We start from the raw sequence: 57671 nt of genomic DNA on the forward strand, positions 1-57671 counted from the left end.
CCGGTCAGATGTGTAAAGGATGTACCGGTTTCTACAGTGAGGGCAATGCCTTTACTGGCCGCGGATTTTTTCAACGATCGCCGTGGTTGAGCTGTTTTCAACCAGCCCCAACACTTTTACCGTCCCGCCATACGAGGCCACGATGTCGGCGCCGACCACTTGGTCGATGCCGTAATCGCCGCCTTTGACCAGCACGTCTGGCTTGACCTGGGCCAGCAAGTTTTCCGGGGTGCCTTCCGGGAAGCTGATAACCCAGTCCACAGCGCCCAGACCCGCCAATACAGCCATGCGCCGGTCAACGCTGTTGATCGGCCGACCCGGCCCTTTAAGACGGCTTACAGAGGCGTCATCGTTGACCGCGACGATCAGACGATCACCCTGCGCCCGCGCCTGCTCTAGGTAAGTCACGTGCCCGGCATGCAAGATGTCGAAGCAACCATTGGTGAAGACGATTTTCTCGTTGTGAGCCCGTGCATCGTCAATGGCCAGCAACAGTTGATCAAGGGTCAATACGCCCCGCTCGGAGCCTTCCGAACGCTGGATGGCCCGGCGCAGTTCCGGGGCGCTGATGGCCGCCGTACCCAACTTGCCCACCACAATACCGGCTGCCAAATTGGCCAAGGCCACGGCGTGCGGCAGTTCTTCACCGGCAGCAATGGCTGCGGCCAAGGTCGAAATGACCGTATCGCCAGCACCGGTAACGTCAAATACTTCACGGGCGCGAGCAGGCAAGTGCATGGCCGCAAAGCCCGGGCGCAACAAGGTCATGCCGTGTTCACCACGGGTGACCAGCAAAGCTCCCAGCTCAAGATCGTCCATCAACTTGGCGCCTTTGGCCACCAGGTCAGCCTCGTCGGTGCAGCCACCGACAATGGTCTCGAACTCGCTGAGGTTCGGTGTGATCAGACTCGCACCCCGGTAAATCGAAAAGTCTTTGCCTTTAGGATCAGCCAGCACTGGAATGCCCCGGGCGCGAGCGGCCTGGATCAATACCTGGTGATTTTTTAGAGCACCTTTGCCGTAATCAGACAGCACCAGCACTTTGATGCCGTCGAGCAAGCTATCGACTTCCGCGCCCAACGCCAAAGCGTCAGTCGTAAACGGTTCTTCAAAGTCGATACGCAGCAGTTGCTGGTGACGGCTCATGACCCGCAGTTTGACGATGGTGGGCTGGTGCGCGATGCGCTGGAAAATTGCGCGTACACCCGCACCTTTCAAGCTATTGGCCAGACTGTCAGCAGCCTCATCATCGCCAGTGACACCCACCAGCGAAGCTGGCGCGCCAAGGGCTGCGATGTTCAGTGCGACGTTGGCTGCACCGCCCGGACGGTCTTCAATTTGCTCGACCTTGACTACCGGCACTGGCGCCTCAGGGGAAATCCGTGAGGTTCCGCCATGCCAGTAACGGTCGAGCATGACATCGCCTACCACCAAGACAGGGGCTTGATCGAATCGCGGCATGGACAACTTCATGGAGAACCCACATACAAAATGAACAGGGGCGCGATATTAACACAGGGTGAACGCAGGTCAGTTCACGGCGTTAATCGCAGGAATGAGAATCAGAGATGGCTTACATAACCCGGCGCACGGTACACGCAGGTAAACGCAGGAGACGGCCAAAGCCGTCTCCTGCGCGTTATCAGGCGATGTCGCCAGAAGACAGCGGGGCATCAAGACCCATCGAATGCAGGCGGGCGTAGTAACCGTTTTGAGCCAGCAACTCACTGTGGGTACCACGCTCAACGATCTGGCCCTGGTCCATGACCAGAATCATGTCGGCTTTTTCGATGGTCGAAAGGCGGTGCGCAATCACCAGCGTGGTGCGGCCTTGCATCACATGGTCAAGAGCGGCCTGGATATGACGCTCAGACTCAGTGTCGAGTGCTGAAGTCGCCTCATCAAGGATCAGTAACGGCGCGTTCTTGAGCAAGGCGCGTGCAATTGCGAGGCGCTGACGCTGACCACCGGACAACAGCACACCATTCTCGCCCACCTGAGTGTCCAGGCCTTGTGGCAGTTGCTCGATAAAGTCCATGGCGTAGGCATCACGCGCAGCTTTCTCGATATCGGCACTCGGTGCACCGGCCAGATCACCGTAGGCAATGTTGTTGGCGACGGTGTCGCTAAACAAGGTCACGTTCTGTGTCACTTGCGCGATATGACGGCGCAGGTTGAGCAAGCGATAGTCTTCGATCTCAACCCCATCGAGCAGAATTTCGCCCGAGGTATGGTGATAGAAGCGCGGTATCAGGTTCGCCAGCGTCGATTTGCCGCTGCCGGAACGCCCAACGAGTGCCACCATCTGCCCCGGCTCAACCGAGAACGTCACGTCCTTGAGCACCTGACGGTCAGTGTCCGGGTAGGTGAAGTTCAGATGGCGCACTTCAAGGCGACCGCTAACGTGGTCACGCTCAACGGTGCCAGTGTCGACTTCTTGTGGTTCGTCGAGTTGCTCAAAGATGCTTTCGGCACCCGCCACGCCCTTCTGGATCGTGGAGCTGACTTCAGACAGCTGGCGAATCGGCTTGGGCAGCAAGCCCGCCAGGGTGATGTAGGCAATCATGTCGCCCGCCGACGCATCGCCGCGCAGGTACAGCACCAGGAACATCAAAATGCCCATGGCCACGTAGATGACCAATTGCAGCATCGGGGTATAGATCGCCCCGGTGCGGGTCATGCGCAGTTGCTTGTCGGTGTTGCTCTGGCTGGCATTCAGAAAACGCTCACGCTCATACGTTTCGCCGCCGAAACTGCGAACCACTCGATACCCCTGAATGGTCTCGGAGGCCACGTGGGTCACATCGCCCATGGCCGCCTGAATTTTCTTACTTTGTTTGCGAAATTTTTTACTGGCCGTGCTCACCATGACCGCGATCAACGGCAGGATGGCGATCATCACCAGCGTGAGGCGCCAGTTCATCCACAGCAAAGACGCAAACAGGAACACCACGGTCATGCCTTCGCGAATCACGACCTTGATCGCATCAGTCGCGGCGCCAGTGACCATGGTCACGTTGAAGGTGATGCGCGAGATCAGACGACCCGTGTTGTGCTTATCAAAGTAACGGTTAGGCAGTACCAGCAAGTTGTTAAACAGCTGCACACGAAGGTCGTGGACCAGCCCCAGCGACACTTTGGCCAGGAAATAGTTACCCAAGAAAGAGCCCAGTCCCTGCCAGGCTGCAATCAATACGATCAGCAGCGGCACGGCCTGTAACAAGCGCAAATCACGCAGGTAAGGCACGCTTGGGAACAACACCGCGTCGGGATTGGACAGGCCATCGACGAAATACTTGAGGATGTAGCCCAGCATGGGTTGGGTCGAAGCGAAAATAAGGAAGCCGACAATACTCAGCAGGAAAAGGCCGATGTAAGGCTTCACATAACTCAAAAGCCGGAAGTAGACTTTCAGGCTTGAACTCTGTGCCGCTTCGGACGGTGAATCACTCATCGTAGAGCTCACTGATTTAAGGAAAACGCGAAATTTTATCACAGGCTTCACGACACGCCGGCTTGAACGACAAAAGAGTCGCCACGGCAATCGGTAGCCAGGTGATAAACCATTCTGCACGCGGGGTGTCCAGCAGGCTGGCCGCATCAAACTGCATGGCCAGCGTCGAAAACACCCACATACCTATGACGGCCTGACCCAACAGCGTCTCCCGGGCGCGCCAGCCATAAATCACCACCGAAAACCAGGCAACGCACCACAGCAACAAGCCAGGCAGCCCTAGACTGATGGCCACACTGGTAAACAGATTGTGTGAATGATCAAAGGTCAACCCAAGGGTCTTTACGTTAAACGACGCCTCAAATCCCAAGCCAAGCCATGGGTGCGCTTCGATCATGTGCAGGCTAGCCATAAACAGTTCCGGCCGATACGAAGAACCGCGCGAAAGCATCAACGCCTGCATCCACCAGAACACCACCGCGGCCCCAACCAATGCAAGGGCAGCAATCACCACAGTGCGCCGATCACGGCGCCAAATTGGCATGGACAGAACAGTCAGCAACAGCGCCAAGGCCGCGCCACGGCTTTGGGTCATGACCACAAAGCTGCCCAGCAACCCAAGCGCTACCAACCAAAGCACTTGCGCCCAACGCCCTTGAGGCACCCAGTGCAGCATCCAAATGCCAGCCACGCCGATCGCATACGCACCCAAAATAGGATGAGCCAACTCGCCCAGCCCCTCCAAACGCATCGACCACGCATGACCTTTGACGAGATAGAAATGAACAATAGCCACCAGCGCCATGACTGCCAGTCCGAGCCCGCACCACTTCATCAAGCGCACGATACGTTCAGGGCGCCCATTGGCTAGGATGGGAAATGACGCAACAAACAGTGCGATATAAACCAACTGCTTAGCCTGGCTCAGAGGCTCACCACTCCAACTCAGGCTGATGATGGCCCACATCGCCAAACCGACGAGTGACAGGCAAAGCGCCCGCTGTGCCTGCCAAACCTGGCCTAAAACCGAACGCGCAGACCACGCAACAGCAAGTGTCGGAAGCCAGGTAAACAACACCAGGCCCTGTTGGTAGATTTTGTTCGTGGGCGCAAAGGCAATTGCCAACATGAACCACACCACACCGCACGTCATAAGGGCTTGAGCCCAGCGACTTTCGTACATCATCCCACTCCTAATTCAACCACCCAGCCAACCTGGAATGGTTAAAACGCCACTTTTTCGGCATGATTGCGTGTCTGACTGCTCGCAAGGGTTCTACGATGCAATGTTCACGGCTTACACAAGCCGCTTTAAATCAAATGATTGAAGGCGCCAAAACGCTTGAAGCGGACAGCTACGGCGCGAAAGTCTATCTGCTGCAAGACGGGAACATAGTGAAACTGTTTCGTCGCAAGCGCTTCCTGTCATCGGCCTTGCTGCGCCCTTACTCGAAGCGGTTCATCGATAACGCTGCTCAACTTGAAAAACTCGGTGTACCAACACTCAAGGTGCTGGCGTTCTATCGCTTGGAAAAACCAGGCATGACTGCGGTGCTGTATCGCCCGCTGCCAGGTGAAACACTGCGTCAGATCGCAGAGAAAAACGGGTTTGATTGGCAAGAAAATCTGCCGAAGCTTATCGAGCTGATCCGTCGCTTGCACGCTGCAGGCATTTACTTCCGTTCCCTGCACTTGGGCAATATCGTGGTAACCCCAGAAAACCAGTGGGGTTTGATTGATGTGGCCGATATGCGCTTTTTTAAGGCTCCGCTGTCTAAAAAGCTGGTACAGCGAAACCTTCAGCACTTCTTGCGCTACATCGAGCGCGAGAACCTGGCCGACAAATTCCCCGTGCAAGCCCTGCAGAACGCCTTTCAACACGTTTAAAACACGCCGGAGCATGCCTGCTTGAAGCGCAACCAAGCGTGCTCCGGATCTAGCCCAGCGTATTGGCGTTCAGCGACCTCAGCCGCCGCAAGAGACGAACAGGCGTCAATCGCCTTGGTCCAGGCCGATACGTCGTTGACCGGGACGTAAGAGCCTCCGTCACCCAGTTGTTCATAAAATACTGGCAAGTCGCTCGCCAGCACCGGCACACCCGCGATCACCGCTTCTTGTACGACCAACCCCAAACCCTCTGCTTGCGAGGGAATCAACACCCAGTCGAACGCCCGATACAGACTGGCCACGTTGCTCACATGGCCCGGCAGCAGCACCTTGCCTTGTAACCCGAGGGCATTGATCTGTGATTCCAAGAACGAACGCAACGGGCCTTCACCGATAATCATCAGCAGCCGATCTGGGTGGGTGCTGAGGTTTTGCGCAAAGGCCTTCAGCAGCGTGTCAAAGCCTTTGGAGTCGACCAGTCGCCCGACAGCGCCGAACACCTGCTGGCTCTGCACAGGCAGGCCCAATTGCTGGCGCGCCTGCTCACGTGACAACAATTGTTGCTGAGACTTTTGTGGGTCCAGCATGCTGCTCAAGGTAAGGACCGGCAATTTAACGTCTGCCGCGATCGAGTCAGCGAGGGTTTTCGACACAGCGCACAGGGTCAGTTGCTCAGGCGCGAACTGGCGAAAAAGACAGAGATCCTTGCATTGCAACCGGGTTGAACCGTGAAAGATCACCACTGCCCGCACCTGCGGCAACCGACGTAATGCAGGCAACAGCACGCGCGCCACGCCCAAGCCGTCAAGCAGCACCAGTTGGGCATCATTTTCTAGCAACGCGTTCCGAAAGAAACGGTTGCGCAAAGGGCGAGAGAACACCCAAATTCCACGCCCTTTCAAAAAGCGCGACGATAGATTCCAGGCTTTGACTTCCCCAAGCTCGCTCAAGCAAGCCGGGGCCACGTGTTGCAACAGCCAAGTTTTAACCGGAGTCCCAGACGGCGCCTGAGACAGGATTTGCTGGTGAACCTTGTGTACAGATGCATAGGGGGAACCGCCCGACCACATCACATTAATGATGCTCATCACACGCTTCCTTGTCGTTCAATCATCACGATTCAAACCCGCACCTGCTAACTGATAAGAACGCCAATCAACACTCCCAGCAACAAAGAAATAAACAGCTTAATACGCTCTCGGCGGCCGCGTCGCAGCTTGCGCTGACGCTCCTCCGGCACTTCGACATGATTGCCGAAACCCGTGTGCAATACCGCGTCAGCCTCGAGTGCAACCGCCTGCAAATTAAGCTCGGCATAGCGCTTGGACAGCGCCTTTTCGCCACCATGCCCGCTATAGGGCGCACACAACAAATATTCTTTGTAACGGCGTAATCCAGGGTTAAGCGAAAAACTCTGCCATTCAGGCTTGTCCGACAGTACCGGATAGCACGCAACACCCCCGATCACTTCGCGCTCACCGTAATGCAGGTAAGGGCTGTGAATCCTTAAGTCATGAGCATAGCTGCGTAACCAGACCTGCAAGATTTCTGGGTTAAGCGCCAGAATGGTTCTTGAGTCTTCGACAAAGCCTGGGCGATAAAACTCCCAATCGTCTTCACAATGAAAAATGTACGGTGTGCTGACTTTAGAGTAGGCCAGATCAATGGAAGCCAACTGACCAAGTTTCGGTTTATTGACGAAAACCGTGCAGTGTTCAAGCCAGTTGGGCGGAATTGCCGCGCGCACGGCCTCATCACCGGAGTCTTCGGTGATAAAGACTTCACGGATGGGCGCTGTGTTAAACCGATCAAAGCTATCGAGCGTCAGCTTGAGCAAGTCAAGACGGCCGCAACTGGTCACAACCAGGGTAATGTCACTTTCTTGGCAGAACCGCACGGTTCGCCTCCTCTCATTGTTAGATTCAGTCCTTTGGGTGTATCACCGCGATAGATCCAAGGTCGTCTCAAACACCCAGTTTCAATCGCACTCGATCTACCCAGGACAAGGGTGGATGAGGACGTAGTGCCGGTTGCAGCTCTTCAACAATCCGCTGGCCAATTCGACCGAAGCTGTACTGCGACACCGCCAGATCACGACCACGAAGGGCAATATCGGCAGCCAGTTGAGAATCATTACGCAAATGTGCCAGTTTTTTCTGTAGTTCGGGAATATCACGATAAAAAACGATGTTATGCATGTCTTCAAAGCCCAGCGCACGGTTTTCTGCTTCGCCCTGATCAAACGCCAGCAGCACGCAGCCGCAGGCCATGGCTTCGAAGTTTTTGATCATGTACTCACCCATGCCCACGTCCGCGCTCACAAAGAAGCGAATGCGGTTAAGGGTATCGCGGTAGTCATCACCGGACTTGGTACGGGTGACCACCAGCGGCTCTACACTGGCCAACTCGTCGAGCAAGGCTTTGCGGCCGCTGTAAGCCACGCTGTTGGTGCTGCCGACAAATGCCAGCTCAATGTCACGCTCACGGCCTAGGTCATGCAGCAGCGTCTGGTCGTAACCTTTGGGCACGAACACTGCGTCAACCCCCTCGTCGCACAAGCGTTGCGTGACCATAAAGCCGGAGCTGATCACCCGCGCCCACGGCAGTTGGCGGTAATGCGCGCTGAATTTACCGGTGTACTTACACTCGATGTAATTCTGATACGCATCGTGCTCAAGAATCACCAGGTTGGGCACGGTGCGAATAAAACCAACCTGGCGGATTTCCTGTTTGAAGCGCAAGAAAAACACGATGCGGTCATAGCGCGTGACGTCCACTTCGCGGCCAAAATACCCGCGCAAGTTGCGCTGTTCATCGCTGCTCAGCCAACGAATGTCACACTCGCAGTTCGCCGCAATGCCGTCATACAGGCGATCCAGAATGGCTCGCTGCTCTTTCTGTACTAGTAGTAGAACTTTCATGATTTTCCTTGCGGCATCTCAAGACGCCAGAACAGCTCATGCCGCCGAACTGCTTTACGAAAATATTCATTGTCGCCATAAGGCGATGGCTTTCTGCCTGCGAGTAGCACCTGAATCGAGCGACGCAGCCTGCGTTTGAGCGCGGCACGGGGTTGCAAGTCATGCATCATCCCTAGCGCCATCGCCTTGTCGCGCTGCTGATCAAGGGTCAATGGCAGGCTGTAAGGGTGCAAACTGAGCGAGGCATCAAAGACCGGCGGCAGGGCAATCCCGTCACCGCTGTTGCCCATAGGCCAGCGGTCATTGTCATGCAGGTGGTTGGCGTAACCCAGCAGGGTTGTCGGCTGCCACTCCAGCCCTTGCAATGCCTCAAGCACCGCGGCTTGCGCGCAAATATGGTCGGGGTGCGGGTCTAAGGTTGGATGCGGCAGCACGATGACTTCGGGCCGCGCGCGCAGGATTAAAGTGCGTAAATCCGCCAGCAGGTTATTCCAGGTCGGTGCGCCATCCTGATCACCCGGCAGCGGGAACGGATTGAGTTGGCGAAACAGGCGGGTATCGTTCAAGTCCGCCTCGCGTGAGGCAATCGGCTGGTCGGGTGCGGCCTGCATCGCGGGCAGTTGCAGACAGAAATACCCCAACTGTGCGCAGTGCGCTTCTGGCACCCCAGCCCAGCGCGGCACGGCCAGGCTGTCCCATGCCCGCAGCCGCCCTTTAAGACGCGCCGCTTCGGCACGCTCAAGGCCCATCTGCTGGTAATGCTCAGCCTCGATTTCTCCCGCCGTCAGGGTCACCACCCATGCTTCTTTAGCTTGGCTGTACACGCCATAAGCGGCCAGTTCGGCATCGTCCGCGTGAGGCGCGATCACCATCACCCGCTGCTCGCGGTAATCGGGCTGACGAAACACCCAAAGCTCAGGCTGGCCTTGCACGCGGCAATAACGCCCTTTGAGGCGTAACTCGCCACGACTCAATACACGCGCTTGCTCACTGAGGTTCAAATAGCGCAGCCCGTTGACTCCACGCTCAAAGGTTTGCTGGTCGGGTTGTTCGCCGCCCAGCAGTTGAACTTTCGGATCGAGAAAGCGCCCCAGTCCTCGGCTGTTGACCTTGATGGCCAACACCAGCGTTTCACCACCGGCTAGGCTCAGCGGCTGATCAAGCACCAGACGCTCGCCCTCAAGGCGCAGGCCAACGCGTTCGCCGTCGGCCCCGAAGGTGTATTGGTAGTCGTCTTGGGGAGAGTAAAACAGGTGGTCAGCGAACCACGCTTCATGGGCCACCCAGCCCAGCACTGCCAGCACCAGCGGCAACCACCAGGCCAGCAACACACCGCTGGCAATCAGCACCAGCAGGCCGATCAGCAAGCTCATTCGCTTGTTGCGCCGATGGCGCTTGAGGAGTTGCTGTTTGCGGCTCATGTTCTCTCCTGTAGGAGCGAGCTTGCCTCGCGATCTTTTTTTTAAAGATCGCCAGCAAGCTCGCGCCTACAACGGATGGTTTACGTTTTAAACACCGGCACCGGATTGCACCAACGCTCTTTGTATTCGCGGTCAGCGCGGCCGAACGAGAAACGCAAAGCCTTGTTCACACTGCGAGCCTGCTCCCAGGCCGATTGGGTATTGAGGAAGCTCAATACGCTACCAGGGCTGAAATCACGGGTCTGAGGGTCAACACCGCCATTGACGTACTCAACGCTGATCCATTCGGGCGATTCAACCCGGTATACCAACTGAATGGCAATAGGAGAGTCGTTAAGAAAGACGACCGATCCGATCAACAGTTCACGCAACAGCTCAACCACCTCGGCCATACGCTCGGCCCCCGTGGCCACGAAACCCCAGCGGCGCATGAATAAATCGCAGTAGATAGCCGCCAGTTCAGTGCTGGAAAAATCCGTCACAGGGCGCACAACACCGCCCGCTTCTTCCAACAAACGCAGCTCGCGGCGCTGGTTGTAGCGAAATTTCTTCGACAGTTCTTCAGGGGTACGGGCCATGGCCAACTGTTCGGCTTGCGCGATCAGCGTGCTGAAACGCCCTTCATTGAGCGCCGAAAGGTAGCGACCACGATGCCGCAAAGGCACGTTGGCATCCGCCGCAGCAGGCAGAATGATCTCTGCATTGCCCAGATCGAACAGGCCTTTTTTGCCGTGACGCTTGAGCACGTCCTTGGACAAGGCCAAGTCGCGGCCCCACGTCGGGATCGCGGCTTTCAATTCGCCACCCTGCTCCCAGGCCAGATAGCGCACCGGGATGCTAGCCAAATGAGCCAAACGCTCAACCACTACAGGGTGGGTCGCGACGCTGCCACCAAAACGCTGCCAAGCATCGGCGTAAGTACCCGCGTCGATAACGTTCCAGCCGCGCTCACGCCAGCCTTGGAAAAAATTGAGCATCAGGCCCCCGCAGTCAGGTCGGTGACTTGCGGCAATTGCCAGAACCGGTCGTGCACCGCGTGATCGCTAAAGCGCTCATGCAGACGCGCCAGCATCAAGTCCGCACACGCCTGGCGTTGCTCATCACTGAGCACCGCCAAATGCTTGATGCCTTGAGCCAAGTGTTCGGCATCGCCCAGCGGGAACAGAATGCCGACACCTTCAACCACTTCCTTGGCACCGCCACAGGCCGTGGCCAGCAGCGGAACGCCAGCGGCCATGGCCTCCAGCAAGACCATGCCGAACGGCTCGTGATCGGAACTGAGGGCAAACACATCAAATGCGCGGAAATAACGACGCGCATCGGGCACTTGGCCCAAGAACTTCACCTGCTCGGCAATCCCGAGTTCGCGGGCCAGTTCTTTGAGGTCCTCCTCCAGGCGGCCCTTGCCCATGATCACCAACTGGCTGTCAGTGGGTAGGTCCGGCAAGGCGTTGGCGAAGCCCTGGATCAAGGTGGCCTGGTCTTTGTCCGGGTGCAGACGCCCGACGTTACCGACAATAAAACCATCGATCGACAACCCCAGCGCTTCACGCGCTTGGGTACCCGGCAGTTGGCTGGCTTGCACGGCGTCGATATCGATGCGGTTGTAGAGCGTGCTGATACGTCCAGTCGGCCACGTGGGCAGGCATTTGCGCATGTCGTCGCGCACCGCATCAGAAACACCAAGCAGGCTCAGACGTTTGCGGAACAAATGGGCGAACAGTTTGCGGCTGCGACGCTGATAATCGCCGAACGCGTGATGTACACCGATTACCGGCAAACCGGTGGCTAACAGGGCGATATAAATCGGCTTAAAGCGATGGGCGATGCAGAAACTGAAAGTGCGCGAGGCAGCGATTTTACGCAGCTTGGCGATGGCACCCAGCTTGAGGCCACGAATGGCCTTGGAGCTGAATTCCATAAACAGCACTTCGTGCGACGCACAGCCTGCGGCCACTTCAGGGTCGGCTGCCCCGGTCAAAAAGACCGTGGTCACCCGATACCCGCTGCCAGCAAACAGGCTAGCGTACTGACGCGCGCAGTCCAGAAACGGCCCGTCATAGCCGTGGCAAAACTGCAGCACATGCCGCTCAGTCGAGCGATTCATAACGCTCGGCGCCTTCTTTAACGACCAAAATGTCTTCCATGATCAGGTACTGCAAATCAGAGCCAAAGAACATGTTCAGCGCGTCAGTCGGCGAGCAGACCATTGGTTCGCCACGACGGTTGAGCGAGGTGTTCAGCGATACGCCGTTACCGGTCAGCACTTCGAGGGCTTTCATCATGTCGTAGTAGCGCGGGTTGTATTCACGCTTGAGCACCTGCGCGCGCGAGGTGCCGTCTTCATGGACAACCTCTGGCACACGGGTTTTCCACTCTTCAGCCACTTCAAAGGTGAAGGTCATGAAAGGTGCCGGGTGATCGACTTTGATCATCTGCGGGCCGACGGTGTCGAGCATCGAGGGGCAGAAAGGCCTCCAGCGCTCGCGGAACTTGATTTGTTCGTTGATGCGGTCAGCCACGCCAGCGCTGCTCGGGCAGCCGATGATCGAACGACCGCCCAAGGCACGCGGGCCAAACTCCATTCGCCCCTGGAACCAGGCCACTGGGTTGCCATCGACCATGATCTTGGCGATTTTCTCTGGCGTGCCTTCGATCTTGCGGTACGCAGGCTTGCCAGGGTGACGGGCACACGCCGCGATCACGTCTTCGTTGCTGTACGCAGGGCCGAGGTAGACGTGTTCCATCTTCTCGACGGGCACACCACGTGCGTGGGACACATAAGCGGCGGCACCCACCGCTGTACCGGCATCGCCAGACGCAGGCTGCACAAACAGCTCTTTGACTTCAGGACGGGCGATGATTTTCTGGTTCAGCTTGACGTTCAACGCGCAGCCACCGGCGAACGCGATTTTGCCGGTTTCCTTGAGAATATCGCCCAGGTAGTAGTCGATCATCTGCAAGGAGAGTTTTTCAAACAGCGCTTGCATGCTGGCCGCGTAGTGGATGTAAGGCTCGTCGGCAATATCGCCTTCACGCTTAGGGCCCAACCACTCGATCAGTTTTGGCGAGAAGTAAAAGCCTTTGCCCTTCTCTTTATAGCGACGCAGGCCGATGACGTTGGCGTATTCGGTGTTGATCACCAATTCGCCGTTTTCAAACGAAGCCAAGCGCGAGAAGTCGTATTTGCTGGCATCGCCGTACGGCGCCATGCCCATCACCTTGAACTCGCCGTCGAGCATCTCGAAACCGAGGAATTCGGTAATCGCGCCGTACAGGCCGCCGAGGGAGTCCGGGTCGAAGAATTCCTTGATCTTGGTGATCTTGCCGTTTTCGCCATAACCGAAGAAGGTCGTGGCGTACTCGCCCTTACCATCGATGCCCAGGATCGCGGTTTTCTCTTTGAAACCCGAGCAATGGTAGGCGCTGGAGGCGTGAGCCAAGTGGTGCTCAACGGGCTCGATCTTGATTTTCTTCGGATCAAAACCCAGTTGCTCAAGGCAGAACACAATCTTGTTGCGATAGCGCTTGTAGCGACGGTTGCCCATCAGAATCGCGTCAAGAGCACGATCCGGGGCATACCAGTAACGCTTGGCATAGTGCCAGCGGGCCTTGCCGAACAAGCTGATGGGCGCGAACGGAATCGCGACCACATCAACGTCAGAGGGTTTGATACCCGCCTGTTCAAGGCAGAATTTTGCGGATTCGTAAGGCATGCGGTTCTTTGCATGCTTGTCGCGTACAAAGCGCTCTTCTTCAGCCGCCGCTACCAGCTTGCCGTCGATATAGAGGGCTGCTGAGGGATCATGGCTAAGGGCGCCGGACAGGCCAAGGATCGTCAATGCCACTGGGTTAGCCTCTTAAAAATGCAGGCAGGCGGCGGGCGCCTGAAAAAAGGGTGTGCTGCGCGCAAAGCGCAGAAACAACTAAAGGGCGGGATTATAGCGTAAAGCACGCTCGAATGACCCAGCGCGATTTGCCTCACCTGTTCAGGTCCCCGCATCACACCAAGCCAGTGCCCTCAAGGCCCGTTATAGATAACTACCGCCACTGAGCCAGAGCTTTGCGATTTGCTGTGAGCACTCATCGCGTGCATTGAGCAATGCGAAAACTCACAGGAACACGGCATGTCTACACATCTGGAACACCTCAAAGGTGCCGAACTCGAATTAGAGGCGCTGACTGATGCTTTCCCCAACCTTGAGACTTCGCTGGATCATCGGCTGCGAATATTTTTCCCACGGCTACCGGAGGATGTATGCACCGACTTTCTTTATCTCAACTACCCATTACCGCCTGAGACTGGCCAGTCACCCGTCCTTGTCAGCCAAACCCTTAGCGAATTGATCGATGAGTGCTATCTGAGCCAGACAGTTCCTACCTTTGTTCAAGGCTCTCACGCTATTTACAACATTAGCTACTCGCTGGACCCGCAAGATGCCGTCAAGACCATTGGCTTGGCGCAGCTTGAAAAGTACCTTGAGTTCACCACCTTTAGCCTTGAGTTGTGCGTAAGAGATGCCCTGCGCGATTTTTGGAACACCGCCAGCGCGAAGTTAAAGGCCCAACCCCCTAAAGAATGGCTGTCGCAATTTGTCACGCGCTTGCTTCTTAGCGAAGCAAACCTGCGCAGGGCGGATCAAACACTCAGCGTTGAGGCCATGACTGCTATCAGCCAGGTCTTCCCTGCTACCGGGACGGCCGCAACCATGACCGGCGCCTATGGGCTTTACTCACTGACATTGAAGGGGCCTACAAACGCTGCGTCAGCGGCGCTTTACGGGGCGTTTGCAGTTGCCGCCAAAGACTTGCCAACCATCACTGACAACCTCAGAAACAAATGGGTCGTGCAAGATCCTGCATCACGCACTGTCGTGCTCTACACACCCAGCAATGGCCTGGAGGCCTTTGAGTCACTCACGGCATTCACTCAAGAAATGAGCGCGCGCCTCAAGGACGCCTATCAACGCGAAACATTGCTGGCTTACGTTCTAACTGAAGACCGTGACCACGCCTTGACCTGCGAAAGCATGCAGCTAAGCCCGATTGCCGCCGCAGATGCGCCTACCTTTTACAGTGCGCAAATCATCGAAAAACAGCAGAAAGATATGCGTCATGCGTGGACGCTAGCGCGTTCCAAAAAGGAAGACACAGCCGTTGAACAACTGGCCGAACTCGTTGAGCAGTCCCTGGACTCAAGCTTGCCCATCCGACCTGCCGCTCTGTTAAAAGCCCGCTATAGCCGATTGATTGAAAGCAAGCTGCCTCTATGGCTCAAAACCGCTTCAGATGCCGACAAAACCTTATGGCGCCTGGGCGTAGAGCGCTTGACCCATGAACGCGAGGTGTCACACACGCCAAATGCTCACCCCCTTAACCAAATCGGGCAAAAAAGCACGCTACTGGCCTACGCCCGAATCCAGCTCACACAACAGATCAAAGCCGATCACGGCATAGAGGTCGACCCCGACGGGATTTACATTTCAACCACCAAGGCAGTGCAAACAGGCCCCGTGATAAACCCTATTACTGGCTCCGCGTTTGCCGCGGGTAACAGCCTCTCCAGAACTGGACCCACTATTTCCTACATCACCACCCGACGAAGCCTTAGCGAACTGGCGCTTTCCAATGTCGGGAAGTTAGATGCGGACTTCGCGCTCACTGCGCGAATCAAGGATGCGGCGGGCAACATTCACCCTGTACTGACGCCCAGCTACCTCAAAGCACTGGTACGCACCCTGGATGTTGGCCAGCGTTATAAGAGCCTTCTCAACGATCTACTGGTTAATTCCGCGCAGGCTAAATGGCGCAAGGAGCGCTATGTCGAATTCAAAAAAGCTCAACTGACGCTGGACCTCCTTGAAGCCAGGCTTTCAGGCAATTTGACCGCTGATGATGTCGCCTGGGTTCAGGCCGTGATCGATGCACCGGTTGACCAAAATCGACCTCTGCTCAACGGCGAACAGGTCAAAGTCCACCTGCTGATGCTTCGCTACAAACCGATTCCCAGCGTTCTGGTTTTCAGCTCCACTGCGTCCAACCGCCTGCTGTGCTACATCCCCGGCGCACCCGATAAAACCTGGTTTCTGACTGCCAACTCACGCAGTGAGCTCAGCCAAAAACTTTCACAGCAGCAGTTGCGCGCTTACGTATTACACCGCGTAACGCCCGCCCAGCAGGCATACATCAAACCCCTGATTGAGAAGGGCCTTACTGTCTCCACCGTCACGCTGCAAGCCATCAACCATGATGTCTATGAAGCGTCCTATGACACAGAAGCCCTGCATGCCATCCACGATGCCGACGAGCAATCGACGGCTACCTGGGAAAGCAATCTAAATACAGCCATAGAAGCAGCGCTGACCGTGATCGATATCGTCTCGATCGTGCTGCCCACAAAGGTGCTGCTACCGGTGGCGTTGGCGCGCTTCAGCTACCAAATCATTTTGGGGATCGATGCCCTGCAACGCGATCAAGAACACGAAGCGCTCCTGTATTTTCTGGACTCCATCACACACTTGACGGATGGGGCCTCGGACTTTGTTGGCTCGGCAGTATTCAGCTCATCCCTGCGCCAACGCGCCAAGCAACCTACGCCCAAACTAAGCCCTGATGCTGCGAGTACCGCTGCCGCTCAACACTTGACCCTGCGTAGCGGGGAAACATTTGGAGGGGGAGTATATGAATACACCTCCGCGCCAAACGGTCGTTTCGAATACCTGTTAAAAACCAAAAATGATGCCCTGTATACCGGCCGCTACGACCATCTGGACGAGACGTGGCGAGCCTTGGATAAACGTCACCCAAACGCTGTGCACTCACACCCTATGCACGAGCTGTCTACAGGCATTTGGGACGTCGACCCGAACGTGCAACCAAAGACCGGCATGCAACGCATCATTGAAAGTGCCCAAGTTGACGGCATCGACCTCGCCAGCGTTACCCCGGACTCTCATGACACCTACCGAGTCAGCAATAAACGTTATATCCAACAAAACGGCATCGTTTTCGAAGTGTTCAGTAACTGGCTGAGACGTGATTTTTATTTGCAACTACCATCGGGTTCCAGCCGTAGCGTCGACGCTCGGTACAAGCTGCGGCGCATCGCAGGCCATTGGGAAATCCAGCATAAACTCAGCAATGGCACCAAGCATTGGGAGCCCTTGATGCGCGACGTAGGCACCCCGCCTGAAGCCACGCCCGCTATCGTCCACAGCGATTACGATGTGCCTGCTGAGTTCAAGACCAGGATTGACCAGTCAATCAGGGAAACCAGTGGCTTTCTTGACACAACATCCGCCTTTCGCGACGCGGGCATGATGCACCTGAAGCGGATGTTCACTGAGCTGAGGTTCAAGCTGCTAAATAACGCCCGGGAGTATCTTGAATCCCACGTTTTAAGACCCCGTGTAAATCGCCCAGCCTTGTCCGCCGACATAAGCCTTGGTGATTTCTTCAAACGTCTTTTCGAACACACCGACGGCATCGTGTTCGGTGAAATGCACGCCCAACAAGGGGGTAAAAAGGTCTTGATTACCCAGATGCAGGAAGTGGCCAAAAGCGGGGTTAAAGTGCTCTATCTAGAGCACCTACAAACTGACTTGCACCAAACCCTGCTGGATGACTTCAACAAGACCGGAAAAATGCCGGTTGTATTAGATGAGTTTCTTAAACGCCAAGACTTAGGCCATCGCGTCGATCCTGCCAGCCCCTACAATTACAGCCAATTGGTTCGCGAAGCTCAACGCCACGCTATTGAAATCAAAGCGCTGGATTGCATGGCCAGCTACAACCCAAAAAGTATGAAGAACACGCTGAGTGGCGAAGAGACAGCCTCACCCGCTTTGATTCGCTATCAAATGTTCAGCTACTTTGCGTCACGAACCATTCGAGCCAATCAATTAAAAAATGGGGGCAAGAAATTTCTTGCCCTGGTCGGCAATACACACGCCAACACATTCGAAGGCGTTCCAGGCTTGGCCGAGCTGGAAGGGCTCGTCGGCGTTCGCGTGTCAGATATTGCTCCTGGCAAGGGCCGCGGCATACGACAGGACATTGCGGACATTTCCAGCCCAAACATGTTCGATGAAAAATTCAGGGTCCTCAAAAATGACTACTGGCTAGAGATGGAAATCCCTGGAAGTGCGCCTGCCAGAGCGGGTCTTTCACCCGCTCAGCTCAATGAAAGACTCAAAAGCCCTGGATGGTTCAGGTTTGAAAGTGCCGGGTGCGAAGGCGCGCAACTGATCCACCGAGCTTCCAACGGGGAAATAGTGCGAACTCCATTGCGTACAGATCCGCATGGCACGTTTTACATCGAGCGCGAAAACTGGGAAAGCGTCCATCAGAAACGCTACGACAGGCTGGATGAACTGATCAAGGACTTACGCGAAAGAGGCATGACTCACGTCCAATAAAGAGTCGCCATACAGCGCCACCTCTATCCAGGACATCGTCCCGGATAGAGGGGAAACGCTCAAGGCCAAGCAATTCCCACCTTCAGCCGCTAAACTGCGCGCCCTCTGCTAGCCTGATACCCGTCGCCCACCACGGGTCGCGTCACACGGAATCCCGATACAGCCCATGAATTTTTTTGTACCCGCGCGCCTTGTCTTTTTACTGCCCGGCCTCTGCCTGGCACCCATCAGTGTTGCCGAACCACTCGAACTCGACCCCAGTGTCATCACGGGTTCGCGCAGCGCCAGCCCAAGCTTTGATGTGCCCTATTCGGTCGACAGCATCAATCAGCAGCAAATTCAGGACGGCCAACTCGGCATCAACGCCTCTGAAGTACTGTCCCGCGTACCGGGTCTGGTGGTGCAAAATCGTCAGAACTACGCTCAAGACTTGCAAATTTCGTCCCGTGGTTTTGGGGCTCGTTCGGCCTTTGGCGTGCGCGGCATCAAGCTGATTGCCGATGGCATCCCGGCCAGCACCCCCGATGGCCAGGGGCAGGCAGCCACCTTCAACCTCGACACCGCCGAACGCATCGAAGTCCTGCGCGGCCCGGCCGCCACCTTGTATGGCAGTAACGCGGGCGGTGTGATTCAAATGTTCTCGCGAGAGGGCGAAGGCCCGCCGCGTATAGGCGCCGAAACCTTGGTGGGCAGCGACGGCATGAACAAAAACCACCTCACCGCCGAGGGCGCAACGGATGACGTGGGCTTTGTGCTCGACGCCTCACGCATGGACACCGATGGCTACCGCGACCACAGCGCTGCACGCCGCGATCAGACCTTCGCCAAACTCAACCTCAAGCCCGATCAAGACAGCAAACTGGCGTTGATCTACAGCAGCCTGGAGCAAAACGGCACCCAAGACCCGCTGGGCCAAAGTTGGGCAGCCTACAAGGCCGACCCGCGTTCGGTTGCGCAAAACGCCCTGACCTACAACACACGCAAAAGCATTGATCACCAGCAACTGGGCCTGAACTACGAGCGCTACATCGGTGACGCGACCTTGCAGGTCAATGCCTACACCGGCACCCGCAGCGTGATTCAGTACTTGGCGATTCCACCCACCTCACCCAGCAACAAGCAAGGCGGTGGCGTGGTTCAGTTTGACCGCACGTTCTACGGCGGCAGCCTGCGCTGGCTGCAACCCGTGCAGGGCGTACCAGGCGACTTAACCCTGGTCGGCGGCCTGGATTACGACCAAAGCCAAGACAGCCGCCACGGCTACCAAAACTTCAGTGGGGATCAACTGGGCGTGAAAGGTGCCTTGGTGCGAGATGAAGTCGACACTGCTCGCAGCCTCGACCCGTATGTGCAAGCCAACTGGGCGCTGGACAACTGGACCGTACAGGCGGGCCTGCGCTACAGCACCATGGAAATGGATGTCCATGATCAATTTTTGAGCAACGGCGACGACAGCGGCAACAAACGCTACGAAAAGGCCACCCCTTCGGTCAGCGTGATGTACGCCTTCACGCCCGAATTGCACGGCTACGTGAGTGCGGGTAAAGGCTTCGAAACCCCGACTCAGGCCGAAATGGCCTACTCGCCCAACGGCCAAGGCTTCAATTTTGGCCTCAAGCCTTCTGAAAGCACCCAATACGAGATGGGCTTGAAGGCGCAGCTCAACGCTACCCGTATCAACGCCGCCGTCTTCCAGATAACAACAGACGATGAACTGGTGGTGCAAAGCAACAGTGGGGGGCGCACCACCTATCAAAATGCGGGGCGCACCTTGCGTCGGGGCTTCGAACTGGGGGTCGAAAGCCAGCTCAGCGAGCACTGGACTTCCACCCTCGCGTATACCCGCCTGCAAGCGACCTACGATCGCAACTTCACCAGCACTGGCGGCCCCGTCGACAAAGGCAACGACCTGCCCGGCGTGCCGCAAACCACACTGTTTGGCGAAGTAAACTGGAAACCCACCGATTGGGTCAGCACCGCCATTGAAGGGCTGTACCGCAGCAAGGTCTACGTTGAAGACACCAACACACAAAAAGCCGCCCCGGCCTACAGCGTGTTCAACTGGCGCGCAAAGTTTGAGCAAAAGATCGATCACTGGACCTTTCACCAAACACTGCGCCTAGACAACCTGTTTGATCGTCAATACGTGGGTTCAGTGATTGTGGGTGACAGCAACAATCGCTACTACGAAGCCGCGCCAGGCCGCTCTTGGTACGCAGGGGCCGGTGCGCAGTACAGTTTCTGAGAACTCGATTTTTCTGCCAACAACTATGTAGCACTTTGTGCACCTTGCGGCGTGGTTCCTTTACTGACACCCAGTAAAGGAAATCACGTTAATGACACTCGAGGCCGACCCGCTCATAGAAGCGCACACCCAGTTGCAGGACTTTTCGAGACGTGTGCCCACACTGTTCTCATCGTTCCAGCATCAACTCAAACTATTCTTCCCCGCACTTGCAACCGACCTCTCTATCAGTACGGTCTATCTGACTTATCAGGCTGAAGTCGACGAGCCTGGACAGAACGGGGCCGTGGTTTCTCACGCGCTGATCGACGCCATTAGAGAGCGCTACTTAACCGGTGAAGTCCCCGCTTACTTCAAAGCCCCCCTACTGGCTTTCCGAGCGCCCTACTCGACAGACACCGCTCATCTGATCTCACAAATGCCGATCTGCGAAGTAGAAAACTTCGTCGATTACGTCGTTAAACATCACGAATCGTGCTTGAGCAATACGCTGACGCACTTTTGGCAAACGACCCGCCCTGAGCTTGAAGACAGGTCACCCAGAAACTGGCTAGGGCGCTTTTATATGGGGCTGGTTCAGGCAGAACAGTCATCACGCAAACGCGACGAAACATTAACGACGCTCGAATCCGATGCCCTGGTTGAGGTCCTGACGACCTCCGTCGCACGGCCCCGTAAATTTCGCGCTGGCGAACACTACCTCGGGGTTTACGAGGTGGTGGTCAAAGCCGGCGGCAACGAGCCTGATTGGCCGTTATCGGGCGCTTTCGTGGTCACCGAAGGCATGACAACCGGATTCGATGACACGTCAGACACCTTCCAGATACCACTGTTTGCCCCAACATTAGCGCAGGCTTCAGTCGCGCTGCTTTATCTGCCAGACAGCGGCTTGCAGTCATTTACCTCTTTGCAAGCACTGGACCTTGAGCTGAGATTACGCTTGGGTGACGACATTCAGCGTCGCTCACTCTTGAATCAATTACCCACGCAACAGCGCCAAGATCTGTCAGACAACGCCAATAGCCTGGGCTATCGAGAAATTCAGCAACATGCGTTCAAACGGTGTATCGAGGCATTGATCAACAGACAACTGGCCGATATACCGCACGCCTGCAACAGCGCAACAGCCAACGCGCAGGCCACCACGCTGGACGAACTGGATGACTATCTGGCAGATGCCCTAGCGGTGACCCGCTACCTAAAACCGGCGGCTATCGCGCAAAACCGGTATACGCACCTTTTCGAGAAACGGCTCCCCGACTGGCTCACCGCCGCGCCTACCACACAAAAAAATCGCTGGCGCCTCGCCGTGGCACGCCTGAGCAGAGAGACGTCCCTGTCCCTAGCGCCCGGAATCCCCCGAACGGAGCACAATGGCAATAAAACGTATTTGCTGACGTTTGCCCGCGACCGCCTCAAAAAACGTATTGCACAAGACCTCAAAATTGACGTGGACCCAAATACCATCACCTTGGTCACCACTGAAATCTTGCAAACAGGCCCCATTATTCACCCATTGGGAACCTCGGGCTTCGCGGCGGGCAATAGTTTGAGCCGTACGGGCCCGACCTTAACGTCCCATTCAATTCGACGCTCGTTGCCCGAACTGGCGTTGGAAAATGTTGGCAAACTGGACCTGACCTTTGCTTTGACCGCCACCGTTCTCGATAAAGACGGTAAACACCATCCCACACTGACCAGTGCTTACCTCAAAAGCATCGTGCGCGAGCTGGACATCAGCAGGGCCTACAAGACCTTCTTGCAAGAAACCCTGCTCACCTCCGACGCCGCAAGCTGGCGAAGAGAGCGTTACGGCATATTGCGCACCGCACAGCTACGCCTCGACACCCTGGAAGCTAGATTGTCCGGGCAGCTCACACACCAGCAGGCCGACTGGGTCGATCTACTGCTTGATGACAATACGGCTGACATCAAAGCGGCAAAGATTTCAACGCAACTGCTAATGCTGCGCTACAAAACCGTCCCCGGCCTGTTGCTGATCGCATGCGAGGGCCATGCTCAACAACTGTGCTATTTGCCAGAAGCCCCGGACCGTGTGTGGTTTCGCACGTTCAACACGCTCAATGAACTGGCCAGCCAACTGTCACTCCGGGCACTGCGCGACTACGTTCTGCAACGCATCACTCCACTTGAGCAGGCCTACATCAACCCTTTATTAAAAGAAGGCCTGACCGACTTCAATACCCAAACCCAAGCGATCACCGGGCATTTCCTTGGCGCCAGCTATGACGCCGAAGCAGCCTTTGCCCTGCGTAACGCCGATGAACAATCGACGTCTACTCGTGAAGCCAATATCCAGACCATCAAAGACACTACCATGACGCTGGTGGATGTCATCAGCTTTGCCTTGCCTCTCAAAGTGCTGGTTCCATTGACGATGATGCGCTTTGGGTACGCCGTTTATCGAGGCACCGATGCGTTGCGCCGAGAGCAGGAGAATGAAGCCTTGCAGCACTTTGCAGGCTCTATCGCTCACTTGACCGATGCTGCCTCAGACTTCGCCGGTTCAAGGGTCTTTAGCGCCTCCATCCGGCTGCGCACGTCGCAGCTTCCACGCGCCTTTAGCCCGGCGTCTGCGAGCCTCAAAACACCCAAAAACATGACACTTCGCGTCGGCGAGCGCTTTGGCCAAGGGGTCTACGAATGGACCGATGGCACTCGCATTGAGTACTACCTGCCGGACGCCCGTGGGCATTTTTATCATGCCAGCTATGACCGGACACATAACGAGTGGCTGATGACCGACCGGCGCATGCCCGAGGCCTACTACAAAACCCCTGCCACTGAAATCATGGGTAAATGGGAAGCCAGCGGTTCAACGCCTTTGAGTAGACAAAAAACCGGCATCGACGCCTTGCTTGCCAGAGCCCGCGTGGTCGACATCGAAATACCCAACGACCTGCTAGATACACAAGGAGTATTCACGCAGAACAATCGTCACTTCATCCAGCAAAATGAAATGTTCTTCGAGGTCAGCACCGATACTCCCGGGCCAGACATGCACCTGGTCCTGAGCAGCGGTTCGCAGCCGGGACAACCGGTGTACAAGGTCAGGCGCAACCTGATCAACAACGAATGGGAAATCAAACACACACCGACAGGCGACACTGCACGCTGGCAATCCTTGAAGCCGCAGGGTGCTCACTCGACCTCACCGCTGGACCCTGAACACCCCTATGAGCTGCCCCGTAAGCACCTCGCAAGGGCCGCGGTTGTTATGAGCAGTAATAGCCGCTATCAAGACCCGCTAACCGGCACCTTCCGTGACCCGGAAGTGGAACAGACACGAATGCTGTTCTATCAGATGCGTCAGCGACTCATCCGGGACGCCAAGACCTTCTTCACCGCCGAGCAGCCGATATCACGCCCAGCAATACCTCAACTTGCGCCTTCCGCCTCGCATGCCACGCTCCTGCGCCAGGTGTATGCCCAATCGCCCGGGCTGGTTATCGGCGAAAACCACTATTCAATTGCCAGCAAAAAGTTTCTGATCGATAACATGCCCGAACTGGTCAAAAACGACGTCAAGACGATTTACCTTGAACACCTACAACGCGACTTACATCAGGTCGACTTGGATAATTACAACCAACACGGCGTCATCAGCCATAGCCTCAATAAATACCTGAAGAATCTGTATAAACGCGACGGGCTTGACAGTGAAGCGGCCTACACCTTCCTGACCATTGTCACGACCGCCCGTCGACACCGAATCAAGGTGCAGGCCATCGACTGCGCTGCCAGTTACCACATGTATCAACTGGGCCGCGAGGATTACGCCATTCGCCGTGCCGAAACGATGAACTACTACTCCACCCGTGTCATGCGCGAACATCAGGCAAAACAGGGTGCGCACAAATGGGTAGCACTGGTCGGGTTTACCCACACCAATACCTTTGAAGGCGTGCTTGGCCTAGCTGAGCTCAATGGCGCCATCGGTTTAAAGGTCATGGACACTCTAGTAGGTCAGCCGACGGGGACGGGGCTGGATAAAGGCCGCCTCGCCTTCTTGGGCAATGGCAATCATGACGGCTCATTTTTCAAAAGTGACTTACGTCTCTCGATGGAAGTAGCCGCTAGCCGAACGACCTTTCTGCCCCCTCAGCGTCAACAAATCGACCATCTGCTTAGCCTGCCTGATCAATACACGTTTACCAACGACCCTACAGACGGGGCAACGTTGTTTCATCGCAATGCCAACAGTGAGTTGATCGAGACATCCGTTCTGAGCGACCCGGATAGGAAGATTTACGTGCAAAGGCCCGAATGGCCCGAGATCCATGAAAAGCGCTTTACCCATGCCAAAAACCTGATTAAAGCGCTCAACGACAAAGGGCTGATACTAATTAAATAAAGGCTCAGCCCCTTCTCGCAACCTACTCCGATGTTTTGGGCAGGCGTTGATCAATCACTTGATACAACGCACTGCTCACTGGCCAGTTGCGCATAAAGCGCGCTCGGTCACGGGCATAAGCCTTAGCGAAGCTGCCCAGCGAGCGGTGTTGACACATCGAGTCCAGGTCGATCAGTGCCCAGCGGCCGTTGGCCCAAAATACGTTGTGGCCTTTAAGGTCACCATGGCTGATGCGTTCACGAATCAAGTCGGCAAACAATGCGTCCAGCGCCTGCAATTCAGACTCGGGCGCGTCGCCACTGTCTTGATAGGGCGCAAAACGCTCAATAATGTCTGGCCCCGACAGGTACTCGGTCACCAGATACGCTCTGCCACGCAGCCACAAAACGCGCGTCTCAAGCAGCGCCAGCGGCTTGGGTGTGGCAATGCCCAGAAACGCCAGGCGATTGCCCTCACGCCATGAGTGCCACGCCCTGCTAGGACGCCAAAAGCGTTTGAGCCAGTGCGTAAAGCCTTTGATGTTGTAGCGCTTGACCACCAGCGTGCGGCCCGCCACCTCAACCTTGCCTACGCTGGCCGCGCCGCCAGTTTTGTATAAATGCCCTTTATCGAGCAAGGCATCAGCTTTGTCCAAAACCGGCAGCATCGCCGCTTCTTCTTCGCGACGAATGGCGCGCAAGGCCAAAGACCCGCGCTGCACGCTGAATAACGAACAGTCGCGCCCCACTTTGTTCAGAAAGTCATTGAGGCGCCAGGCCCGAACTTTCTCGACCTGCTTAAGCAGCGCTTCCAGCGGCAAGGCGTGTTCGCCGTTGCTCAGCAGGTAATGCACCAGCAGTTCTTCGATAAACGGATCAAGGCTTTTCGGTAACTGGGCGAAGAACACCCCGAGGTTTTCCAGCACTTTTTGCCGCGACAGCGGCTTACCCGCCTCTTCGACGCAAATGCCCGCACCATCGATCAAATACAGTGTGCCGTTCTGACGCAGCAGATTGTCGAGGTGCAAGTCTTCTTGCCACAGGCCCTTGAGGTGCATCTGCCCAATCGCTGCCAACGCCTCGGCCAGTACCGCCTGTTGTTCGTCAGCCAACACCGGTAGCAACTCAACGTCGCTCCAGGCCTCACCCAGGCTTTGCGCGTGTTCGAGAAACTCAAACAACAGCCAACCGCCCTCGCCTTCCTGCACACCATCAGCCAGCAGTTGCGGGGTGCTCAACCCTTGCTCGGCCAGTAGGCGCACACCCGTCAGTTCCCGCTGAACGTCGCGTGACGCCTTGCTGCCAACCATTAACTTGGCCAGCACTGTACGGCCGCGCCACAGGCCCGCACCCACATACCGCTGGCCCGGCAATACACGCAGCAGGGTCAGCAGTTGCAACGGTTCAGACCCTGCGGCATCGGCCAGTTCGATGCTCAGCGGCAAACCTGGCGCACGCCCGGCTTTTTGCAGTTCGGACAATCGCATCAACGGCTCTCCTTGTGGCTGCGACGCACATTCAATCGCTCAAACCAGGCATCGACCAAGCCGCTTTCAACCGGTTGTTCCAGGTACGCCGCAAGCAACGTACGCACGTCGTCTGCGTTCCAGACCTGAGCACGGCGCAGCAAGGGCTCGATGTCTTTGACCCGATCACGCTGGCCCAGCAACAAAGGCCGAGTTTTTTCCAGGTCGATCAACTGGGCGCGATAACCCGCGCCGTCAGCCTGCATAAAAATGTGTTTGGGGTAGAAACAACCATGCACCTGACGCGCCGCGTGCAGACGACGCGCCAGTTGACCGCAGGTGCGCAGGATTGCCTGTTGCTCTTCCTGGCTCAGTTGCGGCCACTGCTCAAGCAGCGAATCGAGGTCGTTCCAGCCGTCCAGTGCGCGGGTCATGAGGATGGCCCGGCGCTCACCCTGCACCTTGCGCTCACCAAAAAACACCGCGTCCAACGCTGGAATGCCGAGCTGCTGGTAACGCTGAATATTGCGGAACTCGCGGGCGAAACTTGGCTCGCCTAATGGGCTGTGCAAGGTGCGGGTCAGGTAGTTGCTCTGGCGCTTGAGGTAAAAACCCTGGCCTTCCACGTCCATGCGAAACACGCTGCTCCAGCCGCCCCGGCTGGTGTTGGGCTCATCGACCGCATCCAGTTGCAGGTTCCACAGAGCATCGAAATCAGACAGTCCATTACGCTCCAGTAAAGCCCGTTCGGCTCCTGCCAAAAAATCAGTCATTCCCGGCCCTCAAAAAAACGCACGATATGGCGGACTCGTTCTTTGTCTGCCGCATTGAGCGTAGTGCGTCCGGTGTATTGAAAGTAAAACCGCAGACGCTGGGTGGCTGTGAGGTGGTATTTGGCCACTTTGTCGAGGCACGCCAGGTCTTTAGTGATGCGGTATTTGAGCCAAAATCCACGCCAGAAATCGCCGTTAGGGCAATCGATCAAATACAGCCGGGCCTGATCGTCGACCAGCAAGTTACGCCACTTCAAGTCGTTATGGGTAAAACGATGGTCGTGCATGATCCGCGTGCAGTGCGCCAACTGTCGGCTCACGCCGTCGACCCACACCCGGTCTTTGAGCAGCGGATCGTTATTGTCGGCCAACTCGGAAAGGTCGCGGGTGTTGGGCAGTTCACGGGTAATCAGCGCTCCCCGATCATAGGCCGCACCGCGTCGCTCAAGTCCCCAGGCGACCACTTCAGCGGTAGGAATGCCCCACTTGGCGAAGCGCTTGAGGTTCTGCCATTCAGATTTGACCCGTGGCCGCCCCAAATAACGGCGCAGGCCTTTGCCCGCACCGGTATAGCGTTTGACGTAATAGTTGACCCCGCCACGTTCAACACGGATCACGTCCGATAACGGATCGCGCGTCAGGTGCTCGCCTTGAAGGGCAAATACCGCATCCAAACTGCCAAAATCGGGGGCCAACGCGCTGTAAGCAGGTTCTAGATTCCAACCCGCCATTACAAAGCATCCCCATAGCGCACTTTGCGCTCGTAGAGTTTTTGCGCTTTGCCTTCAAGCCACGCCAGCAAGCGGGCTTCGTCACGCAGGATCTGGCGCAACGGCATCTGGAAGTAGCCGCGCAGGAAGCGCAGTTTGTCGCGCTGGGTCAGGCCAATGTCCAACGCCGAAAAGTACAGCGCGGCCAAGTCTTTATTGCGCCAGCGCTTGCTGATCACGGCACGTGTCTGGGCGCGATGCAGGTCGATCACCGACAGGCGGAAATTATCTGCCGTGACCGGTTTATCGGTGTGCAGCAAAAAGTGGCAAATGTAGCAGTCGCGGTGGTTAACACCCGCGCGGTGCATCATGCCGACCATGCGCGCCACTTCAGCGATCAGCGCCTGTTTGAGCTTGGGCTGCGGCGGTTCTTTGAGCCAGTTGATGCTGAAATCTTCGAGACTGACCGTCGGCGCCAGTTCTTCGGTGATGATGAACGAGTGCTGCGCGGACGGGTTACTGCCCTTCTCGCCATAGGCGACAGCAGTCATGGTCGGTACGCCGACTTCATGTAAGCGATTGATCGCCAGCCACTCCTGGCCTGCGCCCAGCACTGGGAGTTTGGCCGTGAGCAGGTTCTTGAACACTTCACCCCAACCAATACCACGGTGGATTTTTACAAAATAACCACGCCCGTCAACTTCCGTACGCAAGGTACGGCGGCCTTCCAGCTCGCGGTATACCTCGCCCTCCAGACGCTCGACTTCGGTGAACGCATCGCGTCCGGCCCACAAGCTTTTGAACGGTTCGGCAAGTATCAGTTTCATCAGTGTTGCTCCGCCAGAATCACATCCGCAGCATGCTGCGGCATGCTATAGAGGTCGGCCGTCTGCGCGTAGGCCAGGCCATTTTGGCTCCAGGCCGCACGCGCAGCATCGTCGGACAACATGTAGGTCAGGTATTCATTGAGTTGTGTCTGTTCGAACGGTTCGTCCAGCACACGCCCCGCGTCAGCGTCGCTGATGTAGTGAGCGTAGCCACACACCGCGCTGACCAGCACCGGCAAACCCGCCACCAGCGCTTCAAGCAGCACGGTGCCGGTGTTTTCGTTGTAGGCCGGGTGAATCAGCAGGTCGGCACCCAGCAGGAAACGCGGGATGTCACTGCGTCCCTTGAGGAACTGCACATGCTCGCCCAGCCCCAACGTGGCGCTCTGCAATTGAAAAACTTTGGGGTCGTCCTGACCAATGACAAATAACTTAGTGCGTTTTTTGAGCGCTGACGGCAAGGCGGCCAGGGCTTTCAGGCTGCGGTCGACGCCTTTGGTCTTGAACCCGGAACCGATTTGCACCAGCAGCAGGTCATCGTCAGCCAGCTTGAACTCGCGGCGGAACTCGGCACGAATTTCAGCCGCGTTCGGCGGCGCACGGCGGTCGAGCGCAATGCCCGGCGGCAGCAAATGGAAGCGCTGCAACGGGGTCTTGTAATGCTTGATGAACAGCGGCTGCTGGACTTCGGAAATCATCAGGATTTCGGTCTTGGCGTCCTTGTCGAACACCGCACGCTCGTACTCAGCAAAGTGCTTATAGCGCTTGAAGAAGCGGTAAAACGAATGCCGAAGGTTCTGCGCCTTGTCTTCAAAACAGCCGTCGGCGGCGTAATACACGTCCAGCCCCGGCATTTTATTGAAGCCAATCAGGCGGTCGACCGGGCGCTTGGCCAGGTCGGCCTGCATCCAGGCGAGCATTTTTTCGTTACGGGTGTGGTTATGGAACGCCTTGACCGGCGCCACCAACACTTCAAAGCCGGGTGGAATATCGCCCTCCCAGATCATCGTGTACACACGGATTTGATGGCCACGCTGCTGGCACTCCAGCGCAATACGCATGAAGTCACGTTGCAGCCCGCCAAACGGGAAATATTTGTACAGCACAAAAGCCAGTTGCATTAGCGCAGTTCCTCAGCCAGTAACAACGTGCTTAATCGACTTGCGACACGCTCAGGGTTCAGACGAGTGAAGCACAACGGCCACTCTTTCTTCAGATCAAACCGCTGCTGGTCCTGTGCAGTCGGCTGGTAAGTGCATTTTTTCTGCAGGCACGGCGCACACGAAAAATCGCTGGCCAGATGAATCTGCACCTTGCCGTAAGCGCCTGTGAGGCCGGGGTTGGTGGGGCCGAACAAGGAAATGGTCGGCACATCCAATGCCGCTGCCAAATGCCCAAGGCCGGTGTCGACCGCCACACAGCCGCTGGCGCTGGCCAACACTTTAGCCACACCCGCGAGATTCAGCTTAGGCAGCACCACCGCATTGTGCAGGCCGTTGGCGATGCGTTCAGCGCGGGCTTTTTCAGCTGGGTTACCCCACGGCAACCGCACTTCAACGCCCAAATGCCCCATGCGCGTGGTCAAATCGCGCCAGTAGACTTCGGGCCAATGCTTGGTGTCCCACGTGGTGCCATGCAAAAACAATACGTAAGGCTTTTTGCGCGGTAATTCAACAAGGCGCTCAACATCGAGGCCGTAGTCGCCCAGCCCTTTGGGCAGGTCGTAGCCCAGCGCTACGGCAAACAGTTGGCGCAAGCGCTCGACGGCATGTTGCCCGCGGGCCACGGCCAAACGGCGCTGATAGAAGTGACTGGCCAGCGGTTCACGGGCTGAGTGTTTGTCCAGCCCCGCCACTGGCGCTTTGACATAGCGGGTCAACCAGGCGCTCTTGACCAGACCTTGGGCGTCGATCACCAGGTCATATTTTTCAGCGCGCAGGTTTTGTTTGAAACGCTTCCACTCGCCGCTCTTGAGGGTTTCCCAGATATTTTTGCGCCAGCGGCGGATCGCCACCGGGATCACTTTGCCAACCGCCGGATGCCAAGTCGGAATCTCGGCAAAGCCTTCTTCCACAACCCAGTCAAAGGTGATGCCGGGAATCGCTCGCGCAGCGTCAGTCAATGCTGGCAAGGCATGAATCACATCCCCAAGGGATGAAGTTTTCACCAACAGAACGCGCACCTAGTTGACCTCGACCACTGAACCCTGCAACCGCTGCAAGGCTTCAACCACTGGCGCTGGCATCAGTTCGCGCAGGCAGTTGTAGTGACCGAAACGACAGGTCCGCTCAAAGCACGGGCTGCATTCCAACCCCAGGCGCACCACTTCAACCTGATCGGCCAACGGCGGAGTGAAACCCGGGGACGTGGAGCCGTACACCGCCACCAACGGGCGATTGAGCGCAGCGGCCACGTGCATCAGCCCCGAATCGTTGGACACCACGGCGTCTGCGCACGACAGCAGGTCAATAGCTTCGGCCAGTGAGGTTTCACCGCTGAGGTTGACGGACTCTTCGCGAAGGCCCGGGATCAATCGTGCGCGGATGTCTTCGCCCACGCTGTGATCGTTTTTGGAGCCAAACAACCACACTTGCCAACCTTCGCGGATCTTTTGCTCGGCGACTTGGGCGTAATGCTCGGACGGCCAGCGCTTGGACTCGCCAAACTCTGCGCCTGGGCACAGCGCTAGCACCGGGCGGTCCAGCGCCAAGCCGAACTTGGTCAGGGCGGCGTCACGGCTTTGCGGCTCGATTTGCAAATCAGGCCGCGGGTACGGCTTGGGCAGGTCGGCACCCGGCTCGTACGCCAGCGCCATAAAGCGTTCGATCATCAGCGGATAACGCTCTTTATCGAGCGTACGCACATCGTTGAGCAGGCCGTAGCGGAACTCGCCACGCCAGCCGGTGCGCGTTGGAATGCTGGCAAAAAACGGCACCAGCGCCGATTTAAGCGAGTTAGGCAGCAAAATAGCCTGATCGTATTGGCCCCTGAGGGACTTGCCGATCTTGCGTCGCGTGGCCAGTTCAAGCGCACCGTGGCCGAGCGGAAAACTCAAGGCCTTGCGAACTTCAGGCATGCGTTCAAGGATGGGCCGGCTCCACTCAGGGGCCAGCACATCGATTTCGCACTGTGGGTGGCGCTGTTTTAGGCACTGGAACAGTGTCTGCGCCATCACCATGTCACCGACCCAACTGGGCCCAACGATCAAAATATTCATAAGGGTCCATAAAAGCAGTTGCAAGCTTCAAGCAGTAAGCTTCAAGAAAAGCAGCGGGAAGCTTCAAACTTGCTGCTTGAAGCTTGAAGCTTGAGGCTTGAAGCTAAGCAGCACGCTGCTTACCTCAAGCCCAGCTGCGACCATATACGCCGAACATCTCGTCGCGCGTCTACCAGTTGATCGCCGCTGACCACCCCGGCTTCCTTTTGCAAGGCCTGGCGGTGGGCAACGGCGCGGAAGGCTTTATACGCCTCACGCAACAGGCTGGCATCAGTAGCGGGCATCAAGCCTGCCTGCTCCAGCCCTTCCAGAATGCGGATGTTATCGGTATAGCGCAGCAGTTCCGGGTGTTCCCTGGACCACGCCAGGGCCGCGTATTGCACCATAAATTCAATATCGACGATACCTCCAGCGTCCTGCTTGAGGTCGAACGGCACCGTAGGCTGGAAGGCATTGTCGCCGGTGCCGGCAGCCGTAATCCGCGAGCCTAAGTTGTCACGCATTTTGGCGCGCATCTCGCTGACTTCCTGACGCAAGGTCGGCAGGTCGCGTTCGCGGCTCAACACCTGCGCCCTGACTTTTTCAAACGCTGCCCCCACCTGCGTGCATCCCACTAAAACCCGCGCCCGTACCAGCGCCTGATGCTCCCAGGTCCAGGCTTCATTCTGCTGATAACGCTCAAACGCGCCGAGCGAACTGACCAACAAACCCGACGCGCCTGACGGGCGTAGGCGCATGTCGACGTCATACAACTGACCGGAGTTGGTTTGTGCGGTCAGCAGGTGGATGATCCGCTGACCCAACCGGGTGAAGAACTGCGCGCTGTCGATGGGTTTGGCGCCGTCGGTTTCGGCGTTCGGGTCGCCGTCATGGATAAACACCAGGTCCAGGTCCGAGCCGTGGCCCAGTTCGATGCCACCAACTTTGCCGTAGCCCACAATAATGAAGCCGGGGTCACACAGGCTGCCGTCCGAGCGCTGCGGAGTGCCATATTTGGCCACGGTCTGGCGCCAAGCCAACGCCAGCACTTGCTCCAGAATCGCTTCGGCCAGCCAGGTCAGGTAATCACTGACCTTCATTAAAGGCAGGCTACCGGCGATTTCCGACGCCGCAACCCGCAGCCGGTGGGCGAGCTTGAAGTTACGCAGCGCTTCCATCTGCTGTTCAAGGTCATCTTCGGGGATGCGCGTCAGCCGTTCGCGCAACTCAGCCGCCAGCTCTGGCGCCAACGGCGGCTTGAACAAACGGCCTTCGTTGAGCAACTCATCGAGCAGCAACGGGAAGCGCGTAATTTGCTCCGCAATCCACGGGCTGGCCGCGCACAGCGTCAACAGACGGCGCAGCGCATCGGGGTTTTCGGTCAACAACACTAAATAAGCAGAACGCCGGGCCACCGCCTCAACCAGCGGCAACACCCGTTCGAGCACCAGGTCCGGGTTGGCATGTTCAACCGCCTGCGCCAGTAAGCGCGGGATAAACGCATCCAGGCGCTCACGCCCTAAGCGCTGCATGGCGCGTAACTGCGGGCTGGCACGCAGGCTGGCCAGTTGTTTGAGGGCCTTGGGGGCATCCACAAACCCGGCTTCTTCCAACTGCGCGCACGCGGCTGCGTCGTCCTGGACCTCTTCCCACAACGGCAACCACTCGCCGCCCACAATCAGTTCGCCTTCGTCGAGGTCTTCTTCCTCGTCCGGGTCGGCAATCACCTGACGGAAATGCCAGTCGATGCGCCCACGCCACGCCATCAGTTGTTCATGGAACAGCACCCAAGTGTCGAAACCCATCATGAAGGCGATGCGCGCTTGATCCTGCTCACTGTCCGGCAGCATTTGGGTCTGTCGATCGGCAATGGCCTGAATGGCGTGCTCGGTGTAGCGCAAAAACTCGTAGCCCTCGCGCAGTTCGCTGATCACCGCTGGCGGCAAGTAGCCTTGGCCTTCAAGGATGCTCAGCACTTTAAGCAGCGGGCGTTGTTGCAGGCTCAAGTCGCGGCCGCCGTGGATCAACTGGAACGCCTGGGCAATGAACTCGACTTCGCGAATCCCGCCCGCCCCCAGCTTAATGTTGTCGGCCATGCCTTTGCGCCGCACTTCCTGCTGGATCAACTGCTTCATGGTGCGCAGCGCTTCAATCGCTGAGAAGTCGAGGTAGCGCCGATAGACAAACGGGCGCAGCAAGTCGAGCAACTGCGCGCCCATCACCTGATCACCCGCTACCACCCGCGCCTTGATCATGGCGTAACGCTCCCAGTCACGGCCCTGATCTTGGTAATACTGCTCCAGCGCGTTAAAGCTCAGCACCAGCGCGCCCGACGAGCCGTAAGGCCGCAGTCGCATGTCGACACGAAACACAAAACCGTCGACGGTCATCGGGTCCAGCGCCTTGATCAGGCGCTGGCCGAGGCGAATAAAAAACTCCTGATTGTCCAGTGGGCGTTTGGCGCCGACCGTTTCGCCGCCTTCGGGGTACGCGAAGATCAGGTCGATGTCCGATGACAGGTTCAGTTCTATCGCGCCGAGCTTGCCCATGCCCAGAATCACCATCTGCTGCGGCTCGCCGCTGCGATGCCCGGTCGGGGTGCCGAATTGCTGACAATGGCGCTGATACAGCCAGCGATACGCCTGATCAATGCTCGCATCGGCCATGTCCGACAGATCACGACAGGTTTCAATCAGGTCCGCCTGGCGGGTCAGGTCACGCCAGATGATCCGAATTTGCTGCCGCGTGCGCTGACGGCGCAAGACGCGCCCCAGCTCATCATCGGTTAGCGCTTGCTGCACGGCCTCGCCAATCTGCTCGCACAGCTCACCGGGCGCAAAGCTGCGATCCAGCTCTCCCGAGCGCGCAAGGTCGAGCAACATCAAAGGGTCACGCAAAGCTTGTTCTATAAAGAAGTCACTCGACGCGCTCACGCGAGCGAAATCGGTCCAGCGTTCAGACGACCATTGGTCGAGTCCGTGCTCGCCTTCCAGACTGGCCACCGCACTGCGCCAAGACTGCTCGGCACGGCTGGCAAGGGGCAATAAAAGGGAGGGCATTGCGGCAAGCGAAGGGAGGCTCATGGTCTATCCTTGATCGGCGACGGTATTGCCGAGTACGGTGACAGGAAGAAACAGCGGTTAAATCCGACTGTCGAACAAAGGTTATAAATAGCTGCAAATCGTCATTTTTTAGAAATTTAATAGCGCAAAAAAGGTTAAAAACCTAACACAGCACCAACAATATCGATTTATCGCACAACCCAACAGGTGACCTTCGAAGGCTTCCCTGTAGTTTTACTACTGACTCACACACTCGAAAGGCTGAAATGAGCAACGATTTGTAGTAAAACTACACAACACCGGAATCAACCCTCCGGTCATCCAAGAATTTATGTCGTCTGCCCACAAGGCCAGTCGCAAACTCAGGCAACCGATTCTGGAAGCCTTTCCGCCCTGGAGCAAGCCATGCAAGACCTCGATCCCGTCGAAACCCAGGAATGGCTGGACGCCCTGGAATCGGTTCTCGACAAAGAAGGCGAAGAACGCGCTCACTACCTGATGACCCGTATGGGTGAGCTCGCTACTCGCACCGGTTCGCAACTGCCGTACGCCATCACGACTCCATACCGCAACACGATTCCAGTTACCCACGAAGCACGCATGCCTGGCGACCTGTTCATGGAACGCCGCATTCGCTCGCTGGTTCGCTGGAACGCCATGGCTATGGTTATGCGCACGAACTTGAAAGATTCTGACCTGGGCGGTCACATCTCCAGCTTCGCTTCCAGCGCAACGCTGTATGACATTGGCTTCAACTACTTCTTCCAAGCCCCGACCGAAGAACACGGCGGCGACCTGATTTACTTCCAGGGTCACACCTCGCCAGGCGTTTACGCCCGTGCGTTCATGGAAGGCCGCATCACCGAAGACCAAATGAACAACTTCCGCCAAGAAGTCGACGGTCAGGGCCTTTCATCCTACCCGCACCCTTGGCTGATGCCTGATTTCTGGCAGTTCCCGACCGTGTCCATGGGTCTGGGCCCAATCCAGGCGATCTACCAGGCACGCTTCATGAAGTACCTGGAATCGCGCGGTTACATCCCGGCAGGCAAGCAAAAAGTCTGGTGCTTCCTGGGCGACGGCGAGTGTGACGAGCCGGAATCCCTGGGCGCCATCTCCCTGGCTGGCCGCGAAAACCTCGACAACCTGATCTTCGTTATCAACTGCAACCTGCAGCGCCTCGACGGCCCGGTTCGCGGCAACGGCAAGATCATCCAGGAACTCGAAGGCGTATTCCGCGGTGCTCAGTGGAACGTGACCAAAGTGATCTGGGGCCGTTTCTGGGACCCACTGCTGGCCAAAGACGTCGACGGCATCCTGCAACGCCGCATGGACGAAGTCATCGACGGCGAGTACCAGAACTACAAAGCCAAAGACGGCGCGTTTGTACGTGAACACTTCTTCAACACGCCAGAACTCAAGGCAATGGTTGCTGATCTGTCCGACGACGAGATCTGGAAACTCAACCGTGGCGGCCACGACCCGTACAAGGTCTACGCGGCGTACCACGAAGCGGTCAACCACAAAGACCAGCCAACCGTCATCCTGGCCAAAACCATCAAAGGTTATGGCACTGGCGCCGGCGAAGCGAAAAACACTGCGCACAACACCAAGAAGGTTGATGTTGAAAGCCTGAAGCTGTTCCGCGATCGTTTCGACATTCCGGTCAAAGACGACGAAATCGAAAATCTGCCATTCTTCAAACCAGAAGAAGGCAGCGCTGAAGCCCGCTACCTGAGCGAGCGCCGCACTGCACTGGGCGGTTTCGTGCCTCAGCGTCGCGCTAAGAGCATCAGCATTCCGACCCCGCCACTGGACACCCTCAAGGCTATCCTTGACGGCTCCGGCGACCGTGAAATTTCCACCACCATGGCGTTCGTGCGTATCTTGGCACAGCTGGTGAAGGACAAGGACATCGGCCAGCGCATCGTTCCGATCATCCCGGACGAAGCCCGTACCTTCGGTATGGAAGGCATGTTCCGTCAGTTGGGCATCTACTCCTCGGTCGGCCAGCTCTACGAGCCAGTCGATAAAGACCAAGTGATGTTCTACAAAGAAGACAAAAAAGGTCAGATTCTCGAAGAAGGCATCAACGAAGCAGGTGCCATGAGCTCCTTCATCGCGGCCGGTACTTCGTACTCCAACCACAACCAGCCAATGCTGCCGTTCTACATCTTCTACTCGATGTTTGGCTTCCAGCGTATTGGCGACCTGGCCTGGGCCGCTGGCGACAGCCGCACCCGTGGTTTCCTGATTGGCGGCACCGCCGGGCGCACCACGCTCAACGGTGAAGGCCTGCAACACGAAGATGGTCACAGCCACATCCTGGCCGCCACCATCCCGAACTGCCGCACCTTCGATCCAACCTACGGCTATGAGCTGGCGGTGATCATTCAGGACGGCATGAAGAAGATGACCGAAGAGCAACAGGACGTCTTCTACTACATCACCGTGATGAACGAGTCTTACCAGCAGCCAGCCATGCCGGCCGGTGTTGAGGAAGGCATCATCAAAGGGATGTACCTGCTTGAAGAAGACACCAAGGAAGCAGCTCACCACGTGCAACTGATGGGCTCCGGCACCATCCTGCGTGAAGTGCGTGAAGCGGCGAAAATCCTGCGTGACGAGTTCAACATCGGTGCTGACGTATGGAGCGTTACCAGCTTCAACGAACTGCGTCGCGACGGCCTGGCCGTTGAGCGTAGCAACCGTCTGCACCCAGGCCAGAAGCCTAAACTGAGCTACGTCGAAGAGTGCCTGACTGGCCGTAAAGGTCCTGTCATTGCCTCCACCGACTACATGAAGCTGTTCGCCGAGCAGATTCGTCAGTGGGTTCCGGTCAAAGAATTCAAAGTGCTGGGCACTGACGGTTTCGGCCGCAGCGACAGCCGCAAAAAACTGCGTCACTTCTTTGAAGTAGACCGTCACTTCGTGGTGTTGGCAGCCTTGGAAGCCCTGGCTGACCGTGGCGATATCGAACCTAAGGTGGTGGCTGAAGCCATCGTCAAGTTCGGCATCAACCCGGAAAAACGCAACCCACTGGACTGCTGAGGAGAATTTTTGTGAGCGAACTCATTCGGGTACCTGACATCGGCAGCGGTGACGGCGAAGTCATCGAACTGTTTGTAAAAGTCGGCGACCGCATCGAAGCCGATCAGAGCATTCTGACGCTGGAATCGGACAAGGCGAGCATGGAAATCCCGGCGCCTAAAGCCGGTATCGTCAAAAGCCTGAAAGTAAAGCTGGGCGACCGCTTGAAAGAAGGCGACGAATTGCTGGAACTAGAAGCCGAAGGCGCCACTGCGGCACCTGAAGCGCCAGCCGCTGCCCCTGCGGCCGCTGCTGAAAAGCCAGCCGCCGCGCCAGTTGCCGAGGCCCCAGCGGCCCCGGCTGCTGCACCTGCAAGCTCGACTGTTCAAGACATCCACGTCCCGGACATCGGCTCGTCGGGCAAAGCCAAAATCATCGAAATTCTGGTCAAGGCTGGCGACACCGTTGAAGCTGATCAATCGCTGATCACCCTCGAATCCGACAAGGCCAGCATGGAAATTCCATCGCCAGCCGCCGGTGTGGTGGAAAGCATTTCGGTCAAGCTGGACGACGAAGTCGGCACTGGCGACTTCATCCTCAAGCTTAAAGTGGCGGGCGCTGCTGCGCCTGCGGCACCGGCCCAAGCTGCGCCAGCACCTGCTGCCAAAGCTGAAGCGCCAGCCGCTGCTGCCTCTGCGCCAGCCGCAAAAGCCGAGGCAGCGCCTGCCCCGGCCGCCGCCCCTGCGCCACGCGGTGCCAAAGTTCACGCCGGCCCTGCCGTGCGTCAACTGGCCCGTGAGTTTGGCGTTGAGCTGAACGCAGTAAGCGCAAGCGGCCCACACGGTCGCGTTTTGAAAGAAGACGTGCAGGTTTACGTCAAAGCCATGATGCAGAAGGCCAAGGAAGCTCCGGCTGCCGGCGCTGCAACCGGCGGCGCTGGCATTCCGCCAATCCCTGCTGTCGACTTCAGCCGCTTCGGTGAAGTGGAAGAAGTGGCCATGACCCGCCTGATGCAAATCGGCGCGTCGAGCCTGCACCGCAGTTGGCTGAACATCCCGCACGTGACTCAGTTCGACCAGGCTGATATCACCGAGCTGGAAGCTTTCCGCGTCGCGCAAAAAGCCGTCGCTGAAAAAGCCGGTGTGAAATTGACCGTCCTGCCTCTACTGCTCAAGTCCTGCGCGCACCTGCTCAAGGAAATGCCGGACTTCAACAGCTCGCTGGCGCCAAGCGGCAAAGCGATCATCCGCAAGAAGTACGTCAACATCGGCTTCGCCGTAGACACCCCGGATGGCCTGCTGGTCCCTGTGATCAAGAACGTTGATCAGAAGAGCCTGCTGCAACTGGCAGCTGAAGCGGCTGCACTGGCTGCCAAAGCCCGTGACAAGAAGCTCACCGCTGACGACATGCAAGGCGCTTGCTTCACCATTTCCAGCCTCGGTCACATTGGCGGCACCGGCTTCACGCCGATCGTCAATGCACCGGAAGTGGCGATCCTAGGCGTCTCCAAGGCAACCATCCAGCCAGTCTGGGACGGCAAAGCCTTCCAGCCGAAACTGATGCTGCCTTTGTCGCTGTCCTACGATCACCGCGTGATCAACGGCGCCGCTGCTGCACGCTTCACCCAGCGTCTGAGCCAGTTGCTGGGCGACATCCGTACTATCCTGCTGTAAGCCACGTCCCGGCCTTCTTCACCGAAGGCCGGGATAGCGCACTGTTTTCCGAGCGCCACGCTCGTACCTCAACCCCGCCCAATAAGCGGGGCTTTTTTTGCCTGAAATTCCGCACAAAACGTGTAGGAGCGATCTTGCTCGTGATCTTTTGAGCTTGATCGGGCTTTTAATTTTCTAACCCGAAAAATCCCTCACCCAACAACACCCTGGACCTACGATACCCGCTGATTTTGGGAAGCGAAGATCCCTCTACACACCTCTACGATTAACCAAAGGACTTAACCACCGCGATATTAATTGCCAAACATCAGAAAGGAATTCGATGTGCAAAAACTAACCGTTGGACCGATTGTGGGGTACACCACTCCCGAGCACAGCCGCATCTTCGTGAGGGGCGCTCCTGATGACAGAGAGGCCGTTTTCGCCGGTATCCGCCACCGTCAGGCGGGCTCACAGCAATGGTCTGCAGGCGTGTACTCCAGACTCAGTGAGGCGTACGACATGGCCGACACGCTTGTGCTGAATGGCCTGAACGCAGACACCCAATACGAATACCAGGCCGGCTGGTTCACCACCAAAGACCCCAATCACACACCGGAGACCGTTAAACGGATTGCGCTGGAGTGGCCCTCGACGGTTTACCGATTCAAATCCGCCTCTTCCAAACGCGATAGGGAACATCGATATATCGTAGGCTCATGCCGCTACCTCAGGCTCACCCTGGACACCCCCTCCCGGCCAGACCTGGGTGACAGCATTTTCAATGCCATCAACGCCCTGAAAGCCACCGGCCCGTTGGATGGCGTAATGATGGTCGGCGATCAGGTGTACGTCGATGACTTGAATATCGTGGCTCCCGACCGAAGTTACGCGGACATCTCACGCAAATACCGAGCCGCATTCTCACAGCCCCACATCAGCCAGCTCATGTCCAGCACCCCGACCTACATGATCCTCGACGATCATGAAATTGAAGACAACTGGCCAGCCAATCGCAGCAGCGGCGACGAGCAACTTTACCGCAATGCCATTCATGCCTACGAAGTCTTCCAGTGCAGCCATGGTCCCGCCCACGATCTGCTCGCACAAGGAGGCATCAACCGCCGCCTAAAAAATTACTGGTACACCTTCGCCGACGGCGACACCGACTGGTTTGTGATGGACTGCCGTACCGAGCGTGTTTTAAAGGGCAGTGACACAAGGATGATCGGGGTAGAACAAGAAAATGCGCTCCACAAATGGCTGATCAAAAGCACCGCGAAAGTGAAGTTCATCGTCAGCAGCGTCATGTTCATGCCCGATCAAAAAAGCCATGGCAATGACGGCTGGAAGTCATTTGCCGCGCAACGCCACCGCCTCCTTGAAACCATTCGCTCCAATGCCATTAAAAACGTGGTCATTGTTAGCGGCGACATCCACGGCTCCCTCACCTGCAAGTTGACCCACAGCGAAGACCCAAACTTTGTGGTGCACGGCATCGTGTCGTCTCCTCTGTGCAACACCAAGCTGTTGCCTTATGCCAAAGCCAGTAATTTAGAACTGGATGCCCCGCTGGCCAGTAATCAAAAAGGCCTTTATTTACCCGCAATGACCAGCCACATGGTCAGCGAAGATAATTTCGCTTGTCTGACCCTCAAGGGGGCGTCCCTGAGAGTCGATTTCCATGATAAAAAAGGCCAAATGCTCCAATCGGTGGCGATTGAGCTTAAATAACAGTCATAAAACTGAAACCTACTAACGCCAGCCTGTTGCCACTTGCTGGCCTGTCGATAACCTTCTATGGCTCTATCACTGTTAAGTTCACTTGTCAGCGCTGTAAGCATGATGCAACCTTGCCGCAGACCGCAGTAACAGGGCTTCGGCCCTTACGCCATCAGCATGTGTGAAGCGAGTGTCTCAATGAAAAGCCAATCCGATGCTGCCCCGAGAATGGCAGCCGAGGTCGTGACGCAGTTACCCGTGCCCTCGCGGCTCGGGATGCTTCGTTTCGAACGGCTTAATGAAGCCAGCTGGGCCTTGCTCTACCTCGACCCAGGATGCGAGCGCCATTTCGGCTTGCCTGCGGCCGAGTTGTGCGCGCTGGTCGGCTCGCCTTATGCCAGCCTGATGGAACCCAAGGCCCGCTATCGCTTGCACGACGCCATTGAATTGCAATTGCGAGCCAGCCCCCACTACGTCGTGCATTACACCTTGCACACGGCCCATGGGCCGCTGAACCTGATGGAAGTGGGCGAGCCCTACAAGCAACACAATCGACATTTGTTGCGCGGGTACCTCTTGGTGCTCGAAGGCCCGGTCAGTAGCAGCCCGCTGGCACCTGTCACCGAACTCGAAACCCAAAACAGCCGACTGCACAACGCCCTGGAGTTGAACCAGCGCGCCCAGCAAGAACAACTGCAACACCTAGAACGCGTACGCGCCCAGCAGGACTTGATCTTGCGCCTGGCGCGCCACAAGTACAGCCAGCACAACTCGCTGCAAGAAGCCGCCGAGCTGATCACCCGTAACGCCTGCGATATATACCAAATCGACGCCGCCAGCCTGTGGAACCTCGAAGACCATCAGTTGGTGCCAATTTCCGCTTATCAGCGCGAAAGCCAGGCTTACGTGACGCAAGAAGTCATCGACGCCAGTATTTTTCCAGACTACCTCGAAGCCTTGCACACCAGCCGCTCTATTGATGCGCAGAACGCCAATCGCGACCCGCGTACCCGCGAGCTGGCGGCCAAGCTCTTTAGTGACCCAACCAATGCCATGCTCGATGCGAGTATCCGCATTGATGGCCAAGTGATCGGCGTGTTGTGCCTTGAGCAAATCGGCAAGACCCGGGTATGGAAGGCCGACGAAATTGCTTTTGCCGGGGAGCTGGCTGACCAGTTCGCCCAAGTGATCAACAACCACAACCGGCGCACCGCCACCAACGCCCTGCACCTTTTTCAGCGGGCGGTCGAGCAAAGTGCCAACGCTTTCCTGCTGGTCAACTGCGACGGCGTGGTCGAATACGTAAACCCCAGTTTTACCGCCATCACCCAGTACAGCTCCGAAGAAGTTCAGGGTCACAAACTGTCCGAGCTGCCCGCCCTAGAAAACCTCAGCGACCTGCTGTTTGATGCTCACTCAAGCCTGAGCAATGGAAACAGCTGGCAGGGCGAGTTCAAAAGCCGGCGCAAAAATCTGGAGCCCTACTGGGGCCAGATGTCGATCTCCAAGGTCTATGGCGACAACCGCGAACTGACCCACTACATCGGCATTTACGAAGACATCACCGAATCCAAGTTGGCTCAGCAGCGGATCGAACGCTTGGCGTACACCGACAACCTGACCAGCCTGGGTAATCGCCCGGCCTTTATTCGCAACCTTGATGAGCGCTTCGCCCGCGACAGCACCACCCAGGTCTGCCTACTGCTGGTGGACATCGACAACTTCAAGCGGATCAATGACAGCCTCGGCCACCAGACCGGCGACAAGCTGTTGATCAGCCTCGCCCGGCGCCTGCGCAACAGCCTCAGCCCTGACGACAATCTGGCGCGGTTCGCCAGTAACGAATTCGCCGTGCTGCTCGACAACACTAACCTTGAAGTCGCCCAGCAGACCGCCAGCCAACTGCTTATGACCCTCGACAAACCGATGTTCGTCGATAACCAACTGATCAGCGTCACTGGCTCTGTAGGCGTTGCCTGTGCGCCTTTACACGGGCTCGACCCGCAAACCCTGATGCGCAATGCCGGTCTGGCACTGCACAAGGCCAAAGCCAACGGCAAACATCAGGTGCAAGTGTTCACCGAGACCTTGAACGCCGAGGCCAGCTACAAGCTGTTCGTCGAAAACAACCTGCGTCGGGCGCTGACACAAAACGAACTGGAAGTGTTTTACCAACCCAAACTCTGTTTGCGAACCGGCCGACTGCTGGGGATGGAAGCCTTGCTACGCTGGAACCATCCCGAAAAAGGCATGATCCGCCCCGACCAGTTCATCAGCGTGGCTGAAGAAACCGGGCTGATTATTCCCATTGGTAAATGGGTCGCGCGCCAGGCCTGCCGTATGAGTAAACAATTGAGCGCGGCCGGTTTTGGCAACTTACAGGTGGCTATCAACCTTTCGCCCAAACAGTTTTCCGACCCGGACCTAGTGGCCTCGATTGCCAATATCCTCAAGGAAGAACAACTGCCCGCAGCTTTACTGGAACTTGAGCTGACCGAAGGCCTGTTGCTGGAAGCCACCGACGATACCCGCCTGCAACTTGTTCAACTCAAAGAACTGGGCCTGACCCTGGCCATGGATGATTTTGGTACGGGTTATTCCTCACTCAGTTACTTGAAAAAATTCCCGATCGACATCATCAAAATCGATCGCAGCTTTATCAATGACATCCCCGATAACCAGAACGACATGGAGATCACCTCAGCGGTGATCGCGATGGCCCACAACCTCAAGCTCAAAGTGGTTGCAGAAGGTATCGAAACCGCCGCCCAACTGGCTTTCCTACGCCGCCACCGCTGCGACGTCGGACAAGGCTATCTGTTCGACCGACCAATCCCTGGTGCCGAACTGGAGCACAAGCTCAAACGCTATCCGCGCGGACCGCTGACCTGACAGCGCTGTAACACTCGGGCACACTAATGGTCTAATTTCCTACTACCTGACTGAGAGGACTCGAAACATGGTCTTGCGCTCGGACATCCTGGTGAACAAAAACGTGCTACCTACTCAAGAACAAGCCCTGCCGGGGCGTGAAACGCCGATGCAACTCCCAGAAACCCACTTCGTCAACGGCAACCCTCTGCTCGGCCCGTTTCTGGACGACGTCGGTTTTGCGATTTTTGGCCTGGGTTGCTTCTGGGGCGCAGAGCGCAAATTCTGGGAGCGCGATGGCGTGGTTAGCACGGTCGTGGGTTACGCCGGTGGTTTTACCCCCAACCCTACCTATGAAGAGGTTTGCTCGGGCCTGACGGGGCATACCGAAGTGGTGTTAGTGGTTTACGACCAAGCCAAAGTCAACTACGAAGACCTGCTGAAAATGTTCTGGGAACTGCACAACCCGACTCAGGGCATGCGCCAGGGCAACGACATCGGCTCCCAGTACCGCTCGGTGATCTACTGCACCACCCCTGAGCAATTGGCAGCAGCCAAGGCCAGCGCCAAAGTATTCCAGGGCGAACTGGACAAGGCAGGTTTGGGCACCATCACCACCGAAATCGACGAGGCGCCGACGGTGTACTTCGCTGAGGCGTATCACCAGCAGTACCTTGCGAAAAATCCGCAGGGCTACTGCGGCATCGGCGGTACAGGCGTAACGTGCCCTCTTTGAGGGCAGCTTCAAGCTAGAAGCAGCTACAAGCGGCAAGTTAGAAGCAAAGCAGCGATGTGATCGAGAGCGCCTTGCTTCTAACTTGCCGCTTGCAGCTTGCCACTTGAAGCTAGCTGCTTGCAGCTACTACTCAGCTATCAACCATTCCATCTGCCAGCCACCTTGGGTTTGGCCCAGTTTTTTGGCCAGCCATGGCAGCAGTTCGCGCAGTTCTTCTTCCAAACCCCATGGCGGGTTGGCAATGGCAAGGCCCGAGCCGTTCAGGCTGTTTGGGGTGTCCAGCGGGTGCACGAATAATTCAACTTGCAGCAGTTTCGGCGCACCTGAACCTGCCAAGTCTTGGTAGAAGCGACGCAGTTGACGCTTGTCTTTAATCGGGTACCAGATCGCAACAACGGTCTGACGCATACGGCTGATGGCGTCTTTCAACGACTCGGCGCAGCGCTTCATCTCGTCGAGTTTTTCAAACGGTGGGTCGATGAGCATCAAGCCACGTTTTTCGGCCACGGGCAGCAGCGCCCGCGGCACATGCCAGCCCTCCCCCAAATGCACCGCCACCCGACGATCACCTTTCATGTTGTCTTTGAGCATCACACCGTCTTCGGGGTGTTTTTCGTTCAACAACACGCGGTCTTGCGAACGGGTCAGGCGCCGCGCCAGTTCGGGTGAACCCGGGTAGTAGCGCAACTCGCCGTCCGGGTTCATCTTGTGCAGCACTTGCATGTAGTCCGCCGTCACCGCAGGCAGGTCTTTTTGCCCCCACAACCGCGCGATGCCTTCCAGGTACTCACCCGTGCGGTTGGCCTGATCGCCTTGAAGGTCATACAAACCAATCCCGGCATGGGTATCGAGATAAGCAAAAGGCTGCTCTTTACGCGACATCAAGGCGATGAGGCGGGTCAAGACGATATGTTTGAGAACGTCGGCGTGGTTGCCGGCGTGGAAGGCGTGACGATAGTTCATGGTTGCTCCTGCGCAGGGGGCGAAGTTTACCCTGTGCAGCGAATAACGTCAGGGGTAAAGCCTCGCTCCGCGCCAAGCGGTGTTTTGATTAAATCGCTCGCGGTACCAGTACCAGGTTATGAACGCTTGTTCGTGTATCAAGCCAGTCAATCGCGAACTGCTCGCTGGCGTCTGCAATCAGTACGTCCTTGTCCAGCACCTGCACACGGACTTGATGGGCTTCAACGGGCTCCGGCGACTCATCGTCATCGACGTGAAAGGCGAACGTCCATGAAGCCGGAATAGCGTAATACCCGTGCGTTTCGAGTAGCAGCCGCTCTACCCCACCCGGCTTTCGGGCATACACCGAAATAATCCAGTGATAGTGGCTTTGAAAAGAGAAGGGCAAGTCCCGAGGAGAAATGTGCCCGAGGAATATCTTTTTACGCATGTTGGTCGTCCTTGATTGAGGCACTCATCAGTGAGCGCTCTACCAAGGCTAATACGTCTGGAGCAGGCCATTTACGCTTCAGAAGAACCCACATCACAAATGGGAAACCTCCGGCCAAAACACGCCATTAATCCCACGCGCCGCGCCATGTCTTTAGCGAGCCCCAATAAAAACGGCCCGTATCCATGGGAGACGGGCCGTTTTCTGTTACCCACTAGGTGGGCAGCAAATCAACGCACTCAGTGGTTCAGTTTGAAGTCATTCTCGGCAGCGGTGAAACGCTCGACCATCTTCTTGCTTGGGCCTTGACCCATGGCGCTAACCACCACAATGGCAATGCTGGCAAAGATGAAGCCCGGAATGATTTCGTACAGACCCAGCAGGTTGAAGTGTTTCCAGACGATCACGGTGATGGCACCGACCAGAATACCGGCCAAAGCACCATTGCGTGTCATGCCTTTCCACATGACCGAAATCAGCACCACAGGGCCGAACGCAGCGCCGAAACCTGCCCACGCATAACTCACCAAGCCCAGTACACGGTTCTCGGGATTAGCCGCCAAAGCGATCGCGATCAGTGCAACCACCAGCACCATGGCGCGACCGACCCAAACCAATTCAAGCTGGGAGGCATTTTTACGCAGGAAGGATTTGTAGAGGTCTTCGGTCAGGGCGCTGGAGCACACCAGCAACTGGCAGCTCAAGGTGCTCATCACCGCGGCCAGAATGGCCGACAGCAGTACACCGGCAAGCCATGGGTTGAACAGCAGCTTGGCCAACTCGATGAACACGCGCTCAGGGTTTTCAGTCACAGGACCGGCCACTTCCGGGTGCGCCGAGAAGTAAGCAATGCCGAAAAAGCCCACAGCGACCGTACCGGCAAGACACAGGATCATCCAAGTCATGGAGATGCGACGCGCCTTGGCAATCGACTTGACCGAATCGGCGGCCATGAAGCGCGCCAGAATGTGCGGCTGACCAAAGTAGCCCAAACCCCAGCCCATCAGCGAGATGATGCCAATGAAGGAGGTGCCTTTGAGCATGTCGAAATTGCTTGGATCCTTGGCCTCGATAGCCAAGAAAGTGGTGTCGATGCCGCCCGTGGCCAGCAGCACAATGATCGGGGTGAGGATCAACGCGAAAATCATCAAGGTGGCTTGAACGGTGTCGGTCCAGCTTACCGCCAAGAAACCGCCGATAAAGGTGTAAGCGATAGTCGCCGCAGCGCCTGCCCACAACGCTGTTTCGTACGACATGCCGAAGGTGCTTTCAAACAAACGGGCACCGGCCACGATGCCAGAGGCACAGTAGATGGTGAAGAACACTAGGATCACGATCGCCGAGATGATCCGCAGCACCCCGCTTTTGTCTTCAAAACGGCTGGAGAAGTAATCCGGCAGTGTCAGCGCATCGCCGTTGTGCTCGGTCTGCACCCGCAGGCGCCCCGCCACAAATAGCCAGTTCAGGTAGGCACCGACCACCAGACCGATGGCAATCCAGCTTTCCGACAAGCCAGACATGTAGATGGCACCCGGCAAGCCCATCAACAACCAGCCGCTCATGTCGGATGCGCCAGCGGACAAAGCGGTTACCACGCTGCCCAGGCTGCGCCCACCGAGAATATAGTCAGAAAGGTTGTTGGTGGAGCGATAGGCCATAAGACCGATCAGCACCATTGCAGCGATATAGATCACAAACGTGATCAGCGTTGGATTACTTACACTCATTGCATTAAGCCCTGGCATTGTTTTTATGTTTAGCGGCGGTCTGGCCTTACGCTCACAAACGTCCTGTCTGAGACGATTTGCCTGTCCGCGCATTTATGACTGATGTTTCTCCAGGAAATACACCAGCCGATCAACCCATTGTTTAGGCGGTTGCACCTTAGCGGCGAATGCTATGCAACAAAGCAAATAAGGTGCAACCAATTTCTGCCTTGCCAGTTGCACCTTGTCGCGCCTTTCGCTTCTTTTTCGACGCAAAACGCCACTTATCAACCGAAAAACCTACTTAACTGCAGGAGCGAGCGTTTAAAAGAGCGCGAGCAAGCTCGCTCCGACAGAGGGTTGATATTTTTCTGACAAAACAGGGTTGCACCTAGTTGCACCCGGCTCGACGCAGAGCTAATCTTGCCGCCAGCTGCTGCCGCGCACATGTGGCACCCATGAGGATAAAAATATGGCTACCACCACCCTTGGGGTCAAACTTGATGACCCAACCCGCGAGCGCCTCAAGGCAGCCGCGACCTCGATTGATCGCACGCCACACTGGCTGATCAAGCAGGCAATCTTCAATTACCTGGAAAAACTCGAGGGTGGTGCAACCCTGAACGAGTTGAGCGGTATCCCTGGTAGCACCAGCGATGACGCCGACGATGCAAACACCGATCACGCCCATCAGTGCTTCCTAGAGTTTGCTGAAAGCATCCTGCCGCAATCGGTACTGCGCGCCGCAATCACCTCGGCTTACCGCCGCCCGGAACCTGAAGTCGTGCCGATGCTGCTGGAGCAAGCGCGTCTGCCAGCCCCCATGGCCGAAGCCACCCAAGCCCTGGCCGCCTCGATTGCCGAGAAACTGCGCAATCAGAAGAGCGCCGGTGGCCGCGCAGGCATCGTGCAAGGCCTGTTGCAAGAATTCTCCCTGTCGTCCCAAGAAGGCGTGGCGCTGATGTGCCTGGCCGAAGCGCTGCTGCGTATCCCGGACAAAGGCACCCGCGACGCGCTGATCCGCGACAAGATCAGCACCGGCAACTGGCACCCGCACTTGGGCAACAGTCCGTCGCTGTTCGTAAACGCTGCGACCTGGGGCCTGTTGCTGACTGGCAAGCTGGTGTCCACGCACAACGAAGCAGGCCTAACCTCCTCCCTGAGCCGCATCATCGGCAAAAGTGGCGAGCCGATGATCCGCAAGGGCGTCGACATGGCCATGCGCTTGATGGGCGAGCAATTTGTAACAGGCGAAACCATCGCCGAAGCCCTGGCCAACGCCACGCGCTTTGAAGCCAAGGGCTTTCGCTATTCCTACGACATGCTCGGTGAAGCCGCACTGACCGAACATGACGCGCAAAAGTACCTCGCCTCGTACGAGCAAGCCATCCACTCGATCGGCAAAGCTTCCAACGGGCGCGGGATTTATGAAGGTCCGGGCATTTCGATCAAGCTGTCGGCCCTGCACCCGCGTTACAGCCGCGCCCAGTACGAGCGCGTGATGGACGAGTTGTACCCGCGCCTGCTGTCGCTGACCTTGCTGGCCAAGAAATATGACATCGGCCTCAACATCGACGCCGAAGAAGCCGACCGCCTTGAGCTGTCGCTCGACCTGTTGGAGCGCCTGTGTTTCGAGCCGCAACTGAGCGGCTGGAACGGCATCGGTTTCGTGATTCAGGCGTACCAGAAGCGTTGCCCGTACGTGATCGACTACGTAATCGATCTGGCCCGTCGCAGCCGTCACCGCCTGATGATCCGCTTGGTGAAAGGCGCGTACTGGGACAGCGAAATCAAGCGCGCCCAGGTTGAAGGCCTAGAAGGCTATCCGGTCTACACCCGCAAGGTGTACACCGACGTTTCCTACATTGCTTGCGCGAAAAAGCTGCTGGCCGTGCCGGAAGCGATCTACCCGCAGTTCGCCACGCACAACGCCCACACCTTGTCGGCCATCTACCACCTCGCCGGTCAGAACTACTACCCTGGCCAGTACGAGTTCCAGTGCCTGCACGGCATGGGTGAACCGCTGTACGAGCAAGTTGTGGGCAAAATTTCCGAGGGCAAACTGAACCGTCCGTGCCGCGTGTACGCACCGGTCGGCACCCACGAAACACTGCTGGCTTATCTGGTACGGCGTCTGCTGGAAAACGGCGCCAACACCTCGTTTGTCAACCGCATCGCTGACCACACAATCTCGATCCACCAGTTGGTGGCCGACCCTGTGAGCCAGATCGAGCAAATGGCAACGGCAGAAGGCGGCTTCGGCTTGCCGCACCCGCGCATCCCATTGCCTCGCGATCTGTATGGCAGCGAACGCGCCAACTCCAGCGGCATCGACATGGCCAACGAACACCGTCTGGCATCGTTGTCTTGCGCCCTGCTGGCTTCTGCCCACAACGACTGGAAAGCTGCGCCGATGCTCGGTTGCGCGTCCAGTACCCATGTCCCGGCAGCCGTGCTCAACCCGGCCGACCTGCGTGACGTGGTGGGTTATGTGCAAGAAGCCACCGTTGAAGATGCCGACAACGCCATTCAATGCGCGCTGAACGTCGCCCCGATCTGGCAGGCCACCCCGCCAGCCGAGCGTGCTGCCATTCTGGAGCGCGCGGCCGACCTCATGGAAGCCGAGATCCAGCCGCTGATGGGCCTGCTGGCGCGTGAAGCAGGCAAGACCTTTGCTAACGCCATCGCTGAAGTGCGCGAGGCCGTGGACTTCCTGCGTTACTACGCGGTGCAAGCACGCAACGACCTGACCAACGATGCCCACCGCCCACTGGGCCCGGTGGTCTGCATCAGCCCGTGGAACTTCCCGCTGGCGATTTTCAGCGGTCAAGTGGCAGCCGCGCTGGCGGCCGGTAACCCGGTATTGGCCAAACCGGCTGAGCAAACCCCGCTGGTCGCCGCACAAGCCGTGCGTATCCTGCTGGAAGCCGGTATCCCAGAAGGCGTGCTGCAATTGCTACCGGGTCGTGGCGAAACCGTGGGGGCACGTCTGGTCGGCGACGATCGCGTCAAAGGCGTGATGTTCACGGGTTCCACCGAAGTCGCTCGCCTGCTGCAACGCAACATCGCCGGACGCCTAGACGCCCAAGGCCGTCCAATCCCGCTGATTGCCGAAACAGGCGGCCAGAACGCAATGATCGTCGACTCCTCGGCCCTGACCGAACAAGTGGTCATCGACGTGGTGTCTTCGGCCTTCGACAGTGCAGGGCAACGTTGCTCGGCATTGCGCGTACTGTGCCTGCAGGAAGATTCAGCAGACCGCGTAATCGAAATGCTTAAAGGCGCCATGGCCGAATCGCGCATGGGCAATCCTGAGCGCCTGAGCGTAGACATTGGTCCAGTAATCGACGCCGAAGCCAAGGCCGGGATCGAGCAGCACATCCAGGGCATGCGTGACAAAGGCCGCAGCGTTTATCAAATGGCGATTGCCGACATTGACGAATGCAAACGCGGCACCTTCGTGATGCCGACCCTGATTGAACTGGAAAGCTTCAGCGAGCTGGAACGTGAAATCTTCGGCCCGGTGCTGCACGTGGTGCGCTACAAGCGTAAAGACATCGACCAGTTGATCGCACAGATCAATGCCTCGGGTTACGGCCTGACGCTGGGCGTTCACACCCGCATCGACGAAACCATTGCCAAAGTGGTCAACAACGTCAACGCCGGTAACGTTTACGTCAACCGCAACATCGTTGGTGCCGTGGTCGGTGTGCAGCCGTTCGGTGGTGAAGGCCTGTCGGGCACTGGCCCGAAAGCCGGTGGCCCGCTGTACCTGTTCCGCCTACTGTCGACCCGCCCAAGCGATGCCATCGAGCAATCGTTCGCCAAAGTCGATGCTATCAGCGCGCCAGATACCCAAGCCCGCGAAGCCCTGAGCGCACCGCTCAAGGCCCTGCAGGCCTGGGCGCAAAGCAACCAGCAAGCAGCGCTGGCCGAGTTGTGCAACGAATTCGCTGCCCACTCGCAAAGCGGCATCACCCGCCTGCTGAACGGCCCGACGGGCGAGCGCAACAGCTACGCCATCTTGCCGCGCGAACACGTGCTGTGCCTGGCCGACACTGAAGGCGACCTGCTGACCCAACTGGCTGGCGTACTGGCCGTGGGCAGCTCGGCTGTACTGCCAGACAGCGAACTGGCCAAAGCCCTGCTTGCCCGCCTGCCAAAAGACGTTCAGGCACGCATCACGCGGGTGGCTGACTGGACCAAAGACGAGGTGATTTTCGACGCCGTCCTGCACCACGGCGACAGCGACCAACTGCGTGCCGTATGCCAGCACGTGGCCAAACGCGCCGGCGCCATTGTCGGCGTGCAAGGTCTGTCTCAAGGCGAAACCAACATCGCCCTGGAACGCCTAGTGATCGAGCGCGCACTGAGCGTCAACACCGCTGCGGCGGGGGGTAACGCGAGCTTGATGACCATCGGCTGATGTTTTAGCTGACACATAAAAAACCGGGCACCTGCGAGGGTGTCCGGTTTTTTTGTGCGTTGGAAAACGCGAATGCTTATTTGAATAAACGGGCCGAAAGATTCAGTTCTATTGAGCGCTATTTTTAGGTCTTGCTTGCCTCCTCACCCAGCACCCCCCATAAACACCCGGTATATCAGACACACCAAACCCAACACCCCAGCGCTCATCCACCCCAGATTCACCCGGCTGAATTTACTGTTACCGCACCCCTGCGGGTCACTTCCCAGCAGATTGATCGCGCGTTGAGCCCCGAGAAACAAAAAGCCAGTACTGATGATCAAGACCGCATCCGCTACATAAACAAGGGGGGCGTCTGATGGCCGGCCAAAGAACGTAAACAGCAGCACAGAGAACATCACCAGCAACATGATCAATAAGGCTCGGTTCTCGAGAGAGTACTGGCAAGACCGTCCCTCCATCGCCAGACCGTTCTGTACTTTGTCAAAAAGGTCCAGTATGAAAAAGGGCCAGAACAGTCCGCGTACGACTGGGGTAATCGCGGCACCGGTGGTTTTTTTATACGTCGCCCAATTACGGTAGGACCAATAAAACAAGTACCCGCCGCAGGTCAGCAGGTACAACAGCAGAAATTTTGGGATCGCCACGGTGTAGAGGGCGTTGGGGCTGAGGTCAGTCGCAGTGCTCGGCTTCATGACTCGTCCATACATAAACAGAGTCGGGAGTAGACACAATTAGCCCAACAAAAAAATGCAGGCCTGTTCCCGCAGTCATGTAAGAAAAAGCCATTTTTAAATCCGCTTATGCAACAAGATGCGTCAGCTAAGACTCTAAAAGCTTTTTGACAGCTCGCTAATAACGCAGGTTAGAATCGCTGGCACGTAGCCTGCATGGTTGCGCCCTGTCTTTTAAGCTTTTCTGGAGTACGGCCTTTGAATGCGACGACCATCAACAGCCTGTTCTTAATCGGCGCGTTGCTGGTAGGCGCAAGTATCCTGGTCAGTTCCCTGTCTTCTCGTTTGGGCATCCCGATTCTGGTGATCATCCTTGCCGTGGGCATGGCGGCTGGCGTGGATGGCGGCGGAATTATTTTTGATAACTACCCGACGGCCTACCTGGTCGGCAACCTCGCCTTGGCCGTGATCTTGCTCGACGGCGGCTTGCGCACCCGGGTCTCAAGTTTTCGGGTGGCGTTATGGCCTGCGCTGTCGCTGGCCACGGTCGGGGTCATGATCACCACCGGGCTGACCGGCCTGATGGCCGCCTGGCTGTTCAATCTCAATCTGATTCAGGGCCTGTTGATCGGCGCCATTGTCGGCTCAACCGATGCGGCGGCGGTGTTCTCACTGCTAGGCGGCAAAGGCCTGAACGAGCGGGTATCGGCCAGCCTTGAAATCGAATCCGGCAGCAACGACCCGATGGCGGTGTTTCTCACCGTGACGTTGATCGACATGCTCGCCAGCGGTGAAACCGGCCTGCATTTAAGCCTGCTCTTCGATTTACTGCGCGAGTTCGGGATCGGTGCCGTGGTAGGCCTGGCTGGCGGCTGGCTGATGCTGCAAATGGTTAACCGGATCCATCTGGCAAACGGGCTGTATCCAATTCTGGTGATCGCCGGTGGCCTAGTGGTTTTCGCCCTGACCAACGCCCTGCACGGCAGCGGCTTCTTGGCTGTTTACTTGTGCGGCCTGGTGGTCGGCAACAGTCCGATCCGCAGCCGTCATGGCATTCTTCACATGCTCGACGGCATGGCGTGGCTAGCACAGATCGGCATGTTCCTGGTGCTGGGCTTACTGGTCACACCACACGACTTGCTGCCCATCGCGGTGCCTGCGCTGGCCTTGGCCCTGTGGATGATTTTGTTCGCCCGCCCACTGTCCGTGATGATGGGTCTGCTGCCCTTTAAGGCCTTCCACGGGCGCGAAAAAGCGTTTATCGCGTGGGTGGGTCTGCGCGGCGCGGTGCCTATTATTTTGGCGGTGTTCCCGCTGATGGCCGGTTTGCCGAACGCACAGCTGTTCTTCAACCTCGCCTTCTTTATCGTGCTGGTGTCCCTTTTGGTGCAAGGCACCAGCCTGCCATGGGTCGCCAAGCTGCTTAAGGTCACCGTACCGCCAGACCTCGCGCCCATCTCGCGCGCAGCCCTAGAAGTCCATGTCACCAGTGAGTGGGAGTTATTCGTTTACCGCCTGGACGCACAAAACTGGTGCATCGGTGCGGCCTTGCGTGAACTGAAAATGCCCGAAGGCACGCGCATCGCGGCCTTATTCCGCGACCAGAAACTGCTCCATCCGTCGGGCAGTACAACCTTGGAAATTGGCGACTTACTGTGCGTTATCGGTCACGAACACAACTTGCCGGCCCTCGGCAAACTGTTCAGCCAGGCACCGACCCGCGGGCTGGACCTGCGTTTCTTCGGCGACTTTGTGCTCGAAGGCGACGCCCAATTGGGCGCGGTATCGGCCCTGTACGGCCTGAAGCTCGATGGCATTGATCCGAACATCCCACTCAGCAGCTTTATTGCGCAAAAAGTAGGCGGCGCGCCGGTGGTCGGCGACCAGGTGGAATGGAACAACACTATTTGGACCGTGGCAGTGATGGACGGGAACAAGATAGGCAAAGTGGGCGTCAGATTCCCCGAAGGAAGTGCCCCGGGCCCTGGGTTGTTCCTCTAAACTTCACCCTTTCTGAACCCTTTGCTTGACCGGAATCTATGCCAACTCTGCGCACGTTCTTTGCAACAGTCCTGCTCGGCCTAAGCCTTTGCGTTGGCATGGTACAGGCGGCTGATCCGCCCACCGCGGAGGCGGTCCAGCAAAGCCTGGATAAAATTGCTGACCGCAAGCTGCCCGACGCCGACCAAAAAGCCTTGCAGGCCGTGCTGGAACAGACCTTAACCCTGCTGGCCAACAAAGCCGATTACGAACAGCGCCTGAGCGAAGTTAAAACGCAGCTCAACAACGCGCCACATCAAACGGCAGATAACCAACGCGAATTGGCACGCCTCAAGGCCACCGCAGCGGTACCTGTGGAGCAGCGTTACGCCAGCCTTTCGGTGTCGCAACTGGAACAAATGCTGGCCGACCGCACCACCGAGCAAGGCGAACTGCAAAAGGCCTTGGCCAGCGCCAACAGCCAGAGCATTGCCGCCCAGACTCGACCCGAGCGGGCGCAGGCCGAGATCAGCAACAGCCAAACGCGTATCCAACAAATCAACAACACCCTCAAGGTGGGGCGCGACAATGGCAAGCTGCTCACCGCTGACCAGCGTAACCAGCTCAATGCCGAAGCCGCCTCGCTGACCGCGCTGATTGCCCTGCGCCGCCAGGAACTGGCCGGTAACAGCCAACTGCAAGACTTGAGCGGCAGCCAGCACGACCTGCTGCTGGAAAAAACCACGCGCCAAGATCAGGAAATCCAAGAGCTGCAAACCCTGATCAACAAGAAACGTTTGGCCCAGTCACAGCAGACCGTGACCGAACAATCCATCGAGGCGCAAAAGTCGGGAAGCAGCAGCCTGCTGGCGACCGAAAGCGCGATTAACCTCAAGCTCTCCGACTACCTGTTGCGCAGCACCGACCGCCTCAACGTGGTCACCCAGCAGAACCTCGAAACCAAGCAACAACTGGACAACGTCACCCAGAGCGATCAAGCGCTGGATGAACAAATCAGCGTCCTACGGGGCAGTTTGCTGCTGTCCAAAATTCTCTATCAGCAAAAGCAAGCGCTGCCGCGCCTGCAAAAGATGGACAAGAACCTGGCGGATGAAATCGCCGATATTCGCCTGTATCAGTTTGAGATCAACCAACAGCGCGAGCTGATCAGCAACCCGACCACCTACGTTAACAACCTGCTGGCCACCCAGCCGCCCGATCAAGTCACGCCGCAACTGCGTAAAACCCTGCTTGAACTGGTCAACACCCGCAGCGACTTATTGGACCGTTTGAACCGCGAGTTAAGCTCACTGCTCAACGAATCGATCACCCTGCAACTGAACCAAAAGCAACTGCTCAGCACCGCCCAAAGCCTGCGCGCGACGCTGGACGAGCAGATGTTCTGGATCCCTAGCAACAAACCCCTGGACTTCGAATGGCTGGAAACCGCCCCGCGCCACCTCAAGCAACAAATCGTCACCCTGCCGTGGGGTTCCAGTGTCACTGAGCTGGCAGAAGGCCTGATCCAACGACCTCTATTGTTTTTGCCGTTTGCGCTGCTGGTGGTGGCCCTGCTGTGGAAACGCAGGTACCTGTACGGCAAGTTGAATGAAATCCATCAAGACATTGGCCACTTCAAGCGCGACAGCCAATGGCACACGCCGCTGGCGATTCTGATCAACATCTTGCTGGCGATGCCGGTGTCATTGGCGCTGGCGCTGTGCGGCTATGCCTTGCAAACCGATGCCCGAGGCATGAACGCCAATACCGGCGCGGCGCTGGTGCAAATGGCCGAAGCCTGGCTGGTGTTCTACACCGCCTACCGGATTCTGGCGCCGGGTGGCGTGGCCGAGCTGCATTTTCGTTGGGAAAAACCGCTGGTCGCATTCCTGCAGAACTGGATTCGAAAACTGGGCTTCGTGGTGCTGGCGCTGGTGGCCGTGGTCGCCTTCGCCGAGCAACAACCGGCGGCCCTGGCAGACGACGTACTGGGCATCCTCGTGGTGCTGACCTGTTATGCCGCCATGGCGTGGTTATTGTGCCGCCTGCTGCTCAACGACCAATCCGAGAAAAAAGCCTACCGCGTGCGCAAACTGCTCGGTTTCGCGTTCGCCCTGCTGCCCTTGGCGTTGTTTGTGGCGGTGTGTTTTGGCTACTACTACACCGCGCTCAAACTCAGCGACCGGTTAATCAACACCCTTTACCTCTTGATGCTGTGGCTGGTGGTTGAAGCGGCCTTTGTGCGCGGCCTCGCAGTGGCAGCACGGCGCCTGGCCTACTCCCGCGCACTGGCCAAACGCCAGGCCGCCAAGGAAGCGGGTGAAGGCAACGACGCCGTCATTGAAGAGCCGACATTGGACATCGAACAGGTCAACCAGCAGTCGCTGCGCCTGATTCGCCTGGCCTTGCTCGCAGCTTTTATCGGGGTGCTGTACTGGGTATGGGCTGACTTGATCTCGGTATTCTCCTACCTCGACAACATCACCCTGTACGAATACACCAGCGGCACCGGCGCCAACATGAGCATGGTGCCGATCAGCATTGGCGACGTGATCGGTGCATTGGTCATCATCGGCATCAGTATTGCGCTGGCGCGCAACCTGCCCGGCCTGCTTGAGGTGCTGGTGTTATCACGGCTCGATTTGGGCCAGGGCAGCGCCTACGCCACCACCACCTTGCTGACCTACGTGATTATCGGCGTAGGCTTTGTCTCCACCCTGTCGACGCTCGGCGTGAGCTGGGACAAGTT

34 protein-coding genes (1 of these 34 running past the window's edge) are annotated in these 57671 nt (G+C 57.3%); 12 read left to right on the top strand and 22 right to left on the bottom strand.

What is annotated here, in order from left to right; all coding sequences use genetic code 11:
- Positions 1 to 51: 51 nt before the first annotated feature.
- The 3 genes from hldE to B347_RS0119960 form a co-directional block, all read right to left on the bottom strand.
- Positions 52 to 1473 (bottom strand): bifunctional D-glycero-beta-D-manno-heptose-7-phosphate kinase/D-glycero-beta-D-manno-heptose 1-phosphate adenylyltransferase HldE, encoded by a 1422-nt coding sequence (gene hldE / locus B347_RS0119950; protein ID WP_026014309.1) that lies wholly within the window; start codon positions 1471 to 1473, stop codon positions 52 to 54.
- Positions 1474 to 1642: 169 nt separating this feature from the next.
- Entirely contained in the window at positions 1643 to 3454 is a 1812-nt protein-coding gene (gene msbA, locus B347_RS0119955) for a lipid A export permease/ATP-binding protein MsbA (RefSeq protein WP_019411459.1), read from the bottom strand.
- A gap of 16 nt (positions 3455 to 3470) precedes the next feature.
- Entirely contained in the window at positions 3471 to 4637 is a 1167-nt protein-coding gene (locus B347_RS0119960; RefSeq protein ID WP_019411460.1) for an O-antigen ligase family protein, read from the bottom strand.
- A gap of 98 nt (positions 4638 to 4735) precedes the next feature.
- On the opposite strand from B347_RS0119960, the gene B347_RS0119965 reads away from it, so the two are divergent.
- The gene (locus B347_RS0119965; protein ID WP_033388060.1) at positions 4736 to 5341 is read left to right on the top strand and encodes a lipopolysaccharide kinase InaA family protein; all 606 of its coding nucleotides are present in this window, start codon (positions 4736 to 4738) and stop codon (positions 5339 to 5341) included.
- Here the strand turns inward: B347_RS0119965 and B347_RS0119970 are convergent.
- From B347_RS0119970 to B347_RS0120000, 7 genes are all read right to left on the bottom strand, one after another.
- On the bottom strand, positions 5338 to 6429 hold the full coding sequence (locus tag B347_RS0119970) for a glycosyltransferase (protein WP_019411462.1): 1092 nt from the start codon (positions 6427 to 6429) through the stop codon (positions 5338 to 5340). The two genes, B347_RS0119965 and B347_RS0119970, sit on opposite strands and share 4 nt — an antisense overlap.
- Before the next feature lie 47 nt (positions 6430 to 6476).
- The gene (locus B347_RS0119975; protein WP_019411463.1) at positions 6477 to 7238 is read right to left on the bottom strand and encodes a glycosyltransferase family 2 protein; all 762 of its coding nucleotides are present in this window, start codon (positions 7236 to 7238) and stop codon (positions 6477 to 6479) included.
- 67 nt (positions 7239 to 7305) lie between these two features.
- Complete coding sequence (locus B347_RS0119980; protein ID WP_019411464.1) at positions 7306 to 8262, bottom strand: glycosyltransferase; 957 nt, start codon at positions 8260 to 8262, stop codon at positions 7306 to 7308.
- Positions 8259 to 9683 carry a PIG-L deacetylase family protein gene (locus B347_RS0119985; RefSeq protein WP_019411465.1) on the bottom strand — a complete coding sequence of 475 codons (1425 nt, stop codon included), beginning with the start codon at positions 9681 to 9683 and terminating at the stop codon, positions 8259 to 8261. Before B347_RS0119985 ends, B347_RS0119980 begins: the two co-directional genes overlap by 4 nt.
- A gap of 80 nt (positions 9684 to 9763) precedes the next feature.
- A complete protein-coding gene (locus tag B347_RS0119990) occupies positions 9764 to 10660 on the bottom strand; it encodes an antimicrobial resistance protein Mig-14 (protein WP_019411466.1) in 897 nt (298 codons plus the stop codon).
- Positions 10660 to 11790 carry a glycosyltransferase gene (locus B347_RS0119995; RefSeq protein ID WP_019411467.1) on the bottom strand — a complete coding sequence of 377 codons (1131 nt, stop codon included), beginning with the start codon at positions 11788 to 11790 and terminating at the stop codon, positions 10660 to 10662. Before B347_RS0119995 ends, B347_RS0119990 begins: the two co-directional genes overlap by 1 nt.
- Positions 11774 to 13531 (bottom strand): carbamoyltransferase family protein, encoded by a 1758-nt coding sequence (locus tag B347_RS0120000; RefSeq protein WP_019411468.1) that lies wholly within the window; start codon positions 13529 to 13531, stop codon positions 11774 to 11776. The genes B347_RS0119995 and B347_RS0120000 overlap by 17 nt, the downstream gene beginning before the upstream one ends.
- 279 nt (positions 13532 to 13810) lie before the next feature.
- Here B347_RS0120000 and B347_RS0120005 point away from each other — a divergent pair, with 279 nt between their 5' ends.
- The 3 genes from B347_RS0120005 (at position 13811) to B347_RS0120015 (ending at position 24720) form a co-directional block, all read left to right on the top strand.
- The gene (locus tag B347_RS0120005; protein WP_019411469.1) at positions 13811 to 18100 is read left to right on the top strand and encodes a membrane-targeted effector domain-containing toxin; all 4290 of its coding nucleotides are present in this window, start codon (positions 13811 to 13813) and stop codon (positions 18098 to 18100) included.
- Positions 18101 to 18266: 166 nt separating this feature from the next.
- Positions 18267 to 20345: a TonB-dependent receptor family protein gene (locus B347_RS0120010; RefSeq protein ID WP_019411470.1), complete on the top strand. Its 2079-nt coding sequence runs from the start codon at positions 18267 to 18269 to the stop codon at positions 20343 to 20345.
- Between the two features lie 91 nt (positions 20346 to 20436).
- Complete coding sequence (locus tag B347_RS0120015; protein WP_019411471.1) at positions 20437 to 24720, top strand: membrane-targeted effector domain-containing toxin; 4284 nt, start codon at positions 20437 to 20439, stop codon at positions 24718 to 24720.
- Between the two features lie 22 nt (positions 24721 to 24742).
- On the opposite strand, the gene B347_RS0120020 is transcribed toward B347_RS0120015, so the two are convergent.
- The 8 genes from B347_RS0120020 to glnE form a co-directional block, all read right to left on the bottom strand.
- Positions 24743 to 26185 carry a lipopolysaccharide kinase InaA family protein gene (locus tag B347_RS0120020; RefSeq protein WP_019411472.1) on the bottom strand — a complete coding sequence of 481 codons (1443 nt, stop codon included), beginning with the start codon at positions 26183 to 26185 and terminating at the stop codon, positions 24743 to 24745.
- Positions 26185 to 26937, bottom strand: a complete 753-nt coding sequence (locus B347_RS0120025) for a lipopolysaccharide kinase InaA family protein (RefSeq protein ID WP_019411473.1) — start codon at positions 26935 to 26937, stop codon at positions 26185 to 26187. Before B347_RS0120025 ends, B347_RS0120020 begins: the two co-directional genes overlap by 1 nt.
- A complete protein-coding gene (locus B347_RS0120030; protein ID WP_019411474.1) occupies positions 26934 to 27668 on the bottom strand; it encodes a lipopolysaccharide kinase InaA family protein in 735 nt (244 codons plus the stop codon). The genes B347_RS0120025 and B347_RS0120030 overlap by 4 nt, the downstream gene beginning before the upstream one ends.
- Positions 27668 to 28474 (bottom strand): lipopolysaccharide core heptose(I) kinase RfaP, encoded by an 807-nt coding sequence (gene rfaP / locus B347_RS0120035; protein ID WP_019411475.1) that lies wholly within the window; start codon positions 28472 to 28474, stop codon positions 27668 to 27670. Before rfaP ends, B347_RS0120030 begins: the two co-directional genes overlap by 1 nt.
- Entirely contained in the window at positions 28474 to 29595 is a 1122-nt protein-coding gene (locus B347_RS0120040; protein WP_019411476.1) for a glycosyltransferase family 4 protein, read from the bottom strand. The genes rfaP and B347_RS0120040 overlap by 1 nt, the downstream gene beginning before the upstream one ends.
- Positions 29595 to 30656 (bottom strand): lipopolysaccharide heptosyltransferase I, encoded by a 1062-nt coding sequence (gene waaC / locus B347_RS0120045; protein ID WP_019411477.1) that lies wholly within the window; start codon positions 30654 to 30656, stop codon positions 29595 to 29597. The genes B347_RS0120040 and waaC overlap by 1 nt, the downstream gene beginning before the upstream one ends.
- Positions 30657 to 31691, bottom strand: a complete 1035-nt coding sequence (gene waaF, locus B347_RS0120050) for a lipopolysaccharide heptosyltransferase II (protein ID WP_019411478.1) — start codon at positions 31689 to 31691, stop codon at positions 30657 to 30659.
- Positions 31692 to 31810: 119 nt separating this feature from the next.
- Positions 31811 to 34753, bottom strand: a complete 2943-nt coding sequence (gene glnE / locus B347_RS0120055) for a bifunctional [glutamate--ammonia ligase]-adenylyl-L-tyrosine phosphorylase/[glutamate--ammonia-ligase] adenylyltransferase (protein WP_019411479.1) — start codon at positions 34751 to 34753, stop codon at positions 31811 to 31813.
- A gap of 384 nt (positions 34754 to 35137) precedes the next feature.
- Between glnE and aceE the strand changes: the two genes are divergently transcribed.
- The 5 genes from aceE (at position 35138) to msrA (ending at position 44743) form a co-directional block, all read left to right on the top strand.
- Positions 35138 to 37783 (top strand): pyruvate dehydrogenase (acetyl-transferring), homodimeric type, encoded by a 2646-nt coding sequence (gene aceE, locus B347_RS0120060; RefSeq protein ID WP_019411480.1) that lies wholly within the window; start codon positions 35138 to 35140, stop codon positions 37781 to 37783.
- Between the two features lie 11 nt (positions 37784 to 37794).
- The gene (aceF, locus tag B347_RS0120065) at positions 37795 to 39435 is read left to right on the top strand and encodes a dihydrolipoyllysine-residue acetyltransferase (RefSeq protein WP_019411481.1); all 1641 of its coding nucleotides are present in this window, start codon (positions 37795 to 37797) and stop codon (positions 39433 to 39435) included.
- A gap of 324 nt (positions 39436 to 39759) precedes the next feature.
- A complete protein-coding gene (locus B347_RS0120070; RefSeq protein ID WP_026014310.1) occupies positions 39760 to 41148 on the top strand; it encodes an alkaline phosphatase D family protein in 1389 nt (462 codons plus the stop codon).
- 186 nt (positions 41149 to 41334) lie between these two features.
- A complete protein-coding gene (locus B347_RS0120075) occupies positions 41335 to 44028 on the top strand; it encodes a sensor domain-containing phosphodiesterase (RefSeq protein ID WP_026014311.1) in 2694 nt (897 codons plus the stop codon).
- Between the two features lie 67 nt (positions 44029 to 44095).
- The gene (gene msrA / locus B347_RS0120080; RefSeq protein ID WP_019411484.1) at positions 44096 to 44743 is read left to right on the top strand and encodes a peptide-methionine (S)-S-oxide reductase MsrA; all 648 of its coding nucleotides are present in this window, start codon (positions 44096 to 44098) and stop codon (positions 44741 to 44743) included.
- 126 nt (positions 44744 to 44869) lie between these two features.
- Here the strand turns inward: msrA and B347_RS0120085 are convergent, their stop codons facing one another.
- From B347_RS0120085 to putP, 3 genes are all read right to left on the bottom strand, one after another.
- Entirely contained in the window at positions 44870 to 45706 is an 837-nt protein-coding gene (locus B347_RS0120085; RefSeq protein ID WP_019411485.1) for a 23S rRNA (adenine(2030)-N(6))-methyltransferase RlmJ, read from the bottom strand.
- An 88-nt stretch (positions 45707 to 45794) separates the two neighbouring features.
- Entirely contained in the window at positions 45795 to 46136 is a 342-nt protein-coding gene (locus B347_RS0120090) for a hypothetical protein (RefSeq protein WP_019411486.1), read from the bottom strand.
- A 239-nt stretch (positions 46137 to 46375) separates the two neighbouring features.
- Complete coding sequence (gene putP / locus B347_RS0120095) at positions 46376 to 47863, bottom strand: sodium/proline symporter PutP (RefSeq protein ID WP_019411487.1); 1488 nt, start codon at positions 47861 to 47863, stop codon at positions 46376 to 46378.
- A 451-nt stretch (positions 47864 to 48314) separates the two neighbouring features.
- Here putP and putA point away from each other — a divergent pair, with 451 nt between their 5' ends.
- A complete protein-coding gene (putA, locus tag B347_RS0120100) occupies positions 48315 to 52268 on the top strand; it encodes a trifunctional transcriptional regulator/proline dehydrogenase/L-glutamate gamma-semialdehyde dehydrogenase (RefSeq protein ID WP_019411488.1) in 3954 nt (1317 codons plus the stop codon).
- Between the two features lie 143 nt (positions 52269 to 52411).
- On the opposite strand, the gene B347_RS0120105 is transcribed toward putA, so the two are convergent.
- Entirely contained in the window at positions 52412 to 52963 is a 552-nt protein-coding gene (locus B347_RS0120105) for a hypothetical protein (RefSeq protein ID WP_019411489.1), read from the bottom strand.
- A 237-nt stretch (positions 52964 to 53200) separates the two neighbouring features.
- Between B347_RS0120105 and B347_RS0120110 the strand changes: the two genes are divergently transcribed.
- Positions 53201 to 54943 carry a potassium/proton antiporter gene (locus tag B347_RS0120110; protein WP_019411490.1) on the top strand — a complete coding sequence of 581 codons (1743 nt, stop codon included), beginning with the start codon at positions 53201 to 53203 and terminating at the stop codon, positions 54941 to 54943.
- 38 nt (positions 54944 to 54981) lie between these two features.
- Positions 54982 to 57671, top strand: the 5' portion of a protein-coding gene (mscK, locus tag B347_RS0120115) for a mechanosensitive channel MscK (protein ID WP_026014312.1). It continues 637 nt past the right edge of the window; 2690 of the gene's 3327 nt are visible here — the first part of the coding sequence; its start codon is at positions 54982 to 54984; its stop codon lies off the right edge, out of view.

It is taken from the genome of Pseudomonas psychrophila HA-4, assembly GCF_000282975.1.
GTDB classification, from domain to species: Bacteria; Pseudomonadota; Gammaproteobacteria; order Pseudomonadales; family Pseudomonadaceae; genus Aquipseudomonas; species Aquipseudomonas psychrophila_A.

What these genes read in the sequence shown, in the direction of transcription:
- hldE (WP_026014309.1), bottom strand. Translation starts at nt 1,473, where the DNA reads ATGAAGTTGTCCATGCCGCGATTCGATCAAGCCCCTGTCTTGGTGGTA.
- msbA (WP_019411459.1), bottom strand. Translation starts at nt 3,454, where the DNA reads ATGAGTGATTCACCGTCCGAAGCGGCACAGAGTTCAAGCCTGAAAGTC.
- B347_RS0119960 (WP_019411460.1), bottom strand. Translation starts at nt 4,637, where the DNA reads ATGTACGAAAGTCGCTGGGCTCAAGCCCTTATGACGTGCGGTGTGGTG.
- B347_RS0119965 (WP_033388060.1), top strand. Translation starts at nt 4,736, where the DNA reads ATGCAATGTTCACGGCTTACACAAGCCGCTTTAAATCAAATGATTGAA.
- B347_RS0119970 (WP_019411462.1), bottom strand. Translation starts at nt 6,429, where the DNA reads ATGAGCATCATTAATGTGATGTGGTCGGGCGGTTCCCCCTATGCATCT.
- B347_RS0119980 (WP_019411464.1), bottom strand. Translation starts at nt 8,262, where the DNA reads ATGAAAGTTCTACTACTAGTACAGAAAGAGCAGCGAGCCATTCTGGAT.
- B347_RS0119985 (WP_019411465.1), bottom strand. Translation starts at nt 9,683, where the DNA reads ATGAGCCGCAAACAGCAACTCCTCAAGCGCCATCGGCGCAACAAGCGA.
- B347_RS0119990 (WP_019411466.1), bottom strand. Translation starts at nt 10,660, where the DNA reads ATGCTCAATTTTTTCCAAGGCTGGCGTGAGCGCGGCTGGAACGTTATC.
- B347_RS0119995 (WP_019411467.1), bottom strand. Translation starts at nt 11,790, where the DNA reads ATGAATCGCTCGACTGAGCGGCATGTGCTGCAGTTTTGCCACGGCTAT.
- B347_RS0120005 (WP_019411469.1), top strand. Translation starts at nt 13,811, where the DNA reads ATGTCTACACATCTGGAACACCTCAAAGGTGCCGAACTCGAATTAGAG.
- B347_RS0120010 (WP_019411470.1), top strand. Translation starts at nt 18,267, where the DNA reads ATGAATTTTTTTGTACCCGCGCGCCTTGTCTTTTTACTGCCCGGCCTC.
- B347_RS0120015 (WP_019411471.1), top strand. Translation starts at nt 20,437, where the DNA reads ATGACACTCGAGGCCGACCCGCTCATAGAAGCGCACACCCAGTTGCAG.
- B347_RS0120020 (WP_019411472.1), bottom strand. Translation starts at nt 26,185, where the DNA reads ATGCGATTGTCCGAACTGCAAAAAGCCGGGCGTGCGCCAGGTTTGCCG.
- B347_RS0120025 (WP_019411473.1), bottom strand. Translation starts at nt 26,937, where the DNA reads ATGACTGATTTTTTGGCAGGAGCCGAACGGGCTTTACTGGAGCGTAAT.
- B347_RS0120030 (WP_019411474.1), bottom strand. Translation starts at nt 27,668, where the DNA reads ATGGCGGGTTGGAATCTAGAACCTGCTTACAGCGCGTTGGCCCCCGAT.
- rfaP (WP_019411475.1), bottom strand. Translation starts at nt 28,474, where the DNA reads ATGAAACTGATACTTGCCGAACCGTTCAAAAGCTTGTGGGCCGGACGC.
- B347_RS0120040 (WP_019411476.1), bottom strand. Translation starts at nt 29,595, where the DNA reads ATGCAACTGGCTTTTGTGCTGTACAAATATTTCCCGTTTGGCGGGCTG.
- waaF (WP_019411478.1), bottom strand. Translation starts at nt 31,691, where the DNA reads ATGAATATTTTGATCGTTGGGCCCAGTTGGGTCGGTGACATGGTGATG.
- glnE (WP_019411479.1), bottom strand. Translation starts at nt 34,753, where the DNA reads ATGAGCCTCCCTTCGCTTGCCGCAATGCCCTCCCTTTTATTGCCCCTT.
- aceE (WP_019411480.1), top strand. Translation starts at nt 35,138, where the DNA reads ATGCAAGACCTCGATCCCGTCGAAACCCAGGAATGGCTGGACGCCCTG.
- B347_RS0120075 (WP_026014311.1), top strand. Translation starts at nt 41,335, where the DNA reads ATGAAAAGCCAATCCGATGCTGCCCCGAGAATGGCAGCCGAGGTCGTG.
- msrA (WP_019411484.1), top strand. Translation starts at nt 44,096, where the DNA reads ATGGTCTTGCGCTCGGACATCCTGGTGAACAAAAACGTGCTACCTACT.
- B347_RS0120085 (WP_019411485.1), bottom strand. Translation starts at nt 45,706, where the DNA reads ATGAACTATCGTCACGCCTTCCACGCCGGCAACCACGCCGACGTTCTC.
- B347_RS0120090 (WP_019411486.1), bottom strand. Translation starts at nt 46,136, where the DNA reads ATGCGTAAAAAGATATTCCTCGGGCACATTTCTCCTCGGGACTTGCCC.
- putP (WP_019411487.1), bottom strand. Translation starts at nt 47,863, where the DNA reads ATGAGTGTAAGTAATCCAACGCTGATCACGTTTGTGATCTATATCGCT.
- putA (WP_019411488.1), top strand. Translation starts at nt 48,315, where the DNA reads ATGGCTACCACCACCCTTGGGGTCAAACTTGATGACCCAACCCGCGAG.
- B347_RS0120105 (WP_019411489.1), bottom strand. Translation starts at nt 52,963, where the DNA reads ATGAAGCCGAGCACTGCGACTGACCTCAGCCCCAACGCCCTCTACACC.